This is a genomic window from Methylobacterium sp. Leaf108, from assembly GCF_001423265.1.
In the GTDB taxonomy this organism is placed as follows: domain Bacteria; phylum Pseudomonadota; class Alphaproteobacteria; order Rhizobiales; family Beijerinckiaceae; genus Methylobacterium.
This window is the reverse complement of sequence record NZ_LMND01000030.1, coordinates 1-55,986: the sequence shown is the minus strand read 5'-3', so window position 1 is coordinate 55,986 and position 55,986 is coordinate 1. Positions and strand designations below refer to the sequence as shown.

52 protein-coding genes and 1 tRNA gene (1 of these 53 only partly in view) are annotated in these 55,986 nt (G+C 69.2%); 16 read left to right on the top strand and 37 right to left on the bottom strand.

Going from position 1 to position 55,986, the window contains the following annotated elements; all coding sequences use genetic code 11:
• Both ybgF and pal read right to left on the bottom strand, forming a co-directional pair.
• Positions 1 to 346 carry the start of a tol-pal system protein YbgF gene (gene ybgF, locus ASF39_RS13140; RefSeq protein WP_056285116.1) on the bottom strand. The gene continues 626 nt to the left of window position 1, outside the view, so only the first 346 of its 972 coding nucleotides appear in the window; its start codon is at positions 344 to 346; its stop codon lies beyond the left edge, outside the window.
• A 129-nt stretch (positions 347 to 475) separates the two neighbouring features.
• Positions 476 to 976, bottom strand: a complete 501-nt coding sequence (gene pal / locus ASF39_RS13135) for a peptidoglycan-associated lipoprotein Pal (protein WP_055884449.1) — start codon at positions 974 to 976, stop codon at positions 476 to 478.
• Positions 977 to 1,309: 333 nt separating this feature from the next.
• Between pal and ASF39_RS13130 the strand changes: the two genes are divergently transcribed.
• Positions 1,310 to 1,702, top strand: a complete 393-nt coding sequence (locus ASF39_RS13130) for a response regulator (protein ID WP_056285113.1) — start codon at positions 1,310 to 1,312, stop codon at positions 1,700 to 1,702.
• Between the two features lie 22 nt (positions 1,703 to 1,724).
• On the opposite strand, the gene ASF39_RS13125 is transcribed toward ASF39_RS13130, so the two are convergent.
• Positions 1,725 to 2,630 (bottom strand): WcbI family polysaccharide biosynthesis putative acetyltransferase, encoded by a 906-nt coding sequence (locus ASF39_RS13125; protein WP_244472404.1) that lies wholly within the window; start codon positions 2,628 to 2,630, stop codon positions 1,725 to 1,727.
• Positions 2,631 to 2,875: 245 nt separating this feature from the next.
• Between ASF39_RS13125 and ASF39_RS13120 the strand changes: the two genes are divergently transcribed.
• Positions 2,876 to 3,937 carry a GSCFA domain-containing protein gene (locus ASF39_RS13120; protein ID WP_056284599.1) on the top strand — a complete coding sequence of 354 codons (1,062 nt, stop codon included), beginning with the start codon at positions 2,876 to 2,878 and terminating at the stop codon, positions 3,935 to 3,937.
• 32 nt (positions 3,938 to 3,969) lie between these two features.
• Here the strand turns inward: ASF39_RS13120 and hemC are convergent, their stop codons facing one another.
• Positions 3,970 to 4,893 (bottom strand): hydroxymethylbilane synthase, encoded by a 924-nt coding sequence (gene hemC / locus ASF39_RS13115; protein ID WP_055884454.1) that lies wholly within the window; start codon positions 4,891 to 4,893, stop codon positions 3,970 to 3,972.
• Positions 4,894 to 5,025: 132 nt separating this feature from the next.
• Between hemC and ASF39_RS22105 the strand changes: the two genes are divergently transcribed.
• The gene (locus tag ASF39_RS22105; protein WP_210168674.1) at positions 5,026 to 5,196 is read left to right on the top strand and encodes a hypothetical protein; all 171 of its coding nucleotides are present in this window, start codon (positions 5,026 to 5,028) and stop codon (positions 5,194 to 5,196) included.
• Between the two features lie 102 nt (positions 5,197 to 5,298).
• Complete coding sequence (locus ASF39_RS13110; protein ID WP_056284598.1) at positions 5,299 to 5,727, top strand: hypothetical protein; 429 nt, start codon at positions 5,299 to 5,301, stop codon at positions 5,725 to 5,727.
• A 24-nt stretch (positions 5,728 to 5,751) separates the two neighbouring features.
• Here ASF39_RS13110 and ASF39_RS13105 read toward each other — a convergent pair whose 3' ends face one another.
• Complete coding sequence (locus ASF39_RS13105; RefSeq protein WP_056284595.1) at positions 5,752 to 6,051, bottom strand: antibiotic biosynthesis monooxygenase family protein; 300 nt, start codon at positions 6,049 to 6,051, stop codon at positions 5,752 to 5,754.
• Positions 6,052 to 6,095: 44 nt separating this feature from the next.
• Positions 6,096 to 6,962 carry a Kdo hydroxylase family protein gene (locus ASF39_RS13100; protein WP_055884469.1) on the bottom strand — a complete coding sequence of 289 codons (867 nt, stop codon included), beginning with the start codon at positions 6,960 to 6,962 and terminating at the stop codon, positions 6,096 to 6,098.
• Between the two features lie 264 nt (positions 6,963 to 7,226).
• Here ASF39_RS13100 and ASF39_RS13095 point away from each other — a divergent pair, with 264 nt between their 5' ends.
• Both ASF39_RS13095 and ASF39_RS13090 read left to right on the top strand, forming a co-directional pair.
• Positions 7,227 to 7,694 carry a hypothetical protein gene (locus ASF39_RS13095; protein ID WP_056284592.1) on the top strand — a complete coding sequence of 156 codons (468 nt, stop codon included), beginning with the start codon at positions 7,227 to 7,229 and terminating at the stop codon, positions 7,692 to 7,694.
• Between the two features lie 265 nt (positions 7,695 to 7,959).
• A complete protein-coding gene (locus ASF39_RS13090) occupies positions 7,960 to 8,181 on the top strand; it encodes a hypothetical protein (protein ID WP_244472418.1) in 222 nt (73 codons plus the stop codon).
• A 107-nt stretch (positions 8,182 to 8,288) separates the two neighbouring features.
• On the opposite strand, the gene ASF39_RS13085 is transcribed toward ASF39_RS13090, so the two are convergent.
• Entirely contained in the window at positions 8,289 to 8,777 is a 489-nt protein-coding gene (locus ASF39_RS13085) for an Hsp20 family protein (RefSeq protein WP_056284585.1), read from the bottom strand.
• A gap of 180 nt (positions 8,778 to 8,957) precedes the next feature.
• Here ASF39_RS13085 and ASF39_RS13080 point away from each other — a divergent pair, with 180 nt between their 5' ends.
• Positions 8,958 to 9,938, top strand: a complete 981-nt coding sequence (locus ASF39_RS13080; RefSeq protein WP_056284583.1) for an alpha/beta hydrolase — start codon at positions 8,958 to 8,960, stop codon at positions 9,936 to 9,938.
• Positions 9,939 to 9,947: 9 nt separating this feature from the next.
• On the opposite strand, the gene hisN is transcribed toward ASF39_RS13080, so the two are convergent.
• The 3 genes from hisN to ASF39_RS13065 all read right to left on the bottom strand — a co-directional run bounded on the left by hisN (position 9,948) and on the right by ASF39_RS13065 (position 13,731).
• Positions 9,948 to 10,736: a histidinol-phosphatase gene (gene hisN, locus ASF39_RS13075; protein ID WP_055884488.1), complete on the bottom strand. Its 789-nt coding sequence runs from the start codon at positions 10,734 to 10,736 to the stop codon at positions 9,948 to 9,950.
• Between the two features lie 82 nt (positions 10,737 to 10,818).
• Positions 10,819 to 12,816 carry an AI-2E family transporter gene (locus tag ASF39_RS13070; RefSeq protein WP_082494586.1) on the bottom strand — a complete coding sequence of 666 codons (1,998 nt, stop codon included), beginning with the start codon at positions 12,814 to 12,816 and terminating at the stop codon, positions 10,819 to 10,821.
• A 129-nt stretch (positions 12,817 to 12,945) separates the two neighbouring features.
• Complete coding sequence (locus ASF39_RS13065) at positions 12,946 to 13,731, bottom strand: 5-oxoprolinase subunit PxpA (protein ID WP_056284578.1); 786 nt, start codon at positions 13,729 to 13,731, stop codon at positions 12,946 to 12,948.
• A gap of 513 nt (positions 13,732 to 14,244) precedes the next feature.
• Here ASF39_RS13065 and ASF39_RS22580 point away from each other — a divergent pair.
• On the top strand, positions 14,245 to 15,276 hold the full coding sequence (locus ASF39_RS22580; RefSeq protein WP_274533825.1) for a methyl-accepting chemotaxis protein: 1,032 nt from the start codon (positions 14,245 to 14,247) through the stop codon (positions 15,274 to 15,276).
• Positions 15,277 to 15,283: 7 nt separating this feature from the next.
• Here ASF39_RS22580 and ASF39_RS13055 read toward each other — a convergent pair whose 3' ends face one another.
• A complete protein-coding gene (locus tag ASF39_RS13055) occupies positions 15,284 to 16,576 on the bottom strand; it encodes a nicotinate phosphoribosyltransferase (protein WP_056285106.1) in 1,293 nt (430 codons plus the stop codon).
• A 269-nt stretch (positions 16,577 to 16,845) separates the two neighbouring features.
• Between ASF39_RS13055 and ASF39_RS13050 the strand changes: the two genes are divergently transcribed.
• Positions 16,846 to 17,052 carry a hypothetical protein gene (locus ASF39_RS13050; protein WP_055884498.1) on the top strand — a complete coding sequence of 69 codons (207 nt, stop codon included), beginning with the start codon at positions 16,846 to 16,848 and terminating at the stop codon, positions 17,050 to 17,052.
• 12 nt (positions 17,053 to 17,064) lie between these two features.
• Here the strand turns inward: ASF39_RS13050 and ASF39_RS13045 are convergent, their stop codons facing one another.
• From ASF39_RS13045 to ASF39_RS13000, 10 genes are all read right to left on the bottom strand, one after another.
• On the bottom strand, positions 17,065 to 18,639 hold the full coding sequence (locus ASF39_RS13045; RefSeq protein WP_056284573.1) for a SpoVR family protein: 1,575 nt from the start codon (positions 18,637 to 18,639) through the stop codon (positions 17,065 to 17,067).
• Complete coding sequence (locus ASF39_RS13040) at positions 18,636 to 19,937, bottom strand: YeaH/YhbH family protein (RefSeq protein WP_056284570.1); 1,302 nt, start codon at positions 19,935 to 19,937, stop codon at positions 18,636 to 18,638. The genes ASF39_RS13045 and ASF39_RS13040 overlap by 4 nt, the downstream gene beginning before the upstream one ends.
• Before the next feature lie 85 nt (positions 19,938 to 20,022).
• Positions 20,023 to 21,969 (bottom strand): PrkA family serine protein kinase, encoded by a 1,947-nt coding sequence (locus ASF39_RS13035; RefSeq protein WP_055884509.1) that lies wholly within the window; start codon positions 21,967 to 21,969, stop codon positions 20,023 to 20,025.
• Positions 21,970 to 22,302: 333 nt separating this feature from the next.
• Complete coding sequence (locus ASF39_RS13030) at positions 22,303 to 22,740, bottom strand: hypothetical protein (protein WP_055884513.1); 438 nt, start codon at positions 22,738 to 22,740, stop codon at positions 22,303 to 22,305.
• A gap of 218 nt (positions 22,741 to 22,958) precedes the next feature.
• Positions 22,959 to 23,477, bottom strand: coding sequence for a MerR family transcriptional regulator (locus tag ASF39_RS13025; RefSeq protein WP_056284568.1), 519 nt, complete (start codon positions 23,475 to 23,477; stop codon positions 22,959 to 22,961).
• Positions 23,478 to 23,483: 6 nt separating this feature from the next.
• The gene (locus tag ASF39_RS13020) at positions 23,484 to 23,804 is read right to left on the bottom strand and encodes an integration host factor subunit alpha (protein ID WP_055884521.1); all 321 of its coding nucleotides are present in this window, start codon (positions 23,802 to 23,804) and stop codon (positions 23,484 to 23,486) included.
• Positions 23,805 to 23,900: 96 nt separating this feature from the next.
• A complete protein-coding gene (locus tag ASF39_RS13015; protein WP_056284565.1) occupies positions 23,901 to 24,878 on the bottom strand; it encodes a beta-ketoacyl-ACP synthase III in 978 nt (325 codons plus the stop codon).
• Between the two features lie 28 nt (positions 24,879 to 24,906).
• Complete coding sequence (gene plsX / locus ASF39_RS13010; RefSeq protein ID WP_056284562.1) at positions 24,907 to 25,941, bottom strand: phosphate acyltransferase PlsX; 1,035 nt, start codon at positions 25,939 to 25,941, stop codon at positions 24,907 to 24,909.
• Positions 25,942 to 26,109: 168 nt separating this feature from the next.
• Positions 26,110 to 26,652, bottom strand: coding sequence for a DUF177 domain-containing protein (locus tag ASF39_RS13005; RefSeq protein WP_056284560.1), 543 nt, complete (start codon positions 26,650 to 26,652; stop codon positions 26,110 to 26,112).
• A complete protein-coding gene (locus ASF39_RS13000) occupies positions 26,649 to 27,206 on the bottom strand; it encodes a ubiquinol-cytochrome C chaperone family protein (RefSeq protein ID WP_056285102.1) in 558 nt (185 codons plus the stop codon). Before ASF39_RS13000 ends, ASF39_RS13005 begins: the two co-directional genes overlap by 4 nt.
• A 196-nt stretch (positions 27,207 to 27,402) precedes the next feature.
• On the opposite strand from ASF39_RS13000, the gene ASF39_RS12995 reads away from it, so the two are divergent.
• The gene (locus tag ASF39_RS12995) at positions 27,403 to 27,900 is read left to right on the top strand and encodes an outer membrane protein assembly factor BamE (protein WP_056284558.1); all 498 of its coding nucleotides are present in this window, start codon (positions 27,403 to 27,405) and stop codon (positions 27,898 to 27,900) included.
• A gap of 66 nt (positions 27,901 to 27,966) precedes the next feature.
• Here ASF39_RS12995 and ASF39_RS12990 read toward each other — a convergent pair whose 3' ends face one another.
• The 11 genes from ASF39_RS12990 to glyA form a co-directional block, all read right to left on the bottom strand.
• A complete protein-coding gene (locus ASF39_RS12990) occupies positions 27,967 to 28,662 on the bottom strand; it encodes an HAD hydrolase-like protein (protein WP_348271520.1) in 696 nt (231 codons plus the stop codon).
• A 17-nt stretch (positions 28,663 to 28,679) separates the two neighbouring features.
• Positions 28,680 to 30,578 (bottom strand): PAS domain S-box protein, encoded by a 1,899-nt coding sequence (locus ASF39_RS12985; RefSeq protein WP_056284556.1) that lies wholly within the window; start codon positions 30,576 to 30,578, stop codon positions 28,680 to 28,682.
• 346 nt (positions 30,579 to 30,924) lie between these two features.
• Positions 30,925 to 32,016 (bottom strand): alkene reductase, encoded by a 1,092-nt coding sequence (locus ASF39_RS12980; RefSeq protein WP_056284553.1) that lies wholly within the window; start codon positions 32,014 to 32,016, stop codon positions 30,925 to 30,927.
• A 171-nt stretch (positions 32,017 to 32,187) separates the two neighbouring features.
• Positions 32,188 to 33,183: a thiamine-phosphate kinase gene (gene thiL, locus ASF39_RS12975; protein WP_056284550.1), complete on the bottom strand. Its 996-nt coding sequence runs from the start codon at positions 33,181 to 33,183 to the stop codon at positions 32,188 to 32,190.
• 7 nt (positions 33,184 to 33,190) lie between these two features.
• On the bottom strand, positions 33,191 to 33,703 hold the full coding sequence (gene nusB, locus ASF39_RS12970; protein ID WP_055884558.1) for a transcription antitermination factor NusB: 513 nt from the start codon (positions 33,701 to 33,703) through the stop codon (positions 33,191 to 33,193).
• Positions 33,704 to 33,707: 4 nt separating this feature from the next.
• Positions 33,708 to 34,223 carry a 6,7-dimethyl-8-ribityllumazine synthase gene (ribH, locus tag ASF39_RS12965; protein WP_055884561.1) on the bottom strand — a complete coding sequence of 172 codons (516 nt, stop codon included), beginning with the start codon at positions 34,221 to 34,223 and terminating at the stop codon, positions 33,708 to 33,710.
• 319 nt (positions 34,224 to 34,542) lie between these two features.
• Entirely contained in the window at positions 34,543 to 36,474 is a 1,932-nt protein-coding gene (locus tag ASF39_RS12960) for a HAMP domain-containing methyl-accepting chemotaxis protein (RefSeq protein ID WP_082494562.1), read from the bottom strand.
• Positions 36,475 to 36,894: 420 nt separating this feature from the next.
• Entirely contained in the window at positions 36,895 to 37,527 is a 633-nt protein-coding gene (locus tag ASF39_RS12955) for a riboflavin synthase (protein WP_055884569.1), read from the bottom strand.
• The gene (gene ribD / locus ASF39_RS12950; RefSeq protein ID WP_055884573.1) at positions 37,509 to 38,654 is read right to left on the bottom strand and encodes a bifunctional diaminohydroxyphosphoribosylaminopyrimidine deaminase/5-amino-6-(5-phosphoribosylamino)uracil reductase RibD; all 1,146 of its coding nucleotides are present in this window, start codon (positions 38,652 to 38,654) and stop codon (positions 37,509 to 37,511) included. Before ribD ends, ASF39_RS12955 begins: the two co-directional genes overlap by 19 nt.
• Positions 38,651 to 39,169, bottom strand: a complete 519-nt coding sequence (gene nrdR / locus ASF39_RS12945; RefSeq protein WP_055884576.1) for a transcriptional regulator NrdR — start codon at positions 39,167 to 39,169, stop codon at positions 38,651 to 38,653. The genes ribD and nrdR overlap by 4 nt, the downstream gene beginning before the upstream one ends.
• Positions 39,170 to 39,375: 206 nt before the next feature.
• The gene (glyA, locus tag ASF39_RS12940) at positions 39,376 to 40,680 is read right to left on the bottom strand and encodes a serine hydroxymethyltransferase (protein ID WP_055884580.1); all 1,305 of its coding nucleotides are present in this window, start codon (positions 40,678 to 40,680) and stop codon (positions 39,376 to 39,378) included.
• Between the two features lie 365 nt (positions 40,681 to 41,045).
• Between glyA and ASF39_RS12935 the strand changes: the two genes are divergently transcribed.
• Positions 41,046 to 41,498, top strand: a complete 453-nt coding sequence (locus ASF39_RS12935) for a hypothetical protein (RefSeq protein ID WP_056284547.1) — start codon at positions 41,046 to 41,048, stop codon at positions 41,496 to 41,498.
• Positions 41,499 to 41,623: 125 nt separating this feature from the next.
• Here the strand turns inward: ASF39_RS12935 and ASF39_RS12930 are convergent, their stop codons facing one another.
• A complete protein-coding gene (locus ASF39_RS12930) occupies positions 41,624 to 42,919 on the bottom strand; it encodes a L,D-transpeptidase family protein (protein WP_055884584.1) in 1,296 nt (431 codons plus the stop codon).
• Between the two features lie 268 nt (positions 42,920 to 43,187).
• On the opposite strand from ASF39_RS12930, the gene ASF39_RS22575 reads away from it, so the two are divergent.
• From ASF39_RS22575 to ASF39_RS12905, 5 genes are all read left to right on the top strand, one after another.
• Positions 43,188 to 43,565, top strand: coding sequence for a hypothetical protein (locus ASF39_RS22575; RefSeq protein WP_056284543.1), 378 nt, complete (start codon positions 43,188 to 43,190; stop codon positions 43,563 to 43,565).
• A gap of 45 nt (positions 43,566 to 43,610) precedes the next feature.
• Positions 43,611 to 44,621: a DUF1775 domain-containing protein gene (locus ASF39_RS12920; RefSeq protein ID WP_056284540.1), complete on the top strand. Its 1,011-nt coding sequence runs from the start codon at positions 43,611 to 43,613 to the stop codon at positions 44,619 to 44,621.
• Positions 44,622 to 44,753: 132 nt separating this feature from the next.
• Positions 44,754 to 46,853, top strand: coding sequence for a TonB-dependent receptor (locus ASF39_RS12915; protein ID WP_056284538.1), 2,100 nt, complete (start codon positions 44,754 to 44,756; stop codon positions 46,851 to 46,853).
• 313 nt (positions 46,854 to 47,166) lie between these two features.
• Complete coding sequence (locus ASF39_RS12910) at positions 47,167 to 49,314, top strand: sodium-translocating pyrophosphatase (RefSeq protein ID WP_055884598.1); 2,148 nt, start codon at positions 47,167 to 47,169, stop codon at positions 49,312 to 49,314.
• 83 nt (positions 49,315 to 49,397) lie between these two features.
• Positions 49,398 to 49,616, top strand: a complete 219-nt coding sequence (locus ASF39_RS12905; protein WP_082494561.1) for a winged helix-turn-helix transcriptional regulator — start codon at positions 49,398 to 49,400, stop codon at positions 49,614 to 49,616.
• A 102-nt stretch (positions 49,617 to 49,718) separates the two neighbouring features.
• Here ASF39_RS12905 and ASF39_RS12900 read toward each other — a convergent pair whose 3' ends face one another.
• The 4 genes from ASF39_RS12900 to ASF39_RS12885 all read right to left on the bottom strand — a co-directional run bounded on the left by ASF39_RS12900 (position 49,719) and on the right by ASF39_RS12885 (position 55,880).
• Positions 49,719 to 53,051, bottom strand: coding sequence for an error-prone DNA polymerase (locus ASF39_RS12900; protein ID WP_056285097.1), 3,333 nt, complete (start codon positions 53,049 to 53,051; stop codon positions 49,719 to 49,721).
• Positions 53,052 to 53,137: 86 nt separating this feature from the next.
• On the bottom strand, positions 53,138 to 54,718 hold the full coding sequence (locus ASF39_RS12895; protein WP_056284535.1) for a DNA polymerase Y family protein: 1,581 nt from the start codon (positions 54,716 to 54,718) through the stop codon (positions 53,138 to 53,140).
• Complete coding sequence (locus ASF39_RS12890) at positions 54,642 to 55,391, bottom strand: ImuA protein (protein ID WP_244472403.1); 750 nt, start codon at positions 55,389 to 55,391, stop codon at positions 54,642 to 54,644. The genes ASF39_RS12895 and ASF39_RS12890 overlap by 77 nt, the downstream gene beginning before the upstream one ends.
• A gap of 412 nt (positions 55,392 to 55,803) precedes the next feature.
• A tRNA-Met gene (locus tag ASF39_RS12885) sits at positions 55,804 to 55,880 on the bottom strand.
• Between the last annotated feature and the right edge of the window lie 106 nt (positions 55,881 to 55,986).

The window sequence follows — 55,986 nt, the reverse complement described above, 5'->3', positions numbered from 1 at the left end:
TCGCACCCAGGGGCTGGGGGGCGCCGGGACGGCCGGGATTCTGCTCCGGATCGAAGGCGTCGCTGCGCTTCTGGGGCTTGGCCTGTCCGGGATTGGTCCCGGAGGGCGCGGCGGGCTTTCCGCCCTTGCCCTCGTTCAGGCGGTATTCGACGTCCTCCTGGAACTTGCGCAGCTGTTCCTTCAACTGCCGGTTCTCGTACTGGAGCGTCTCGATCTGCCCGGCCATCTGGCGCGACTGGTTCTCGATGCGGTTGAGGCGCACCACGAAGTCCGCACCGTCCTGCGCCGCGGCGGGCGCAAGCATGGCGAGGCCGAGGCCGGTTGCGAGCAGGAGGCGACGGAACATGGCGGTCTGACCGATGATCGAAGCTTGGAGGGACGCGGGCCGGGAGAGCGGGGTGCGCATCAGGCCCCTATCAGAGGGCCGCCGCCGCGGCAAAATTGCGGCGCCGACCCTATGCGGATCCGCCGCCCCTCAGGAACCCGCGCCACGGTCGAGCACGGTGACGGCACGGCGGTTCTGGGACCAGCAGGAGATGTCGTTGCACACCGCCACCGGCCGCTCCTTGCCGTAGGACACAGTGCGGATGCGCCCGGCCGCGATTCCGCGCGAGGCGAGGTAGTCGTTCACCGATTGTGCACGGCGGGCGCCGAGGGAGAAGTTGTACTCGCGGGTGCCGCGCTCGTCGGCATGGCCTTCGATCAGGAAGGTGTAGCGGGGATAGCGCTGCAGCCACTGCGCCTGCTTGTCGAGGGTCGCCGTCGCGGTGGGGGTCAGGTCGGTGGAATCGGATTCGAAGAACACCCGGTCGCCGATGTTGACCACGAAGTCCTGGGCGCTGCCGGGCGTCCCGGCCCCGCCGCCGAAGCCCGAGGCGTCGGCCAGATCCTTGTCGTTGGTGCAGGCGGCCACGCTGAGCGCGGCGCACAGGGCCGCCACCAGCGGAAGCACGCGGAAGCGGGCGGTCATCACCATGGTCTCTTCTCCTCGGGCTCGGGCGACAGTCGCCCGCAAGCCGTCAACGCGTCTCGCGACGCATCCTTGCGATCATCACGATGGCGTCTTTAGGGTCGTTCCGGTTAAGCGACGGTTCCGTCAACCTTGATGGAGCCTTGACGGGGTCGCCCATGTGCGGCGACGCACCGTACCGGGCCGCCGCTCGGAACGGCCAACGCACCCTGGCCGCGCAGACTCCGGGCGCTCGGTCTCGGCCGGCGACGTCTCGCAATCGTTGCGACGCCGCGACCACCTTGGTCGCGCGTTAACCATTCCGCTCCTATCGTCGCCGATCTGAAGCGGATGGCCGCCATGGACCGCAAGCCCGTCGTTCTGGTCGTCGAGGACAACTACATCCTCCTCGATCTCCTCTCCACCCTGTGCGAGCGGCAGGGCATCACCGCGACGGCGGTGTCGAGCGGCGAGGACGCCATGGCCTTCCTGCGTGGCAACCCCGGCGAGGTCGACTGGCTATTCACGGACATCAACCTGCCCGGCCTGATCGACGGCTGGGTGGTGGCCGAGGCCTACCGGGCCCTCAATCCGGGCCGGCCGGTCATCTACACTTCGGCATCGCGCCTTCCCGAACGGTCGGCGGTTGCCGGAAGCGTGTTCCTGCGAAAGCCGTTTCGGGTGAACGATCTCGTCGAACTCGTGCGGATGATGGCCGCCCCTCCTCGCCGGGCCCTGCGAGCCGCAGGCTGATGGGGCGGGGTCGGGCGCGTCGTCAGGCCGTCGTCTCGCGCAGAAACGTCTCCACGATCTCGGGCATACCGAGCCAGGTCTCCACGCGGTGGCAAGCGATGTCGGCGGGGGCCTGTCGCGCGTAGAGGGCAAAGCTCGCGTCGATGAAGCCGCGCAGGTCGTAGAGCGTCGGGAACGCCTCTCCACGCGGGCGCGCCTTGAACAGGTAGGAGCCGGTCAGCCCGTAGGCCTCCGCGATGGGCGGGTAGATCGGCCAGACCACGTCGCGGGCGAGGTCGTCGCCGAGGTAGTCCTCCACCGCCACCGGCTCTGGCGTCAGGCCGCTTTCCATCACGAGGCGCCTGGCGATGTCGCCGAGGACGAAGGCCTTGGGGTGGTTCAGGAGGTGCATGAACGCTCCCCGCCGGGCCCAGCGCACTAGGTCGGCTCCCAGGGGGAAGCCGACCCCGTCGGCATTGGCCAGGAGGTCGCGGACCGCATCGTCCCAGCCGGCGAGGTAGCCCAGGCGCCTGAAGACGTCCTCGCGGTAGAGCCGCACCGTCTGCCCGGCATCGAGCCCGAGGCGATACGCGCACAGGGCGATGGCCGAATGGTAGAAGCCGAGCGGCGACGGGGCGAGCTTCATGCCCGCCAGCGTGGTCATCGGCCCGGCGTAGACCATGTCGGGGTGATAGGCCTGGAACACCAACGTCGGGAAGCGGACGATCCGCGGGTCGAGAACGCGCAGGGCGTCGGTCCCGCCGGGGATCAGGTCCGGCGGTACGAACTGGCTGTAGACATGGGCGTGGCCGGCGACCTGTTCCGCGAGTGCTTCGACGGTGCCGTAGCGGCGGCGCAGCGTGCCCATCGGAATGTAGGTGACCGGGCTGCCCGGCCGGAGCAGGCGGATCGCCTGAGCGATGCCGCGAGCCTGGCAGTTGCCGATCACCGCGAAGGACGGACCGTGGCCATCCGTTCGACCCGACCGGCCGGTCCGCCACGGTCTCGCCCAGGATGATGCCGACAAGGCCAGGGACCTGATCGCGCGGTGCGGCAGATTGTGCAAGGACACCGTAGGCAGGACCACGAGGCAGGACCACGATACGCGCCGGGTTGTCGGGCACTCGACCGCCGGATGACGCGACGGCGCCGGATCTCTCCCGGCCGGACAATACCCGCGAAAAAGGTGTCTCGATGGCGACGAACCCCTACAGCGATCTACCGGCCGAGCGGTTCTGGCGCAAGGTCGTCACCAACCTGCCGCCGTTCGCGGTGGACCCGCGCCCGCGCAGCCCCTTCGCCATCGGCCTCGCCGACAAGGTCGCCACCGGCGGTTCCTGCTTCGCCCAGCGCGTGGCCGAGGCCCTGCGCGAGGCCGGCTTCAACTACCACGTCACCGAAGGTGCCGGAGCCGACATGCCCACCGACGAGGTTCGCGAGCGCCAGTTCGGCACCTTCTCGGCCCGCTACGGCAACCTCTACTACACGCGCCAGTTCACCCAGCTGTTCGACCGGGCCTACGGCCTCTTCACGCCCGAGCTGTCGGTCTGGGAGCGCGAGGACGGGCGCTACGTCGATCCGTTCCGGCCGACCGTGGAGCCTGCGGGCTTCGCGACACCGGCGCAGGTCGAGGCCGCCAGGGTCGATCATTTCGCCCGTGTCCGCGAGTTGTTCGAGACCCTCGACGTCTTCGTCCTGACCCTGGGCCTCACCGAGGGATGGCGCTGGCGGGCCGACGGCGCCGCCCTGCCCCTCGCCCCGGGCGTCGCCGGAGGCAGCTACGATCCGGCGCTCTACGAGTGCGTCAACGCCGGCGCGGCGGAGGTGCTGGGCGACCTCCAGGGCTTCCTCGACCGGCTGTGGAGCGTGAATCCGGCTGCCCGGGTGATCGTCACGGTCTCCCCCGTGCCGATGATCGCCACCTACATGGACCGCCACGTCATGGTGTCCAACAGCTACTCGAAATCCGTCCTGCGGGTGGCGGCCGGCGAGGTCTGCGCCTCGGGCGATCCCCGCCTCGTGTACTTTCCGGCCTACGACCTCGTGACCAGCAACGTGAACGCGGGGCGCTACTACAACGACGACCAGCGCACGATCTCGGAGGCCGGCGTGCGCCACGTGATGCGCTCGTTCCTGGCCACCTTCGCGCCCGACCGCGCCGGGCCGCCGCTGGCGATGTCGAGCCTGTCGGCCGAGTACCAGAGCACCACGGGGGTGATCTGCGACGAGGAGGAGATCGAGCGCAGCGTCGCCTGACCGGGGCCGAAAAAGGACCGGCGGCGGGCGCGCTACTGCAGATGCCGGGCGTAGGTGTCCCCGGCCTGGCGCTTCAGGTCGGCGCCGGCCTCCCGGCCGATGCGCGCGGCGTCGGCCACCGGCCCGGATCGCGAGACCGCCCAATGAGCCGACCCGTCGGGCAGGAACAGCAGTCCGTCGAGGGCGAGGTGGTCGCCGGTGATCCGTGCCAGCGCCGCGATCGGCGTGCGGCAGGACCCGTCGAGTTCCGCCAGCAGGCCGCGCTCGGCCGCCAGTTCCGCCGTCGCCGTGGCCGAGACCAGGGGGGCGAGCAGGGCGCGAACGTCGGCATCGTCCTCGCGGCATTCGATCCCGAGTGCGCCTTGCGCCACGGCCGGCAGCATCTCCTCGACGGCGAGAACGCTGCGGGCGACATCGACCATCCCGAGGCGCTCCAACCCGCACAGGGCCAGCAGGGTGGCGTCGCATGTGCCCTCCTGGAGCTTGCGCATGCGGGTGTTGGCGTTGCCCCGCATCGGCACGATGCGCAGGTCGGGCCGCCGCATCAGCACCTGGGCCGCCCGGCGCAGCGACGAGGTTCCGACACTGGCGCCCGGGGCGAGGTCCGACAGGCGATCGACGTCGCGCGCCAGGAAGGCGTCGCGCGGATCGTCGCGCTCCAGGACGCAGGCGATCACGAGCCCATCGGGCAGCCAGGTCTCCACGTCCTTCATGGAATGAACGGCCACGTCGACCACGTCGGCGAACAGCGCCTGCTCCAGTTCCTTCGTGAACAGGCCCTTGCCGCCGATCTCGGAGAGCGGCCGGTCGAGGATACGGTCGGCGACCGTGTTGACCACCACGATCTCGGTCTCCAGCCCCGGATTGGCGGCCACGATCTTGTCACGGACCATGCCGGTCTGGGCCAGGGCCATCGGGCTGCCGCGGGTACCGATGCGCAGGGGACGCTGGATCATGGACGAAAACGCTCTCGACGGGTCGCGGCTGCGACGACGGGCCTGCCGTCTTGGTACGCAAGCCACGCGCGCCTGTCACCGGCTCTCCGCAGGCGCAGGCCCCTCGCGACCGTGTCTTCACCATGTCCTGCCATGCCGTCCTCCCGCCTGCGCCGGGCGAGGATCGTGGACGGTCGCCACCGCTCCGGCACGGCCGCCCGCTCGGGCGTCGCCGGGTCGAACGCCTGCGCTCGCGGAGAGATCATCCGGCGCCTCGCCGCGATGGAAAAGACGACGCGCACCGCGACGGAGGTATTCCGGTGACCACGATCGCTTCAAACGAGCGGCCACAACCAACGATATCTTAGGATCTTGCATTCACGCTTTTGTGACGATGGGGCGATGGCGCCTCGATCGGGGTTGACCATGAGATCGAACGCGACCGGGCCAGACCCGCTGCAACGACGCCTCGGCGCCATCGCTTCGAACGCGGTGGGCACCCAGGCCTTCACGTCTCCGGATGCGGACGCGGTCGCCCTGCGCAGCGAGGCGCGCGAGCGCCTTCGGGCCGGAGACCCCGGCCTGCGTCAGGTCAAAATGCGTGACGGCGATGCCGCCGCCAAGGAGCGGGCATCGCGGACCTGGCCGCTCTGGGTGGTGTTCGACATCCTGCTGCTGTTGCTGATCGTGCCCCTCGTCGTCGCGGTCCCGCCCCTGCTCGATTGCCGGCAGAAGCACGACGAAAACGCTCTGTTCGTCGGCGAAACCTTCGAGCGATGCGCGCGGCACGGCATCGCCGAACGGTGGAACGCCCTCGACAGCCGGCTCAAGATGTTCGTGCGCGGCTCCGGCTGACGAGACGGGCGGCCGCCATTTGCGTCAGAACGACCGGAGGGACAGTTCGGTATGCTCGACGCTGGGAGGCGACTCGAAATACGGCGAGACCAGCGCCCGGTAGTCCTTCCAATCCTGGGAATTCACGAATCCGACGGTGTGGTCCTCAAGGGTGTCCCACTCGATCAGTAGGCGGTAGCGCTGCGGCTTCTCGATCGAGCGGCGGAGGGCGAAGCTACGGCAGCCCTTGGCCGTTCTGAAGTAGGCGGCCGCCTTGGCGATGCCGGCTTCGAAATCGGATTCCGTCCCGGCTTTCACGTCGATCTGAGCGATTTCGAGGATCATGCGACATTCCTGGTTCTTGGGTTGTACGCGCCTGGGAAATACAGTCACTGCAGGGGACGGCCGAGCTTTCGCGCCAGGATCCGCTGCGGGCTACGCTCGGGATCGGCCTGGGCGGCGACGGGCAGGTAGGCGGTCTGCTCCAGCATGTAGCGGCCGCCCATGGCGCCGTGCATCACGAGGTCCGAGAAGGTCACCCAGGTCTGGCCGGGCGTGAACAGCACGTCCTGCTGGGGGGCCTTGGCCTGGTAGTCGAGGTCCTGCTTCAGGGCATCGTGGAGATGCAGCATGAGGTGATCGTATTCCGAGCGCCGCGCCTTGGTGATGCGCAGGGCCGCCAGCAGCCGTGCCGAGAGCGGCGAGTAGCCGGGCAGGCGCGGCAGGAATTTCTCGGCCATGCTGCCGAAATCCTCGCCCACCCGCCACCGCCGCGGCTGCCCGTCGCGGTTGATGTTGCGAAAGATCCGCAGGATGCGCTTCTCGCCGATGGGATTGGAGGGGAAGGCGTCCACGTGCAGGCGGGTATCGTCGCGCCGCCAGCTCAGCTTGCGCTGGTCCACCTCGAACGGGCGATAGGAGGTGCCGGCCAGGGTCACCTTGCCGAGGTAGGCCGGCAGGTGGGTCCGGATCAGGTCATCGGCAAAGCCCCGGTAGCGCAACAGCAGGGCGCGCAGCGCCGCCTGCTCCTCGGGCGTGCCGGCGGCCCCCTTGAGGGTGGCGGCCTCGCCGCGGATGTTGACGTTCTTGGCCTTGCCGTCGGCGAAGGGGCGCTCGACGAACCGCTCCTCGAACGGGCTCAAGGGGAAGTCGAGGTCCGGAAACATCAGTACCGCGCCGCCCTCGAGCGCATCCACGAGGCTGGTCGCGCCGCTCGGGGGCGCCCCGGTCGGCACGGACACGATCGGACTGATCATCGGCGGTGGACCTCCGGTGGGCGACAGGGTCGCGGGTGTAGCCGATGGCGAGGGCGCAGGCCAAGGGGCGGGTCGCGGGACGCGCCGAGGAGCGGTCCGGCTGCATTCCGAAGTCGGCCGTGACGTCACTTCGCAGTGGATGACGGTGTCGTCCGGTTGCCAGGTGTACATGCCGAGCCCACTTTCGAACGAATACTGTTTCCCGACCGCGTTGCGTCGGGAATCGCGTGATTCGGTTCGAGAGCCGACGGGGATGATGCGCCGATGGCCACGTTGAAGGAATTCGAGGAGTCCCTGCGCGAGCACGGCATGCTCATGGCGCTGGCGCTGCTCGAGCGTCTGCGCGAGCGTGACCGCGCGACCCGCACGATCAAGCCCGCCCGTCGCCTGACCGGCCAGAAGATGACCCCCGAACTCGCCCGCGCGATCCTCGACCTGCACGCCTCCACCGGCATGACGCAGCAGGAGATCGCCTTCAAGGTCGGCGTCAACCAGGGCCGGGTCAACGAGGTGATCAAGCGCGGCAAGTGGCTCAACGACGACCCGCAATCGCCCGAAGCGGTAGCCCGCGACAAGGCCAAGGCCAAGATGCGCGGCGATGCGCCGACCAAGCGCCCGGCCGCGCCGGCCAGACCCCAGGCCTCTCGCCCGACACGTGCGAAGCCGCCGCGGCCGGCGCGGCCCGCGAAACCCGCCGGGCCTCAAGGACAGCTGGTCTTCGGCGATCTCTAGAGGTCGGAGATCTCCAGGCTTCGGAGATGTTCAGGCGTGGCCGACGCCTCCGATCTGCCCGCGCCCGGTCGACGCGAGCACAAGAAGTTCATCGCACGAAGGTCGTGGACCCGGGCGACAGGCCGGCGTGTTTTCCGTCCGGATCATCGCAGATGGGACAAGCCTCATGACCCGCCCCGCCACCCTCCGCACCGGCCTCGTCCTCGTCCTCGGGCTCGTCGTTCTGTCGAAATCGGCGCAGGCGCAGCGTCCGTCAACGGTCGACATGACCTGCCGGCAGGCCCAGGCCACCGTCGCTCAGGCCGGCGGCATCGTGCTCGGCACCGGCGGTCCGACCTACGATCGCTTCGTGCGCGACCGCGGCTTCTGCGAGGTGACCGAGATCGCCACCCACGCCCTCGCACCGACCCGCGACACGCCACAATGCTTCATCGGCTACCGCTGCAAGGAGCCCGGTCGCGGCGACCGTTTCGACGGCGCCTTCTAGCACCGGCCCCTGGTATAGATCCGCACGAAAGGCGCCCCGACCTCGGTCGGGGCGCTTCGGTCAGCATGCGATCAATGGCTCATTCGGAGCCGGCCGCCCGAAACCGATCAGGCGGCTTCCCGGGTCCGGCTCTCCTGGGCGGTGCCCTCGATCACCGGTGTCGTCCGGGTCGATCCCGACGCGATCTGGATGTGGCGCGGCTTCTTCGCCTCCGGAATCTCGCGGACGAGATCGATATGGAGAAGGCCGTGATCGAGTGACGCACCCGTCACCTGAACGTAGTCGGCGAGCTGGAAGCGACGCTCGAAACCGCGTGCGGCGATCCCCTGGTGCAGCACCTCGGTCTTGCGAGAGGCCTCGCCCCTGCGCTCGCCCTTCAGGGTCAGCGCATTCTCCTTGACCTCGATGGAGAGATCCGCCTCCGTGAAGCCGGCGACGGCCACGGTGATCCGATAGGCGTTCTCGCCGGTGCGCTCGATGTTGTAGGGCGGATAGCTGGGGACGGCGTCGCTGGCGACGAACTGGTCGAGGGCCGAGAACAGGCGATCGAAGCCGACGGTCGAACGGTAGAGGGGAGCAAGATCGAACTGGCGCATGACATATCCTCCAAGTGAAGCAACATGTAACGTCAAGGTCCGCCCGAAGGCCGGACTGTCGTGCCGCCGTATTGGCCGGCACAGGACTGAGATCGGTATGCTTTTCCGACCCTTCAAGAGGTCCGCCCATCGGTGCGGCCGATTTTTTTCGCGCTCCTTTTGCGATTTCAGGACCGGCCGATGCTGACCCTGCGTGACACCCCCGACAATCCCGTCCCCCCCGGCGGCACCCTCGTGCCGGTGGTCACGTCCGACGGGATCACCCTGCGCGCCGCCCATTGGCCGTCCACCGGGCGGATGCAGAAGGGCACCGTCTGCCTGGTCCAGGGGCGAGCCGAGTTCATCGAGAAGTACTACGAGACCATCGGCGACCTGAGGGCCCGGGGATTCGCCGTGGTGGCCTTCGATTGGCGCGGCCACGGCGAATCCGCGCGGGTGCTCGACGATCCCCATCGCGGCCATATCGGCCGGTTCGAGGAGTATCGCCGCGACCTCAAGGCCATCGAGGACGCGTTGCTGCGGCCGTTCATGCCGCATCCTCACGTCTGCCTCGCCCATTCGATGGGGGGTGCGGTCGTACTCACCGGGGCGGTGGAGGGCTGGTTGCCGTTCCAACGGATCGTCACGGTGGCGCCGATGCTGGGGCTGACGATGGTGCGCTGGCCGCGGGTCAATTCGGTCGCCGCCCGTCTGCTGCAGCGCATCGGCCTCGGACAGCGCTACATCGCCGGCGGCAACGCCGTGTCGATCGCCACCAAGCCCTTCGAAGGCAACCGCCTCAGCGGCGATCGCGTCCGCTATGCCCGCAACGCCAGGGCGGCGCAGGCGGTGGGGGCGGGAGCCGTCGGCGACCCGAGCATCGCCTGGGCGGCCGAGGCCTTCCGGGCCATGGCACGCCTGCGCGACCTGCGTCTGGCCGGCACCATCACGATCCCGACGCTGATCGTCGCCGCCGGCGCCGATCCGGTCTGCTGCACGGCCACGACCGAGCGGTTCGGCGCGCGGATGCGAGTGGGCGACGTCATCGTCCTGCCCGGCGCCCGCCACGAGATCCTGTCCGAGACCGACGTCATCCGCGACCGGTTCTGGGCCGCGTTCGACGCATTCGTGCCCGGCACCGCCGTCGCCGAGGCCGATCCGGCCGCGCTGGCGGTGGGATGAGGGTGCAGCTCAGGGGTTGAGGATCGCCAGGGCGGCCTCGTGGAGGCGTCGGTCCCCGGCGGCCACGATGCGGCCGCCGCCCGCGGCCGAACCGCCGTCCCAGGTGGTGATCACGCCCCCTGCCCCCTCGACGATCGGGATGAGGGCGACGATGTCGTAGGGCTTGAGGCCCGCCTCGACGACGAGGTCGATCTGGCCGGCGGCGAGCATGCAATAGGCGTAGCAGTCGGTGCCGTAGCGCGACAGGCGCGTGCGGCCTTCCAGGGTCGCGAACCGCTCGCGCTCCTCGCCGGGAGCGAACAGGCGCGGGTCGGTGGTCGCCAGCAGGGCTTCCGAGAGATCGGCGATGCGCCGGGTGCAGAGGATGCGCTCGCCACGCGGTCCGCGCAGCCGCGCCCCGCCGCCGTCTCCCGAGAAGCTCTCGCCGAGGAAGGGCTGGTGCATCAGTCCACGCACCGGCACGCCGTTGCGCGTGAGGCCGATCAGGGTGCCCCAGGTCGGCAGTCCGGCCACGAAGGCCCGCGTGCCGTCGATGGGGTCGAGTACCCAGACGTATTCGGATTCGAGCCGCTCGTCGCCGAACTCCTCTCCGAGGATGCCATGGGTCGGGAAGGTCTTTCCGATCAGCTTGCGCAGGACGAGTTCGGCGGCGCGGTCGGCTTCCGTCACCGGATCGAACGCCCCGGCACCACGGGTCTTGTCGTCCATGCCGAAGGCGGCCCGGAAGAACGGCAGGATCGCCTGGCCCGACTGGGCGGCGAGATCGTCCATGAACCGCGCGAGATCGACCACCGCCATCGCATGCCCCCCCGTTCGGCCCTTCAGCGTCGATGAGGCAAGCCGTCTCGGCCGGCCAGCGTCAAGGGCTTTTCGAGGGTCGTCACGCCTGGGCGGTGGGCGGTCCGGCCAGGATGCGGCCGAGGTCGAGGTCGGCGGGGGCGACCACGGGCGCCGGTTCGACCGCGGCCGGCTCGGGCGGCATGGCGGGGCCGGGGTCGGCGGCGGCCATGGCCGCGACGGCCTCCAGGGAGGTACGGAAGGAAACGAGGTTGGCATCCGCGCCGATGTCGCGCTTCGCGGCCTCGTCGGGGAGGGTATCGTCCGCCTGCCAGACGCCGACCGCCACCGGGATGTCGGGCATGCGCCGGCGCAACCGCGTCACGAGGCGGCGCAGGTGTGTCGGCTCACCGTTGATGGCCAGAGATACCACGCACATCATCCGGGCCGGCCCCGTCTCGCCGTCGTCGTCGCGGAAATCGTCGATCTTGGCCTTGGACACCTCGGAGAACGGGACCACGCGGATGCCGAAGCCGCGCTTGGCCAGGAGTTGGGCGAGGATCGCGCAGGCGGCATCGTCGACGAAGCTGCGGCCGGCCACGCACAGCACCGCGCCGGGCCGGCGCCAGGCCGGCGGCACCTCCGCCACGCGCTCCGTGGCGTCCCCCGCCACCTCGCGGCCGGCCATGTCCTCGACGAGCCCGGCGATGCTGGCGCGGATGTCGGTCTTCTGCTCGGCGGTGAGGACACCGCGCCCGGCGTCCCGCGCGGCGAGCTCGAGTCCCTTCAGGACGACGTCGTCGTAATAGCTGAGCATCGAGCAGGACTGCAGCAGCAGTTCGGCGTGCTCCTGCGCTTCCTCCGGGTCGTCGGCGAGGATGCGCTGGTAGAAATTCTCCACCGGGGTCAGGGCCGGCTTGTCGCCGAACAGGACCTCGAGGAATTCGAGCTTGTCGACGTGCCGGCCGAGCACCACCAGGCACACCGTCAACGGCGTCGACAGCAGCAGCCCGACCGGCCCCCACAGCCAGGTCCAGAACAGCGCCGAGACGAGGACGGCGAACGGCGACATGCCGGTGGAGTGGCCGTACAGCATCGGCTCGATGAAGTGGCCGACCAGCGGTTCGAGGATGAGGAACAGGATCAGCGTCGCGATGACCATCGACCAGCCTGGGTCGACCGCGGCGGCCAGCGCCAGCGGGAAGACGGCCGAGACGACGGCGCCGATGTAGGGCACGAACCGCATCAACGCCGAGAAGATGCCCCAAAGCACCGGATTGGGCACACCGATGAAATAGAGCCCGACTCCGATCACCACGCCGAAGGCGACGTTGAGGCCGAGCTGGACCAGGAAGTAACGGCTCAGGCGGCGGGCGGCGTCGTCCATCGCCACGGTGGTGCGGTGGAGGTCGTTCGAGCCCACGAGCCGGATCATGCGGTCGCGCAGGTCCTCGCGCTGCATCAGCAGGAACAGCAGCACGATGAATACGATGCCGGTGGTCGCCAGGGGGTGCAGCACCGGCGAGAGCACCGTGGTGGCGAGTTCGACGGGGCTCGGCGGGCGCTCGCGCACCTCCACCAGGATCGGCTTCACCGGCGGGGGCTGGGGCGCCGCCTCGGTCTTGGGAGCCTCGGTCTTGGGAGCCTCGTCCTTCGGTTTCTCGTCTGTCCGCTCGCCCTCGCGCATGGAGCGGCCGATGCTGGCGACATAACCCGTCAACCGGCCGGCCGGACTGTCGCGCAGGCCCTCGACCTTGCGCTCGATGGTGTCGCGATAGCGTGGCACGTCGCCGGCGAGATCGGCGAGCTGGACGCCGATCAGGGTGGCGAGCGCCGCCGCGATCCCGAGCGTCAGCAGGACGGCGGACGCCACCGCGAAGAGACGGCCCAGGCGCAGCCTGCGCAGGAGGTTCACGAGGGGGCCGAGGACGAACGACAGCAGGATTGCGATGGCGATGGGGATCAGGACGTCCCGCGCCACGTAGAGCCCGGCGATCAAGACCGCGGTGACGATGACCGGTGAGACGAGCACGGGCGGCGGTGTCTCGGCGGGCGGTACGCGGGTGCCCCGCAAGCGCGGGAGGGACGCCTTCGCATTCATTCCGATGATCAAGCCCGCTCTCGACGACGCCCCACGGGCGCGGCATCCGTATTCAAAACGACGGTCCGGCACCAATCGATCCCTGGCGCCGGCGGGATGTCCCGGTGGACGGGTCCGGGTGCCGGGGATTCACGCCGTCGCGAACGGCGCCAGCCGGTAGCCGGCATCTTCCAGCGCCGCCCGGACCGCCCGTGCCGTCGCCACGGCGCCGGGCGCGTCACCGTGGACGCAGACCGTGTCGATGGACACCGGGATCGCCCGTCCCGACAGGGTCTCGATCACGCCCGCCGCCGCCATCCGCACGACGCGGGCCGCCACCGCCGGGGGATCGTGGATCACCGCCCCGGGGAGGCTGCGGTCGGCGAGCTGGCCGTCCTCGTCGTAGGCGCGGTCGGCGTAGATTTCCCGGATCGTCCTGAGGCCCGCCCGCTCCGCCGCGCGTTCGGCCGCCAGTCCGGGCATCACCGTCACGGGAAGGGCGCGGTCGACCGCGCGCACCGCCCTGGCTATGGCCCCGGCGACGCCGTCCTCCCGGTTCGACAGGTTCGCCAGGGCACCGTGGGCCTTGACGTAAGTCACGACATGCCCGGCCAGGGCGGCGCAGGCCTGCAGCGCCCCGATCTGATAGGCGACCTCGGCCTCGATCTCCGCCTCGCTCAGGCGGATCGGGCGCCGGCCGAAGCCGCGGCGGTCCTCGAAGCCCGGATGGGCGCCGATCGCCACCCCCCTCCCCTTCGCAGCGGCGGCGGTGGCGACCATGATGACGGGATCGCCGCCATGGAAACCGCAGGCGACGTTGGCCGAGGTGACGATGTCCAGAAGCGCCGCATCGTCGCCGATCCGGTAGGGCCCGAAGCCCTCGCCGAGGTCGGCATTGAGGTCGATGACCTTTCCGTCACCGGCAGCCCCCGTCATGACCGCGCCACCGCGCGGGCGACGGGAACGCCCGGCCGTATTGGCCGACCGCGCACGGCCCGGATCCCAGGGCAGGTGTTCATGGGTGAGAACAAGTGTTCATAGGTGGGGGCATGTGTTCATGGGTGGGGACATGCCCGAACGGCCTGATTTTTCCAAGCCGTGCCCGATACGGCGTTTGAGGATGGCATGACCCCGAGGGTGCCGGTTCATTGCGCGCTCCCGCATCGACGCGTCGCCGAGGCCTTCGACGGTCGGCGTGAACACAGTCTTGGCGCCGGGTGATGTCCTGGCGTGATCTGTTCTTGAACGGACGACGACCCCGCCCGACGGGATGAAACCGGATCGATAGCGCTACCGACCGGCCGAAATCCCCCCGTCTTTATGAAACTGTAATGCGCCGCCACGGATAATCCGCGCAACGAAACACAAGAGGGACGCGACCCCGTGGCTGGACTGACGATCTCGAGGGAGGACAGGGCGGCGCGTTCGGCCGAGGCGGCTCCCGCCGGGGTGAGCATCCGCGGCATCGCCGAGGAGATCGGCGAGATCAAACGGATCTCGTTCGACAAGAGCCGCCGCATCCAGGGCATCACCGGCCAGGTCAAGATGCTGGCGCTCAACGCCCTGATCGAGGCGGCGCGCGCCGGCGAGATGGGGCGCGGCTTCTCCGTGGTCGCCCAGGAGGTGCGGGCGATCGGAGCCGAGATCGAGGTCATCGCCAAGGCCCTCGAGGACGAGCTCTCGGACAGGATCGCGGGGCTCCAGGGCCGGTTCGAGAGCCTGTCGCAGGCGTCCGAGGACGCCCGCCTCACCGACCTCGCCCTCAATGCGGTCGAGTTGATCGACCGCAATCTCTACGAGCGCACCTGCGACGTCCGCTGGTGGGCCACCGACACCGCCATCGTCGAATGCGCCGCCGCGCCCTCGCCGGAACGTATCGCCTACGCCATGGAGCGGCTCGCGGTCATCCTCGGGGCCTATACGGTCTACCTCGACCTGTGGCTGTGCGACCTCGACGGCCGGGTCGTCGCCCATGGCCGCCCCGACCGCTATCCCGGCCTGACCGGGCGAAGCGTGGCGGGCGAAACCTGGTTTCGCGAGGCGATGGCCCTGCCCGCCGGCGACGCCTACGTCGCCGGCGACGTCGCCCGGCAGGGCCTGCTCGGCGGCGCCCAGGTCGCCACCTATTGCGCCGGCATCCGCGCCGGCGGAAGCGCCAACGGCCGGCCGCTGGGCATCCTCGCCGTCCATTTCGACTGGGAGCCGCAGGCCAAGGCCATCGTCGAGGGCGTGCGCGTCAGCCCCGAGGACAGGGCGCGCACCCGCGTTCTCCTCGTGGATGCCGACAGGCGCGTCCTGGCCGCCTCCGACGGCAAGGGCGCCCTCACCGAGACCCTGGCCTTCGCCCCCGGAACGCAGGCGAGCGGCGCCGCGCGCAGCCCGACCTCCGGCGCGGTCACCGCCTTCCACCGCACGCCCGGCTACGAGACCTATGCGGGGCTCGGCTGGTACGGCGTCATCGTGCAGACGCCGCCCGCGTGAGGAAGGTTCAGACCACGACCGGCATCGCCGCCAGTTCGCCGACACCGAACACCCGCCGGTAGCGCGCGATCTCGGCCTCGGGCCCGATCGCCTTCGAGGGATTGTCCGAGATCTTGACCGTGGGCCGGCCGTTGGCGGCGATGACCTTGCAGACGATGGAGATCGGGTCGAGGCCGCCCTCCGGCGCCAGCTCGCGGAAATCGTTGGTCAGAAGGGTGCCCCAACCGTAGCCGATCCGCATGCGCCCGTGGAAATGGGCGTGGATCGCCTCGATGGTGGAGATGTCGAGGCCGTCGGAGAAGATCGCCAGTTTTTCGCGCGGGTCGCAGCCCCGCGACCGCCACCAGGCGATCGCCTCCTCGCCGCCGGCGATGGGCTCCTTCGAGTCGATGCGGATGCCGGTCCAGGCATCGATCCAGTCCGGGGCCTCGGCCAGGAAGCCGGTGGTGCCGTAGGTGTCGGGCAGCATGACGAGGAGATTGCCGGCATAATCCTGCTGCCAGTCGGCGAGCACGTCGTAGGGCGCGCGGGCCAGCGCCGCGTCGCCGTCCGCGAGGGCCGCATAGACCATCGGCAGCTCGTGGGCGTTGGTGCCCACCGCCTCGACCTCCCGGCGCAGGGCGATGAGGCAGTTCGAGGTGCCGAGGAAGGCCTCGCCCAGGCCCTCGCGCATCGCTTCGACGCACCAGTCCTGCCACAGGAATCCGTGCCGTCGCCGGGTCCCGAAATCCGCGATCGACAGACCGGGCAGGCGCTTGAGGCGCTCGATCTTCTCCCAGACCCGGGTCATGGCCCGCGCATAGAGGATCTGCAGGTCGAATTTGCCGAGGCTGCGCAACACGCCGCGCGAGCGCAGCTCGTTGAGGATGGCCAGCGCCGGCACCTCCCACATCGTCGTCTCGATCCACGGGCCGTGGAAGGTGAGGACGTATTGCCCGTCGCGGGCCTCGAGCTCGTACTCGGGCAGGGAGAAGCCCTCGAACCACTCCATGAAGTCGGACGAGAACATCTGCCGGCGACCGTAGAAGGTGTTGCCCCGCAGCCAGGTCGACTCGCCGCGGCTGAGGCGCAGCGAGCGGGCGTGGTCGAGCTGCTCGCGCAAGGCGCCGGCATCGACGAAATCGGCGAGCCGGACGCTGCGGCTGCGGTTCTGGATCCCGAAGGTCACGTCGGCGTCGCGGTGTCGCCGAAAGATCGTCTGTGCCATCAGGAGCTTGTAGAAATCGGTGTCGAGCAGCGACCGCACCACCGGGTCGATGGAAAAGTTGTGGTTGTGCACCCGCGTCGCGAGATCGAGCATGTGGCCGGTACCGCTCATGCGGAGCCCCTCGCCCGCCTCGGCCAGAGGCGCACGAGGCCGAGGGCGGAGTCAACCGAAGGCCGCTTCGCTGCAGGTCGTCGCCGGCCGCGCCAATTCGGGGCGGTTGCCGGGAGGCGAGCCGTGCGGCATCACGGAACCGTAGTCGTTGCGAGGGATCAGGATGGCGTGGGCATGACGATCACCGAGCGACCGCCGGCGACACCGACTCGGGCTGCGCCGGGGTGTCGCGTGACCGGCGTTGCTCGCCCATGTTGACGGTGCTCCTCGGCCTCGCGCTGCTCGCCGTCCTCGTGCTCATGCTGGTGCGGCGGCGCGACATCGGCCGCCTGACCTCGCTGGCGACGCTGATCGCAGGGGTGATGGCCCTGCTTTGGCTCATCGACAGCGGGCTCCTGCCCGGCTCGCAGGGGCCTTTGACGCCGGCCCGGCCGGACACCCTGCTCGATGCCCGCTGACGGGCGCGGCCCTCAGAAGAAGATCGGCCGCGCGCTGGCGTTGTGTTCGGCCAGGACTGCATCGGTGGCCGGATCGATCTCCCTGAGCACGGCGTCGTAACCCCACAGATCGGCGAGATGCTGGAGCACGCGCTTGGCGTCGTCCTTCTGCAGGGTGATGCGGTTCAGGGCCTTGTGGTGGAGGATGAGGCGGCGGTCCCCTTCGAGGTCGACGTCGATCACCTCGATGTCGGGGTCGAGCCAGGCGACGTCGTACTGCCGGGCGAACGAGCGGCGCAGCTTGCGGTAGCCGCGCTCGTCGTGGATCGCCGCCACCCGCAGCTCGGATTCGTCGGGGTCGTCGACCACGTGGAACAGGCGCATGTCGCGCATGAGCTTGGGGCTGAGAAACTGCGCGATGAAGCTTTCGTCGCGGTAGTTCGCCCAGATATCGCGCAACGTCGCCATGGCGTCACCGGTGCCGGCGATCTCGGGGAACCACTGCCGGTCCTCGTCGGTGGGCTGCTCCACGATGCGGGCGATGTCCTGCATCATGGCGAACCCGATGGCGTAGGGGTTGTGCCCGCCGTAGCCGCGTTCGTTGTAGTTCGGCTGGCGGATGACGTTGGTGTGCGACTGCAGGAATTCGAGATAGGCCGCTTCGGTGATCAGCCCCTTCTCGGAGAGGCTATTCATGATCCGGTAGTGGCAATAGGTCGCGCAGCCCTCGTTCATAACCTTGGTTTGGCGCTGGGGATAGAAGTACTGCGCCACCAGGCGCACGATCCGCAGGATCTCGCGCTGCCAGGGTCGCAGGCGGGGAGCCGCCTTCTCCAGGAAGTAGAGGATGTTCTCCTGGGGCAGTTCGAGCAGCGCCTTGCGCCGTTCCATCGCCACGTCGGGCCGGACACCGGCGACCTTCTGCGGCAGGGTCCGCCACAGGTCGTTGTAGATCTGCTCGCCGTGCTCCAGCCGCTCGCGCTCGCGCCGCTGTTCCGAGGCGAGGTCGGGGCGCTTCTTGCGGGGATAGCGGTGCACGCCCTGGCTCATCAGGGCATGGGCGGCATCGAGCACCTGCTCCACCGCCTGGTGGCCGTAGCGCTCCTCGCAGCGGGTGATGAAGCCCTTGGCGAAGTCGAGGTAGTCGAGAATGCCTTCCGCGTCGGTCCACTGCTTGAACAGGTAGTTGTTCTTGAAGAAGTGGTTGTGGCCGAAGGCGGCGTGCGCGATGACGAGCGTCTGCATCGTCGCCGTGTTCTCCTCCATGACGTAGGAGATGCACGGATCGGAGTTGATGACGATCTCGTAGGCCAGCCCCATCAGGCCGCGGCGGTAGCCGGCTTCGTGCTGGGCGAAGTGCTTGCCGAACGACCAGTGCTTGTAGAACAGCGGCATGCCGATCGAGGCATAGGCGTCGAGCATCTGCTCGGCGGTGATGATCTCGATCTGGTTGGGGTACCACGACAGCCCGAGCGCGGCCGCCTCGGCCTCGCAGGCGTCGTGGATGCGCCGGATGGTGTCGAAATCCCAGTCGTTGCCGGTGAACAGGGGTTGCTGCGCACCTGAAATGTTTCCACCCGAGACGTGTCTTGGTGCCGTCCCCGTCATGCCCCCGCCTCCGTACGTGCATCCTTGCGCCCGAACAGTTCGCGGAACACCGGATAGATCTCGCGCCGGTGGTTGACCTTGCGCATGGCGATGGCGCCGCCGGATTTCGCCAGGGCCTCGTAGGTGCGCCACAGGGTGGTGCGGTGCTCGACGAATCCGGCCCGCGGGCCGTTCTCGTCGCCGACCTCGAGGTAGGCGAAGTGCTGGCAGGCCGGCAGGATGTGGGCGCGCAGGAGGTCGGTGGCGGTGGGCGCGTCGCTCGAGACGTTGTCGCCGTCCGAGGCCTGCGCCGCGTAGATGTTCCAGTCGTTGGGGTCGTAGCGTTCGGTGATGACCCGCTTCATCTCCACGAGCGCCGAGGACACCAGCGTGCCGCCGGTCTCGCGCGAGCCGAAGAACGTCTCCTCGTCCACCTCCGTCGCCTTGTCCGTATGGCGGATGAAGACGATCTCGACGTGGCGGTAGCGGCGCGTCAGGAAGATGTGCAGCAGGATGTAGAACCGCTTGGCCAGGTCCTTCATGTGCTCGGTCATCGAGCCGGAGACGTCCATGAGGCAGAACATCACCGCCTGGGCCACCGGGCGCGGATAGGTCTCGAACCGGCGGTAGCGCAGGTCGAGGGGGTCGACGTAGGGGATGCGCTTGGCGCGCTCGCGCAGGGCCTCCAGGGCGAGCCTGAGATCGGGCAGGCCGGGGTCGGTCTCGAAGGCCTCGGCGATCTGCGCTTCCAGGGCCGCGATCTCGTCGGGCTTCGGACGCTTGAGGGCGATGCGCCGCGACATCGAGTTGCGCAGGGTGCGGGTCAGGGCGAGGTTGGCGGGCGAGCCGGAGACCGTGTAGCCGGCCCGGCGCAGGCCCTCGGTCTCCACCACTGAGAGCCGTCGCTTGGCGAGGTCGGGCAGCTCGAGGTCTTCGAGGAAGAGTTCCAGGAACTCGTCGCGTGTGAGGACGAAGCGGAACGCGTCCTCGTTGTTCTCGTTGCCGTCGCCGCCCTCCCCCGAGCCGCCGCCACCCGATCCGCCGGGTGGGCGCTCGATACGGTCGCCCTCCACGTAGGTCCGGTTGCCCGGCAGGATATGGTCCTGCAACCCGCTGCCGGACTGGCGGCTGAAGCGCGGTTCGCGCACCCCGTCCACCGGCACGGTGACGCGGCCATCCTTGCCGAGATCCTTGATGTCCTTCTCGCGCGCCGATTCTCGCACCGAACGCTGCGCCATGTCCTTGATGCGGCGCAGGAAGCGCTGACGGTTGGGGAGGCTCTTGCCTCCCGGATTGAGTCGACGGTCGACGATGTGCATCCGGTCTCTTCGCCCTCGCCCCAGGAGTGCCGCGGGTCCCGGTCGTCCGGACGGTCCCCTGCAGGGAGCCGTCCGGAAGCCGTCCTCATCCGGCCTGCTTCACGCGCATGTACCATTCGACGAGGCGGCGAACCTGCCGCTCGGTGTAGCCGCGCGCCACCATGCGCTCCACGAACTCGCCGTGCTTCTTCTCGGTGTCGCCGTCTTTCTTGGAGCCGAACGAGATGACGGGCAGCAGTTCCTCGACCTGGCTGAACATGCGCCGCTCGATCACCTCGCGCAGCTTTTCGTAACTCGTCCACGACGGATTTCGGCCGCCGTGCTGCGCCCGTGAACGCAGGGCGAACTTGACGACCTCGTTGCGAAAATCCTTCGGGTTGGCGATGCCGGCCGGCTTTTCGATCTTGGTGAGCTCCTGGTTGAGGAGTTCGCGGTTGAGGAGCTGGCCGGTCTCGGCGTCCTTGAAGTCCTGGTCCTCGATCCAGGCGTCCGCGTAGTCGATGTAGCGGTCGAACAGGTTCTGGCCGTAGTCGTGGTAGGACTCGAGATAGGCCTTCTGGATCTCGTGCCCGATGAACTCGGCGTAGCGCGGCGCCAGTTCGGTCTTGATGAATTCGAGGTAGCGCTTCTCGGTCTCGGGCGGCAGCTGCTCGCGGCGAAGGGCCTGTTCGAGCACGTACATGAGGTGGACGGGGTCGGCGGAGACCTCGGTCGTGTCGTGGTTGAAGGTCGCCGCCATCACCTTGAAGGCGAAACGGGTCGAGATCCCGTCCATGCCCTCGTCGACGCCGGCGGAATCCTTGTACTCCTGCATCGAGCGGGCACGGGGATCGACCTCGCGCAAGCTCTCGCCGTCGTAGACCCGCATCTTCGAGAAAGCATTGGAATTGGCATGCTCGCGAAGGCGCGAGAGCACAGAGAACCGAGCCAGCATTTCCAGTGTACCCGGTGCGCAGGAAGCCGCCGACAATTCCGAGCCGGAGACAAGCTTCTCGTAGATGCGCTGCTCCTCCGTCACCCGCAGGCAGTAGGGCACCTTGATGACGTAGATGCGGTCGATGAAGGCTTCGTTGTTCTTGTTGGTCTTGAAGGTCTGCCACTCGGACTCGTTCGAGTGGGCGAGGATGATGCCCGTGAAGGGAATCGCGCCGATGTTCTCGGTGCCGACGTAGTTGCCCTCCTGCGTCGCCGTCAGCAGGGGGTGGAGCATCTTGATCGGCGCCTTGAACATCTCGACGAATTCGAGGACGCCCTGGTTGGCGCGGTTCAAGCCGCCCGAATACGAATAGGCATCGGGGTCGGCCTGACTCAGGGTCTCCAACCGCCGGATATCGACCTTGCCCACCAGCGAGGAGATGTCCTGGTTGTTCTCGTCGCCGGGCTCGGTCTTGGCGATGGCGATCTGGCGCAGGCGCGACGGCCGGACCTTGATCACCTTGAACTGCGAGATGTCGCCGTTGAACTCGTCGAGGCGCTTGAGGGCCCAGGGACTCATCAGGCCGGTGAGGCGCCGGCGCGGGATGCCGTAGCGCTCCTGGATCTCGGTCCCCATCACCTCGGGGTCGAACAGGCCGAGCGGGCTCTCGAACACCGGCGAGACCTCGTTGCCGGCCTTGAGCACGTAGACCGGATGGACCTCCATCAGGGCCTTGAGGCGCTCGGCCAGCGAAGACTTGCCGCCGCCGACGGGGCCGAGCAGGTAGAGGATCTGCTTGCGCTCCTCCAACCCTTGCGCGGCGTGGCGGAAGAACGAGACGATCCGCTCGATCGTCTCCTCCATGCCGTAGAATTCCGAGAAGGCCGGGTAGACCCGGATGGTGCGGTTCATGAAGACGCGGCCGAGGCGGGCGTCCTTGGCGGTGTCGACGAACTCCGGCTTGCCGATCGCGTCGAGGATGCGCTCGGCGGCGGAGGCGTACATCAGGGGTTCGTCGCGGCAGGCCTCGAGATAGTCGGAGAGGCTCATCTCCGTATCGCGGCGGGCCTCGTAGCCCCGTGCAAAGCTCTGGAAAAGGTCGTTCGTCGACGGCATGGGCTCTCCGATCCCCTCACGACATTCGCAGCTTCATCCTGTCTGGCCTCTGATGCAACTGACAGGCCCAGATTTGTCGCAGTGCGATGGAGGCCGGGACACCCCGTGTGATGACGGCCACACGGGGCCGAATTTGGGCCGAGCGCCCGAACCACCGGGCCCGGCCGCCGGTGCGTGGCTTCCCCTCGCACGACCTCTCGAGGGCGGCCGTGTCGGATCGCCGACCCATCGCTCGCCGGCCTATCGCGGAGGTGCACGCCTGACGCCCTGCCCGCGATCGAATGGGAGCGAGGCCGGTACGGTTCCCGGCCTCACCCCCTCCGTCCGTCGTCCTCAGAGGTCGGTCCCCTCCTTCTTGGCGTCACCGCCCGTCTTGGCGGCGGCGGGTCCCACCGTGATCTTGATGGTCTGGGTCTGCACCTGGCCGTCCGAATCCTTGATGTCGACCACCACCTCGTCGGCGCCGGTGTAATTCGCCTTGGCCTCGTAGAAGACGGCCTGGACGGCGGCGTCCTTGCCCGGGCAGCGATAGCTCGCGGGCGTCTTGATCTTGCCGACCTTGGTGACGAGCGACCCGTTCTTGGGGGCGCCGCTGACCCGGATCTCGGGCATCGGGCCGGCCGAGCAATCCTTCTTCAGGTTCGGGACGATGGCGAGCCTGACCGACTTGCCGCTGGCCACGCTCTCGCTGCGGGTGACCGTGGTCTGGGCGAAGGCGGGGCCCGACAGGGCGAGGCCTGCGAGGAGGATGGCGGACGAACGGATCAACATCGGGATGACACTCCGGTGCGGGCGCGCCGATGAGATCCGGAGTGTCCCGGCCCGGTCGCGCCCCAACACCCGTGATGTGGGGAGCGCGAGGGGGAGCGTCGAGGGCCGTCCGCTCTGCGGCGGACGATGATCGGTTGGGCAGGCTGCCCTCCGCCGGGGCACGGATGCCCGAGGTCGACGGAAGACTCGAAGCAGATTGCCTCGAAACCGGGCGGGAATCACGATTGCGCGGCGACGTCCGGCAGCATCAGGTCCTGCAGATCCATCTCCGGCGGGAGCCGCAGGGCGACGAGCCTGTCGCGGCAGACCTGAAGATCTGCGAGCACGTCTTCCAGGAGGGCGCGGTCCGTGGCGGTCATGGACGTGGGGGCGTCCGACCCATCCTCGCCGGTGTCCGCGTCGCGCACCGCCGGCGCCGCCGCTTCGGCCTCGCCGCGTCCGATCGACTGGACGAAGCGCACGCCGCCTTCCTTCAGGATGCGCTGGGCGCCGCGGATGGTGTAGCCCTGCCCGTGCAGCAGGCGCTTCACGCCCTTGATGAGATCGACATCCTCCGGCCGGTAGTAGCGGCGCCCGCCTGCCCGTTTGACCGGCTTGATCTGGGTGAAACGCGTCTCCCAGAAGCGCAGGACGTGCTGCGGCACGTCGAGTTCGTCGGCGACCTCGCTGATCGTGCGGAAGGCCCCGGCGCTCTTCTCCGATCCGTCAACGCCATCCCGGGTTGCCGCCAGCGCCATGGTCGCTCACTCCTCGTCGTGATCCGCCGCGCCGTTCATGCCGTTGATCCGGGCCTTGAGCACGTTGGAGGGCTTGAACACCATTACCTGGCGCGGCTCGATCTCGACTTCGACGCCGGTCTTCGGATTACGGCCGATGCGCCGGCCCTTGCTGCGCACCACAAACGATCCGAACGAGGACAGCTTGACCGTTTCTCCCTGCGCGAGGCAAGCGCAGATTTCGGCGAGCACCGTCTCCACGAGGGCCGAGGATTCAGTGCGGGACAGGCCGACTTGCTGATAGACGGCCTCGCTCAGATCGGCGCGTGTGACCGTCTTCCCACTCATGAATCCGTCCCCGGGCCGTTTCTACGTTTGACACGTATCTCTATGATCGGACACGCTAATCGCCCGCCCGGCCCGGGTCAACAGAAAGCCTTGGCCTTACCAGCGGATCAGCGCGGCGCCCCAGGTGAACCCGCCGCCGATGGCCTCGATCATCACGAGGTCGCCGGGTTTGATGCGCCCGTCCTTGCGGGCGACGTCCAGGGCCAGCGGAATCGAGGCCGCCGAGGTGTTGCCGTGCCGGTCCACCGTCAGCACGACCTTGTCGCGGGCGATCCCGAGCTTGTCGGCCGAGGCTTCGATGATGCGGCGGTTGGCCTGGTGCGGCACGAACCAGTCGAGATCGTCCGCGGTCGTCCCGGTGGCATTGAAGGCGTCGAGGATCACGTCGGTGACCGAGCCGACGGCGAATCGGAACACCTCCTTGCCCGACATCCGCAGGTGCCCGGTGGTACCGGTCGAGCCGGGACCGCCGTCGACGTAGAGTTTGTCGCGATGGCGGCCATCGGACCGCAGGCTGGAGGCGAGCACGCCGCGGTCCGCGATTGTCCCCTGCCCGTCCTGAGCTTCGAGCACGATGGCGCCGGCGCCGTCGCCGAACAGGACGCACGTGGTCCGGTCCTCCCAGTCGAGGATGCGCGAGAAGGTCTCGGCGCCGACGACCAGCGCGCGCCTGGCCGACCCCGAGGTCAGGAACTTGTCGGCGGTGGTCACCGCATAGACGAAGCCGGCGCAGACGGCCTGAAGGTCGAAGGCGAAGCCCTGGTGGATGCCGAGCGCCGCCTGGATCTGCGTCGCCGTCGAGGGAAAGGTGTGGTCCGGCGTCGAGGTGGCGCAGATCACGAGATCGATGTCGTCGGGGGTCAGACCCGCATCGTCGAGGGCGGCCCGCGCCGCCCTTGCGCCCAGGACCGAGGTGGTCTCGCCGGGGCCGCAGAGGTAGCGTTGCCGGATGCCGGTACGCTGGACGATCCAGTCGTCGGAGGTGTCCACGGTCTCGGCCAGCGTGGCGTTGCTGACGCAGCGCGACGGCAGCGCCGAGCCCCCGCCCACGACCACGGAACGCAGGATCGTCATCGCATCCGCTCCTGCATCGGGGGCGCCCTCACGCCGAGGCCGCCGTCGGCGTCAGGTCGAGCATGTCGCGGATCGTGCGCATGAGGTCGTGACGGGCCATGTCGTGGGCGAGGTCCACGGCGGCCGCAAAGCCCTGCGCGTTCTCCGAGCCGTGGCTCTTGATGACGATGCCCTCCAGCCCGAGGAAGACGCCGCCGTTGGCGCGGCTCGGGTTCATCTTTTCGCGCAGGGCCTTGAAGGCCTGGCGGGCGAAGAAGTAGCCGATCCTGGCCGAGAGCGTGCGGCTCATGGCGGCCCGCAGGTAGGTGCCGATCTGCTTGGCCGTACCTTCCGCGGTCTTGAGGGCGATATTGCCGGTGAAGCCCTCCGTCACCACGACGTCGACGGTGCCGAGGCCGAGATCGTTGCCCTCCACGAAGCCATGGTAGGTCAGCCCCGGCAGCGGCGACTCGCGCAGGATGCGGGCGGCTTCCTTGACCGCCTCGTTGCCCTTCATCTCCTCGGTGCCGACGTTGAGCAGACCGACGGTCGGCGTGTCGAGGTCGAACACGATCCGGGCCATGGCCGCGCCCATCAGCGCCATCTCGACGAGGTGCTCGGCGTCGGTGCCGATGGTGGCGCCGACATCGAGCACGACGCTCTCGCCGCGCACCGTCGGCCACAGGCAGGCGATGGCCGGGCGCTCGATGCCGGACAGGGTCTTCAGGCAGATCTTCGACATCGCCATGAGCGCGCCGGTGTTGCCGGCCGAGACCGCGGCATCCGCCTCGCCGTCCTTGACCGCCTGGATCGCCCGCCACATCGACGACTTGCCGCGCCCCGAGCGCACCGCCTGGCTCGGCTTCTCGTCCATGGCGATGGAGACGGTGGTGTGGCGGATCTCGACGGCGCCCTTCAGGCGGGGCTCGGCCGCCACCAGCGGCGCCAGCACGGCCTCGTCGCCGAACATCAGGAAGGTCATCTCCGGATGTCGCTCGCGGGCGAGGCCCGCGCCGGGGACGACGGTCGCGGGACCGTGGTCGCCGCCCATGGCGTCGAGGGAGATGCACACGCGTTGTGACATGACGGATCCGGCCGGTGGCCTCGTGCGAAGGGGTGCCCCGGTCGTCAAGGGCGGGATGGAGGCGCCGCATCGTGCGGGGCCCTGCTCGGCGGGGCGGAAAATAGCGATCCGGGCCCACCGGGCAAACGAAATCTGCGGTGCCTTGCGCGCGAAGCCCCGCGCCGGCCCTCAGTCCTGCCGCCCCGGAGGCTGCCCGAGGGGATCGAACGGTCCGGGCTCGGCGTCCTCGATCACGGGGGTGAAGGCGATGCCGGGCTTGCGCGGATAGGGGTCGAGGCCCAACGCCAGGAACTCGGCGGTGAGGGTTCCGAAATCGATGGTGTTGCCGACGATGGGGTCGGGCACGTCGACCTCCTCCGCATCGGTGCCCGCGAGAATGTCGGTGTCGGTGAAGACCACTTCCGCGGGCTCCGACACCGGCGCCTCGAACGGATCGAGGCTCACCGTGCAGGTCTGGGTGACGAGCGCCGTCACGGTGCCGGTGACGATCAGGCGCGAGGACGGGCCGGCGACGCGAAACCGCCCGACCAGGTCGCGGATCGCGGGGATCTTGAAGTCGTCCGCCAGCGCCAGGCATTCAGCTGGTGTCGCCGTCACGATCACCTCGCTGCCCTCCTTGCGCAGGCGATCGACGCGGGTCGGGCGCGAGAGCGGGCCGGGCTTGGGGTCCCTGGTCCGGTCGTGGCGTGGCGGGTGGTCGTGACGTGTCATGGCGCACCCGTCTGGTCGGTGAAGGCGTCGGGCGAGGGAAAACCCGGCCCCGACGCGAGCAGGGCGTCGAGGTCCGTCCCCTCCAGGGCGGCGGCCGCGGCCAGGACATAGCGTGCCAGGCCGGCCCCGTCCCCGGGTTCGGGAGTGCCGATGACGTTGCGGGCCAGCGCCGTAGCGAGCGCCTCACCGTCCTTGGTCGCCAGAGCAGCGCCGTAGGTCTCGGCCCGTCCGTAGAAGGCGGCACCGAGCTTCTTCATGCGCTTGGGCACGCCGAAGTCGCCGACGCCGAGTTCGCGCAACGACGAATCGAGCTGCAGGAAGACCGCATTGACGAGATCCTGCGCCACATCGGCGGCGGGCTCGGGCAGCGTCTCCAGTCGCCGCAGCACCAGGATGACGTGCAGGCACAGGCACTCGAACCGGCCCTCGACCGTGTCGGGCACGCCGAGGCCGGTATAGAGCCCGGGCTGGCGCGAGGCGTCGTTGATGCGCCGGTGCAGCGTCTCGACGGCCAGCCCCCGCGGCGCCTCACGCTTGAACAAGCGCCAGATCACGATCGGGTCCCCTGCCCGCAATGGTGGGTCCATCGCGCCTGCGCTTGGGCGGAGGGCTGTGTCCGGGCTTGCCTTGTCAAAACCATAACCCCGCGGTACGGCAACGAACGGTCAAGGTGCAAGGGCTCCCGGTCGTCACCGGGTTACCTACACCGCACCGAAGATGCGTTCAGTTGTTCAAGATCAAGGGTGGTCGATGTCGCGCCGTCTCGTTTCGTCGCTCGCCCGTTTCGCTGTCGTCGGCCTCGTCGGTCTCGGCGTATCGGGCTGCATCGGTGAGGATATCCGCCATGGATACCAGATCGATCAAGCTGCGCTCGCCACCGTGAAGCCCGGGATGAGCGCCGAGCAGGTCCTGCAGATCCTCGGCACGCCGTCGACCGTTTCCACCGTCGGCAACAAGTCCTGGTACTACATCACCCAGAACACCCGCCGCACGGTGCTGTTCCTCGGTGAGCAGGTCGAGGACCAGAAGGTCACGGCGGTCTATTTCAACGCCGGCTTCAAGGTCGAGCGCGTGGCGCTGTACGGCCTCCAGGACGGCCGGGTGTTCGACTTCATCGAGCGGACGACCCCATCCAGCGGCGCCGACCGCGCCTTCCTCAGCCAGCTCTTCCGCGGCCTCACCCGCTACGAGCCGTTCGGCAGCGGCAGCGGCACCAGCATCGTCCCGGGCGCCAGAAGCGGCCTCTGATCCGTCCCGTCGACGGGACGACGCGAGGGTTCGACGCCCTCCCGTCGTCGTCGCCGGTTTGGCGCGTCAATGCGGGATAACGGCCGCCGGGATGTCGGTCGGTTTCGTGAAGACGAAGGCCGGGTGTCGCGCCTCCAGGGTATCGGCCCGCGTATAACCCCAGCTCACCGCCGCGAAGTCGCAGCCGGCCGCCGTGGCCGCCTCGTGATCGCGGATCTCGTCGCCGACATAGAGTGTCGCCGTACCGGGCTCGCCCGCCCGCCGGACCGTTTCGGCGAGACGCTTGGCCTTGCCGAACAGCGAGGCGCCGCAAGCAAAATACCGGATCGTTTCCGCGAGTTCCGGCCCGAGCACCGTGCGGATCGTGCCCTCGCCGTTCGAGCTGACGACGGCCAGTGGAATCCCGGCTCCGGCCAGTGTCCGAAGCATCGGTGCGATGCCGGGAAACAGCCCGATGTCGGCGCGATCGCGCACCGCCAGCGCCTTCATGTGCCGGCTGACGAAAGGAAGCTTCCAGGCCGGGATGCCGAGGTGGCGAACGATGGCCCGCGCATCCATGCCGCGCATCGTATGGAGGTCGGCTTCCGCGACGCCCCGGAAGCGATAGCGGGCGGCCACGTCGTTGAGGACGCCACAGAACCAGGGGAAACTGTCGGCCAGGGTCCCGTCGAAATCGAACGCCACGAGACCGTAGGGCCGCGCCGAAGCCGGGCGTGACCCGTGGGCGAGGTTGTCGTCGCCACACCGCGCCATCGGGCTCATGCCCGTCCCGAATTCGGTCAATGCCGCAGGTTGGCCGCGGGAACGCCCAGGTGCATGACGAGGCCTCCAGGCGCCCAGTCGTGGTGCAGGGTGCCGTCGAGTTGTCCGGCGACGCTGCGTTCGGCCAGCAGGGTGCCGAAGCCCCGCCGCGACGGCGGGCCGGTCACCACCGGCCCGCCGGTCTCGGCCCAGGTCAGTTCGTAGGTCCCGTCGACGAGGCGGCCCGTGAGGGTGACGCGCCCCCCCGGCGTGGACAGGGCGCCGTACTTCATGGCGTTCGTGGCCTGCTCGTGCATGATCAGGGCGAGCGCGGTTGCCGAACTGTCGCCGATCGCGACGTCGTCGCCCTCGATCACGACGCGGGCGCGGCCCTCGTCGCTGTAGGCGGCCATGATCAGGCGCATCAGGCCGAGAACGGTCTGATCGCCCACCGAGGGCGCGCTGGCCGGCGAGTGCGGGCGGACGTATTCGTGCGCCTGCGCCAGGGCACCCAGGCGCAGGCGGAACGCCTCGACGAAGGGCTTGGCGGTGGGATCGCCCCGCCCGGACAGGGCGGCGATGCCGCCGACCACGGCGAAGATGTTCTTGATCCGGTGGGACAGTTCCTTGATCAGGAGATCGCGGGCTTCCTCGGCGCGTTTGCGCTCGCGCAGGTCGCGGGTCACGGTGGCGTAGCCCATCGGCACCCCGTCGTCGTCGTGGACGGGGAAGACGGTGCACAGGACGGCGATCTCCTCGCCTGTGACGACGTGGCTGAACGTCAGTTCGCCTTCCCACCAGCCCTCGCGCCGGACCGCGGACAGGACGACCGCCTCGATCGTCGTTTGGCTCGATGGCGTGAAGTAATCCCGCAGTTCCATGCCCGTCACGGCCTGGCGGTCGGGCAGGCCGACCAGGCGTCGGCCCGCGGCATTGACGTGCAGCATCGCCAGGGAGGTATCGGCGATGCCGATGAAATCCTTCGATTGCTCGACGATCGCGGCGAGCTTGCGGGCCTCGCCCTCGGCCCGCTTGAGATCCTCGATATCGGTGCAGGTCCCGAACCACCGCTCGATGCGGCCTTCGGCGTCTCTCAGGGGCATCGCCCGGCCGAGCGTCCATCGGTAGGCGCCGGACCGGTGGCGCAGGCGGTATTCGACCTCGTAGGGCTCGCCGGTGGCGAGGCTGTGGCGCCAGCGCGACCACGCCCGCTCCTGGTCGTCGGGGTGGAACACGCCGTTCCAGCCCTCGCCGTCGGTGGAGCCGACCGGCACGCCGGTGAACTCGTACCAGCGGTCGTTGTAGAAGTCGTGGAAGCCGTCCGGCAGCGTGGTCCAGACCATCTGCGGCATGGCCGCGGTCATGACGCGGAACCGGCGTTCGCTCGCGGCCAGTTCCGCTTCCTGCGCGGCCACCTCCTCGCGGATGCGCCGGGTCTCGATGAGGGTGGCGACCTGGCGGGCCAGGGCGCACAGCACGTCGGCCTGGATGTCGGTGAGCCCGTCGGGGCGCGCCGCGGCGTCGAGGATGCACAGGCTTCCCAGCGGCAAGCCACCGGAGGTGCGGATGACAGCGCCGGCGTAGAAGCGCAGGGCCTGGGGGCCGGTCACGAAGGGGTTGTCGCGCGTGCGGGGATCCAGGGTCAGGTCGGGGATGACGAGCAGCGCCTCGCTCTCGATCGCATGGGCGCAGATCGAGACCTGTCGTGACGTCTCCGCCTCCGGGAAGCCCACGCGGGCCTTGAACCACTGGCGGAATTCGTCGACCAGGCTGACGAGGGCAATCGGCGCACCGGTGACGCGGACCGCGATCGCGACGATGTCGTCGTAGACCGATTCCGGAACGGTATCGAGAATCTTCAGGTCGCGCAGATGCGCGAGCCGATCGTTCTCCGCCCAATGACAGACAGCCGATAGACAGGGGTCGTTCGAACTCAAACCTCTGAACCCTCGCTGGACAACCGTCCATAGGCCCGAAATGCGGCCTGCGATAGCTTCACTTGCGGTCGAGCTTACACGAGTCGCCGCGCGCTGAATGGAGGGCTAGACCAAATGGCGTAGGTCCGGCGCCATCGTTAGCAAAACGGTCACCAAAGTCCGGCCGTCATTGTACGAAACGATACAATAACGGCTGGGTCGATCACCTCATACCATTTCCGGGTGATCACTTCGTGATGCGGACATGGGCTTCGCTCAGGCGCCGCGCGGGCTCGGTGATACGGTTTCCGCTTGGATCAAGCGGGAACCGTATCACGTGTTCAGGGCGACGCCCGGACCGGTCGGTTCAGGCCGCGTCGGCCCGTCCCAGGGTCGGGTAATCGACGTAGCCCTCGGGGCCCTGGCTGTACCAGGTCTTGGCATCGTCCTTGTTGAGGGCAGCGCCCTCCGCCAGTCGCTTCGGCAGGTCGGGGTTTGCGAGGAAGGTGCGACCGAAGGCGATAGCATCGGCCTCGCCCGCATCCAGCGCGGCCTGCGCCCTGGGGCCGTCGTAGTCGGAGTTGAGCACCAACGGACCGCCGAAGGCACGCTTGATCGCCGGGGCCACGGGCGGGCGGTTGGCGGTGCCAAAGGTGCCGTTCGGGCCGGGCTCGCGCAGTTCGAGGAAGGCGATGCCGACCTCCGCCAGGGCAGCGGCCGCTGCGGTGAACAGGGCCTCGGGGTTGGAATCGTCGACGCCCTGGATCTCGCCGTTGGGCGACAGACGCACGGAAACACGCTCCTTGCCGATGGCGTCGGCCACGGTCCTGGCGACCTCGGCGAGCAGCCGGACCCGGTTCTCCACCGAACCCCCGTAGCGGTCGTCGCGCAGGTTGGTGCCGTCGCGCAGGAACTGGTCGATCAGGTAGCCGTTCGCCGCGTGGATCTGGACGCCGTCGAAGCCGGCCGCGATCGCGTTGCGCGCGGCGCGGTCGTAATCCGCCAGGAGCCGCGGGATCTCGTCGAGGCCGAGCGGACGCGCTTCTTCGTAAGGCTTCTTGCCCTCATAGGTATGGGCCTGGTCCGGTGCGGTGGTCGCGGAGGCCGAGACCGGCTTCTCGCCGTCGAGGAAGGCCGGGTGCACGATGCGGCCCATGTGCCAGAGCTGGCAGACGATGCGGCCGCCGGCGCCATGCACGGCGGCCACGACCGGCTTCCAGGCGGCGACCTGCTCGTCGGTCCAGATGCCGGGGCAGAACGGCCAGCCGGTGCCTTCGCGGCTGATGCCGGTGGCCTCGCTGATGATCAGGCCGGCGCCGGCGCGCTGGGTGTAGTATTCCGCCATGATCGGCGTCGGCACGTGCTCGCGGGTGGCCCGGCCGCGGGTCAGCGGAGCCATGAGGATGCGATTGGGAGCGTCGATCGCGCCGAGGCGGATCGGATCGAACAGTGACGGCATGAAAGGGATTCTCGCGTTCTTGCGTGTCGAGGGTGGGGACGAGCGCGATCGTGGGCGGGCGTCGTCCCATGCGGGATCACATGGGGCCGCGCGTCGTCCGCACCAGCCGCTGCGGGTCGGCACGCGGTGCGTCCGCGCACATCGGCCCGTGCCGGCGGCGGCCGGATGTCGTCAGAAGTGGCTGAAGGACCCGGTCGCGAATCGCCGTTGGCTACCGTCTGGAAAGAGGAAGAGCGGCCGCCCCTCCCCGGCCGTCACCGTTCCGATGACGGCCATCGCCACATCCGCAGCCCTGGCGTCGGCCAGAAACGCCGTCAGCGCGTCCGGCGGCACCGCGGACAGGATCTCGTAGTCGTCCCCCCCCGTCACGGCGAGGTCGTGCAGACGGGGATCGCGGACCACGGCGGCGCGGGCGGCCGGCGAGAGCGGCACATCGGCCATGGCGACGACCGCGCAGCGTCCCTCGCCGACGAGCATCTTGGCGAGGTCGCCGGCCAGACCGTCCGACACGTCCATGGCCGCCCGCGCATGGCGGCGCAACGCCGGCGCCAGCGCGAGGCGGGGTCGCGGATGCCGGTAGCGGTCGACGAGGGTGGCGACCGAGCCGCCGTCGAGGCCCGCGGCCCAGGCCGGGCGCTCGCCGCGCGCCAGAGGCAGTCCGAGTGCCGCATCGCCGATGGTGCCGGTGACGCACAGGCGATCCCCGATCCGGGCCGTCATCCGGCGGACCATGGCCCCGGCCGGAACCTCGCCCAGGGCCGTGACGCCGACGAAGGCGGGCCCCGTGGTACGCACCGTGTCGCCTCCGAGCAGCGGACACCCGAACTGCGCGATGGCCCGGCCCAACCCGGCGGCGAAATCGGCGAGCCAGGCCTCGGTCCAGGCCTCGGGCAGCCCGAGGTTGACGACGAACCCGCACGGGGTCGCGCCCTTGGCGGCGAGGTCGGACAGGTTGACGCCCATCGCCTTGCGGGCCACCGAGGCGCCGGCGTCGTCGGGAAGGTAATGGATGCCCGCCACCACCGTGTCGGTGGTCACGACGAGGTCGTACCCCTCGCGGGGCGTCAGCGTGGCGGCGTCGTCGCGCAAGCCGTCGGCGCCAGATCCGGCCAGAGGCGCGAAATACCGCGCGATCAGCCCGTCCTCGCTCGGCCGCTCCCCCGCCACCGTCCCCTCAGCCCTTGGCGGTGCCGGGCAGGGTGGCACTTCCGGGCAGGCCCGCGAACTCGATGCCGCGCACGTCGCGGGCGACCTTGTCGAGGACCGCATTGACGAGGCCGGGTTCGTCGCCACCGAAGAAGCTATGGGCGACGTCGACGTATTCCGAGATCGCCGCGCGGGCGGGGACGTCGCGGCGGAACATCAACTCGTAGGTGCCCGCCCGCAGGATGGCCCGCAACACCGCCTCGATGCGCTTGAGCGACCAGCCGGCGGCCAATGCCCGGTCGATCTGCGGATCGATGGCACGCTGCTCCTCGACGACGCCGCGCAGGAGATCGCGGAAGAACGCGATCTCGGCGGGCGGATGATCGATGCCTTCGACCTCGCGGCCGATCCAGAAGGCTTCGAACTCGGCCAGGGCCTCGATCACGCCCTTGTCGGAGATCTCCATCTCGTAGAGCGCCTGGACCACGGAGAGACGCGCGCCGCTGCGCTCGTTTGTCCGGGTATTCTGGGGCTTGGCCATGGGGCTAGTCCTCTCCGACGGAGGCTGCGGCCGCGGCGCGCTTGAGCGCCAGCACCGCGAGGGCGGCCTCGGCGGCGCCGCCGCCCTTGTTCATCTCGGCGACGCGGGCGCGGGCCTCGGCCTGGGCCTGCGTCTCGACGGTGAGGATGCCGTTGCCGAGCGGCAGTCGCAGCGTCACCGACAGGTCCATGAGCGCGCGCGCGCTTTCCCCGGCCACGATGTCGTAATGGCCGGTCTCGCCGCGGATGACGCAGCCGAGCGCCACCGCCGCATCGTAGGGCTGGCCGGCGCGTGCCGCCGCTTCGATCAGGATGGCGATGGCGGCGGGGATCTCGAGGGCGCCAGGCACCGTCACCACCACCGCCTCGGCCCCGACCCGGTCGATCGCCGCCTGCGCGCCCGCCAGGAGCTCGTCGGCGAGCCCATCGTAATAGCGTGCTTCCACCACGAGGACGCGCGCGCCTTTCAGAGCTTCCGCGAGGCCAGGGTCGCTTTTGAATGTCTGGGTCGCAGATACCATGCCGGCCTCGTCGCTGATGTTGGTCCCGGGGGCGTTCCACCGCCCCGGGTTCGGCGCGAACGAGCCCGTCGCGCACACGACCCCCGAGGTCTCGTCCGCGGCCTGCCCGATGAGCCTCGACGGCTCGTCGGACTCCTTCTTGCGAGGGATCGGGACGCCGCAGCACTAGACCGAAGGCCGGCGGCTCACAAGCGCGGGACCGGTGCAATCGGCCGGCCGGCGTCATTCCGGGTCCCCTGAGCGATCGGCCTGCCCGGACGCGAGCGGCGACCGCCCGTTTCCGGGAGGCCGCCGTCCACCTTCTTTGCGTCTGCCGCTCTCAGGCCGCGCGGATGTCGGCGAGGAAGCCGTCGACCTCCTCCTTGACGGTGAGCGACTGCGTCGCGAGTTCGGCCGCGGCCATGAGCACCTGCTGGGCCGCACTGCCGGTCTCGCTCGAGGAGGCGAGGACGCGGGCGACGTTCATGGAGACGTCCTGAGTGCCGCGCGCCGCCTCGGAGGCGTTGCGCGAGATCTCGTTGGTGGCCGCGGTCTGTTCCACCACCGTGGAGGCGATCGTACCGGTGATCGTGTTGACGGTGACGATGGTGCGGCCGATCTGCTGGATCGCCGTGAGGGCAAGACCCGAGGCGGCCTGGATCGCGGCGATCTGGCTCGAGATCTCCTGGGTCGCCCGTGCCGTCTGCCCAGCGAGCTCCTTGACCTCGGAGGCGACCACGGCGAAACCCCGGCCCGCCTCCCCGGCGCGCGCGGCCTCGATGGTGGCGTTGAGCGCCAAGAGGTTGGTCTGGCCGGCGATGCTGGAGATCATGGTGACGGCCTCGCCGATCTTCTCGGCTGCGGCGGCCAGGTCGGTCATCGCCCCCGTGGTCGCCTCGGCCTCCTGCGCGGCATGGCCGGCGACCTCGTTGGAGCGCTGCACCTGACGCTCGATCTCCTGGAGCGAGGCCACCATCTCCTCGGCCGCCGACGCCACCGTCTGCACGTTGGCCGACGTCTCCTCGGCGGCGGCACTGGAGGCCATGGCCTGGCCGTTGGTGCTGTCGGCGACGCCCGTCATCGAACGGGCGGTGGCGTCGAGTTCGGTGGCGGCCGACGTCACGATCTCCAGCGAGCCGGCGATCCGCCCCTCGAAGCTGCGTACGAGCTGGTCGACACGGTCGGCCCGGCGCTGGCGGGCCGACTGCTGGGCGACCTGCTCGGCCTCCAGTTCGATCCGCGCAATGGCGTTGCGACGGAACACGTCCACGGCCTTGGCCATGTCGCCCATCTCGTCCACGGCGTCCTGCGAGGGAACATCGACCGCCGTCTCGCCCGAGGCCAGCCGGCGCATCGCGGCCGTCATCCCCGAGATCGGCAGGATGATGCTGCGCGCGATCGCGAAGGCCAGACCGACACCCAGCGCCAGGATCAGGCCGATCAGGCCGAGCTGGACGGTCTTGGCCGTCGACATCGTGGCGTTGCTCTTCTCGACGAGATCCTTGAGCGTCGCTTCGAGTTTGGTGCGCACCGCGAGCCCGGTCGCATTGATCGTATCCACCTGCGGCGTCAGCGTCTTGTCGTAGAACTCCTCGGTCGAGACGACCGCTGCCGAAGTCGCGCCGAAGTTCGCGCCATAGCCGGCCAGCGCCTCTTCGATCGTCTTCACCACCCGGATCTGTGGCGTCGCAGCGTAGAGGGCACGCAGCTTCTGGATCGTCAGCTTCGCCTTTTCGAAATTCGTCGCGAAGGTCGCCGGGCCCTTGGCATCGTTCGTGGCCAGGAACCGCCAGGCGCTGACCCGGACCAGGAGTACGGCGCTTTCCACCTCCGCCGCCGCCGCGACGCCATCGGCATCCCCGGTCGCGCGGAACTCGGTCACGAGGGCATTGGTGGCCTTGGTGAGGTTGTCGCCGGCCGTGAACAGCTTGGCCTTGTTTTCACGAATCTGGGTCCCGAACTCGATCAGCTTGGGCAGATTGCCGATGAGGCTCACCGTCTCGTCGCGGATGGCGGCATAGGCAGCCCGACGCTCCTCACTGAGAGCCCTCTCCGCCAGACCGTCCCCGGTCTCCTTGATCGAAGCCAGGGTGGCGGTCATGCCTGCGGCCCGTTCCGGGGTCGGGGTCGTGCGAAACTGAGCGCTCTGGGCCATGAGCCGGTCGGTGAGTCCGTTGACCGTATAGAGTTCGCGCGCGGCCCGCTCGATCCGGGCCCGTGTCGCGAACGTCGCGTCGAGATCGTCGAGCTGGCTATAGGCGAAGCCTCCCATCGCGCCTGCAAGAATGACAAGCGCAGAAATACCTCCATAGAGGCGCGAACGGATACCGAGTTTCATAAGCGTATCTCGACGAGAGAGGCTGAGTTCGCAGCCCGTTGCCTTGGCTGCACATCCGTCTCGTGAGTCGAGCGGCGCCTCGACACGGTTAATAGCGTCGCATTAAGGATCTATGAAGAGATATATTGATAAAATCATGACCAGCGCTCGACAGAACAATCATATACAAAATGCAAAATCTGAAAAAGCCGGCGAGCGTTAAAGCTCATCGGTCGCGCCGAGGTGTCGAGGGCGCGGCCTTGCCCCGAGCGGTCGAGTGACAAGGCGGCGCTCACCACGCGCGGGTGTGGTCGATCCTCAGCCTTCGCACTGTGCGGGACGCGTCGGCGCGCCCTGCCCTCACGATGCGCCGGTCTATGCCCGGCTCTCGCTCAGGCGGGCGGCGTAACGGGCGATGAGGTCGACCTCGAGGTTGAGGTGGTCGCCGGCCCGGCGCTCGCCCCAGGTCGTCACCGCCAGGGTGTGCGGGATCAAGAGGACCGAGAAGACGTCGTCCTCGACCGCGTTCACCGTGAGCGACGTCCCGTCGAGGCAGATCGAGCCCTTCTCGGCGATGAACCGCGCCAGCGCGGCCGGCGCCTTGATCCTGAAACGGTCGCTGGGTGCCCATTGCGGATCGCCGCTTCCGCCCGTGACCGCCTCGCGCGCCACGATCAGCCCGAGGCCGTCGACATGGCCGGTGACGAGGTGGCCGCCGAGCTCGTCGCCGATCTTCAGCGAGCGTTCGAGGTTGATGCGCGTTCCGACCCGCCAGGCCCCGACGCTGGTACGCGCCAGGGTCTCGGCGGCCGCGTCCACGCTGAAGCGGCAGCCGCCCGCCACCGGCTCGACCGCGACCGCCGTGAGGCAGGGACCGGAGCAGGCGATGGAAGCCCCGAGGGCGATGGTGGCCGGATCGTAGGCGGATTGGATCGTCAGCCGCCTGAGCCGGTCGTCGCCGGAGACGGCGACGACGGTTCCGACATCGCTCACGAGACCGGTGAACATGGCACGCTCCGCTCATAGGTGACCGCCCTGTCGGCCCCGAGATCGCGGGCCTCGACCTGGCGCAACTGGCCGCTCGACAGGCGGCCTTCGAGATGGGGGCCGATCGCCTTGAGGCCGCCGCCCTCCCCGAGCCGGCCTTCGCCGGTGACGAGGGTGCAGACGTCGACGAGATCGGCCTCGGCCAGGGCATCGGCCAGGTGCGGCCCACCCTCGCTGCAGATGCGGGACAATCCATAGTCCGAAAGGCACGCCAGCGCGGCCGGCAGATCGATCCGGCCGGTGGCGTCGGCATCCACGGACAGGATTTCGACCCCCGTGGCAGCCAGCATCCGGCGGGCGTGCGCCGGGGCGCCGCGGGTGGTGAGGACCAGGGTCGGGATATCGCGGGCGCTGCGCACCAGATGGGTCGAGGGCAGGATGCGCAGGGTCGAATCGAGCACCACCCGCACTGGCGAGCGCCCCGACAGGCCCGGCAGGCGCACGGTGAGGGACGGATCGTCGGCCCGCACGGTTCCGATGCCGACCATGATCGCGTCGGCATGGGCCCGCCAGAGGTGGACCGCGCCGTTGGCGACGGGGCCGGTGATCCGCAGCCGACCGTCCGGACCGCCCGCCGCGAACCCGTCGCTGGTGGCGGCGAGCTTCAGGTGGACGCAGGGACGCCCGAGGGTGATGCGGCTGACATGCCCCAGGTGGGCGCGCATCGCCTCCTCGCGCAGGACGCCCATGGTCAGGGCGACGCCGGCGGCCGCCAGCCGGGCGTGCCCGCTTCCGGCCACCCGGGGGTCGGGATCCTCCATCGCCGTCACGACGCGGGCGATCCCGGCGCTCAGGATCGAATCGGTGCAGGGCGGGGTGCGGCCGTGGTGGGAGCACGGCTCCAGCGTCACGTAGAGGGTGGCGCCGCGCGCGGCCTCGCCGGCCATGGCCACGGCGAGCGGTTCCCCGTGCGGACGCCCGCCGGGCGCGGTGACACCCTGCCCGACGATGCGCTCGGCCCCGGGGGGACCAGCCACCACCACCGCACCGACGGAGGGGTTGGGCCATGTCCGGCCGAGGTTGCGCTCGCCCAGGGCCAGGGCGAGGCGCATGAAGCGGCGGTCGGCGTCGCCGGCGGTCTCCGTCATGGGCGCGCCCGCGCGGGTCGCCCGGTCGTGGCCGGGGCGGCGTCCTCGTCCGAAGCCTCGGCGGCACCGGTGCCGAGGGTGCCGAGCAAAGCCTTGAAGTCGCTGGCTTCGCGAAAGTTCTTGTAGACGGATGCGAAGCGCACGTAGGCGACGTCGTCGAGGCCCTTCAGCCCCTCCATCACCAGCTCGCCGATGGCCTCGCTGGCGATCTCGCCCTCCCCGCCGCTCTCGAGCTGGCGGGTGATGCCGCTCACCAGCCGCTCGACCCGCTCAGGGTCCACCGCCCGCTTGCGCAGGGCGACGCCGATGGAGCGTTGCAGCTTGTCGCGGTCGAACGGCACCCGCTTGCCCGAGCGCTTGAGCACCATCAGCTCGCGCAGCTGCACCCGCTCGAACGTCGTGAAGCGGCCGGCGCAATCGGGGCAGACGCGCCGGCGCCGGATCGCGGCGGCGTCGTCGCTGGGCCGCGAATCCTTCACCTGGGTGTCGGGACCGCCGCAATAGGGGCATCGCATCGCGCGGTTGGACCTGTCTTGGCCGGACCGAACCCGGCGGACGGGAGGGATCGCGGTCGGCGGGGCGGGCCGTCCCGTCGAACGGGAAACGGCCACGGACCCGAGGAGGTCCGTGGCCGATGGCATAGCGGGTCGCGGCCCGCGGGTTAAGGGCTTCCACGGGCACACCTGCGCCCGTGGCAACCCTCCGCCGATGGTAGGGCGGGTCAGCCGTAGATCGGGAACCGGTCGGTGAGCGCGTGGACCTTGGCCTTCACGCTCGCCTCGACCTCGGCGTCGCCGCCCTCGCCCTTGGCCACGAGACCGTCGAGCACCTCGATGATGAGGCTGCCGATCTGCTTGAACTCGGCGACGCCGAAGCCGCGCGAGGTGCCGGCAGGGGTGCCGAGGCGGATGCCCGAGGTCACCGTGGGCTTGGCCGGATCGAACGGAACGCCGTTCTTGTTGCAGGTGATGTGGGCGCGGCTCAGCGCGGCTTCCGCCGCCTTGCCGGTGAGGCCCTTCTTCTGCAGGTCCACCAGCATCAGGTGGTTGTCGGTACCGCCCGAGGTGATGTCGTAGCCGCCGGTCATCAGGGTGTCGGCGAGCGCCCTGGCGTTCTCGATGACCTGACGGGCGTAGATCTTGAACTCGGGCTTCAGGGCCTCGCCGAAGGCGACGGCCTTGCCGGCGATGACGTGCATGAGCGGGCCGCCCTGGAGGCCGGGGAAGATCGCCGAGTTGAACTTCTTGGCGAGCGCCTCGTCGTTGGTCAGGATCATGCCGCCGCGCGGGCCGCGCAGGGTCTTGTGGGTGGTGGTGGTGGCGACATGCGCGTGCGGGAACGGCGACGGGTGCACGCCGGCGGCGACGAGGCCGGCGAAGTGGGCCATGTCGACCATGAAGTAGGCGCCGACCGCATCGGCGATCTCACGGAACTTGGCGAAGTCCCACTGGCGGGGGTAGCCCGAGCCGCCGGCGATGATGATCTTGGGCTTGTGCTCGTGAGCCAGCGCCTCGACCTGCTCCATGTCGATGCGCTGGTCGTCGCGGCGCACGGTGTAATGCACCGGCTTGAACCACTTGCCCGACACGTTCGGGGCCGCGCCGTGGGTGAGGTGACCGCCGGCGGCGAGATCGAGGCCGAGGAAGGTGTCGCCCGGCTGCATCAGCGCCAGGAACACACCCTGGTTGGCCTGCGAACCGGAGTTCGGCTGGACGTTGGCGAAGCCGCAATCGAACAGGCGCTTGGCGCGGTCGATGGCCAGATCTTCGGCGATGTCGACGAACTGACAGCCGCCGTAGTAGCGACGGCCAGGGTAACCCTCGGCGTACTTGTTGGTGAGGACCGAACCCTGCGCTTCGAGAACGGCGCGCGAGACGATGTTCTCGGAGGCGATCAGCTCGATCTCGTGCTGCTGCCGTCCGAGTTCCTGCGAGACGGCGCTGGCGATCTCCGGATCGACGTCGGCGAGCGACGCGCTGAAGAACGAGTTCGAGAAGTGCTTGTCGGAAATCGTACCGGCGCTCATGGATAGCCTCGATTTTTTGAACGGGCGAAGGCGTCCGTCTTCCGCTGGCGTTCGGGCGGTCGGACACACGATGGACATTTTATTACACGGGCAGCGGGATGAGGCCAAGCTCAGCTAATTTGGCGTGACGTTCCAAAAAAATTTGAATGTCCGCCTTCGTTCCCCGGCCTCCTATGCGGGTGTGCCTCGCGCATTCCTCTGATCTGCCTCTTAAAGTCTCCTTGACAGAGCTCGAACAAATCACGAACACATCTCTTGGTTGTGCGTCCAGGCAAGGCCAGCTCGCGTCTGGCCTCGCTTCGATGTCGCAGAGGTTCGTTGTCGCGGCTCTCGTTGCCGAGGCAGCACATACGAAGGCAAAGCACATGTCCCTGTCAGCATTCGTTCTCAGCGCGCATTCCCTCGAAACGATCGGCGCGTGGCAAGCCGCGATCGATGCGCTCGGTTTCAAGCTTACCCTCACAGTCGAGGCGGACCAACGGATCGACGCCCTATCCGGCCATCTGCCAGCGGTCTGGGAAGGGCATGAGGCGGGCTTCGAGTGCGAGCTTGGTGACGCCGGTGCGGTCGAGGACTTCCTGGACGATTGCGACGAAGCCCAGCCCGGCGGTCCTTGGTCCCAGATCCTGGAAATCTATTACGTGGGGATCGCCAATATCGCCGGGGTCGCGATCGCAGGCGCGGTCTATGCTCACGCGACCGGCGGGGTCTTCTGGAACGGTGAGGATGGCGAGCGGGTCGATGCCGAACGCGCCATTGCATACGCTCGGAAGACCGAGACCGACATCCGTGACATGCTCGCGGGGCGGCAGGTTTGAGCGCAGCCGCTCGATCGGAGCTGCGCAAGGCATCGCCGCACGCGAAGAAGACCCGCCGGACGCGAAAACGGCGAGCGCTGGTGCGCTCGCCGTCGATCATCGGTCCTGACGTCAGGGCCGGCCGTTCAGTTCTCTTCGTCGCCCGGCTCGAAGGTCTGAACCTGTTCGGCGCTCGCCACCGGGGTCGGGGCGGACAGCGTCGAGGGCACGTTGACGCCGTCGCGCTTGTAGATGTCGTCGCGGAACTGAACCAGGCCGTCCGGGGTCGACCAGGCGGTGATGTAGGTCCAGTAGACCGGCACCGGCTGCGTCATCCGGGCGTCGATGCGCTTGCCGCTCTCGATGGCCTGCTCGACCTGGTCGCGGCCCCAGCCGGGCGTGTCCTTGAGCAGCCACGTGATGTACTCGCGCACGTTCTGCACGCGCACGCAGCCCGAGGAGATGAAGCGGAAGTCGTCGCCGTACACGCCCTTGGAGTTGGTGTCGTGCATGAACACCCCGTGCGGGTTCGGGATGTTGATGCGCACGATGCCCATCGAGTTGAAGTCGGCGCCCGAATCCTGGCGGTAGCGATAGCGGGTGCCCTCGTCCGAGTTCCAGTTCACCGAGGCCGGCGAGATCTCGGTCTCTCCGGTGAAGATGCGGATCTTGTTCTCGGTAAGGTAGTTCGGATCCTTCTGCATCTTGGGGATGAGGTCCTTCTTCACGATTGAAGCGGGGACCGTCCAGGTCGGGTTGAAATTGATCTCCACCGCCTTGGCGTTCATGATCGGCGACTGCCTGTCGATCTTGCCGACACCGGCGGCATGGAGCGTCACGACCTGGCCGTTCTCGACCGTCTGCACCAGGGCGGCCGGGATGTTGGTGATGACGAAGCGGTTGCCGAGGTTGCCCGAGTAGGAGCGCAGCCGCACCACGTTCACCTCGAGCTGGCGCAGGCGGATGTCCGCGGGGACGTTCATGGCCTGCTGGGTCGCCATGCTCATGGCACCGGTCTGGCTGAGGCCGTGGCGCGCCTGGAACCGCTTCACGCCGGCCGCGACGTAGGAATCGTAGGTGTTCGAGCCGCCCTGGCCCTGGTCGAGGTCTCCGCTCACCGCGAGGCGCTGGCGAAGCGTACCCACGGCCGGGCCGCGCGATCCGATGCGCAGGCGGTCGGCGCCGGTCACCGGCCGCCATCCGCCGCGGGCGACGATCTCCCGGTATTTCTCCACCATCTGCTCGGTGGAGGCGATGGTCTGGGGCGACAGGATCGGGGTCAGCGACCGCTGGACCTGGAGCCCGGCCGGGGCGGCGTAGTCCTGGGCCCATTCGGCCTGGGAAAAGCCGGCCGGTTCACGTGCAACGGCCGCCTGCCCGAGGGCGGCGGTGCCGAGCAGCGCGACGGCGAGGGAGCGGAGGGGAAGGGCCTGTTTGCGCATCGGGCTCAGCTCTTGGATCCGGTGGTGGGGCGTTCGACCGGAAGGCCGCCGCGCCGAGCGCGATCGGGACTTTCGGATGTCGTGCCGCGAAACTGTCGTGCCGGGACACTGTCCCGGCACGGTTAAGAAGCCATGGCGACCGGGCCACAATGTGGCGCGGGCCACGCCCCGTGCGTGCATCCGCGCACCTGCGGCGCATCGGCAACATCCGGAGTTCGTCGATGCGCGGCCCTGGCGAGGCGACGCGACGTGTCGTAAGGGGCGTTCCATGGTCCCCTCGATCGTCAAACGGAGCGTCTGGCGCCCGATCACCGCGGTGATCGTGCTCTACGCGTTCGTGATGCAGGGCATGCTCGGCGGCATGCTGCCCTTGAGCATGATCGACCATACCGGCGTCCTCTGCGCCGAGGGTGTGGCTGCGGCCGGCGATGGCGAGGGGCCGGTCAAGGTTCCGGCCCACCACGCGGCGTCCTGCTGCATCGCCGCCTTCGCCGCCACCGATGCCGGCGGCCCCCTCCCCGCCATGGCAATGCCGGCCTGGCCGCCGCGTACGGCCTCGCCGGTCGTCCCGCGCCCCGAGACCCCCGCCGCAGCCCGCGCGCCGCCGGGATCGACCGTCTCCGCCCGAGGCCCTCCCACCGTCTGAGCCGATCGTCCGTCTTCGATCCCCTCAGATAGCAGGACCGCCGCCATGCACCGGATTCCCCGGGCCGAGCTCTACGCCGCCCTCCTCGTCACCGCCTCGACCACCGCCGCCTTCGCCCACGTCACCCTGGAGCGCCGCGAGGCGACCCCGAACGCGAGCTATCGCGCCGTGGTCCAGGTCAACCACGGCTGTTCCGGCAAGCCGACCAATCGCGTCAGCGTCACCGTTCCCGAGGGCGTCATCGGCGCCCGGCCGATGCCCAAGCCCGGCTGGGAGCTGACGACCGAGAAGGGCCCCTACGCCCGGGCATACCCATACTACCACGGCGACGTCGGCGAGGGCGTGAAGACCATCACCTGGAGCGGCGGCAGCTTGCCCGACGACCAGGTCGACGAGTTCACCTTCCTCGCCCGGGTGACCGACACCTTCGCGCCCGGCAGCACCGTGTATTTCCCGGTGCAGCAGGATTGCACGCAGGGCAGCCACAGCTGGAGCGAGATCCCGGCTCCCGGCCAGGAGGCACGGTCGCTGAAGGCGCCGGCTCCCGGCGTGACGATCGTGGCGGCGGGACCCCAGCCCGCGACCACCGGGGCGACGCCGGCCGTCGTCAAGGCCGGCGACCTCGCCATCGAGACGCCGTGGATGCGGGCGACCCCCGCCGGAGCGAAGGTGGCCGGCGGCTACGTCCGCATCACCAACACCGGCAAGGAGTCGGATCGGCTGACCGGGGCGGCGATCCCTCTGGCCGGCAGCGCCTCGGTCCATTCCATGTCGATGGACGGCGGCGTCATGCGGATGGCGGTGGTCGAGGGCGGCCTCACGATCGCCCCCGGCGCCACGGTCGAGCTCAAGCCGGGCGGCTACCACCTCATGTTCGAGGACTTGAAGGGCACGCCCAAGGCCGGCGAGGCGATCGCAGGCAGCCTGATCTTCGCCCGCGCCGGAACGGTGGCGGTGACCTTCGCGGTGGCCCCGATCGGCGCCAAAGGGCCGGACGGCAAGGGACCGGACGGCAAGGCGACGTGGTCCAAGCCCTCCGGCCATCACGATCACTGACGCCTGACCGCCGGTTCCGCGTCAGGCGATCCGGCGGCATCCGGCCCTTTTTCCCGTTCCATTCGATGGGAGGCCAGCCCCTTCGCGACGTCCGTCGCGAATCGCGAGGTGGCCTGCCCGGAGCCCTGTCCGATGTCCTCGCCCACCACCCGCGGCGGCGCCCTGGCGCTCGTCCTGTTGTCCACCACGGCCGCTCTCGCCCAGCAGGCGGATGCCACCCTGTCCGAACTCACGGTGCAAGGGGCGGTGACGGCCGGCTCCGTCACGATCCCGAGCGTCGCCGAGCAACGGGCGGCGGTGAACGCCACCGTCGGCTCCGTCGCCTTCGTCGATGCGGCGGATTTCCAGAACCGCTACGCCAACACCCTGCGCGACGTCCTCAAGGATACCCCCGGCGTGTTCGTGCAGGAGCGCTACGGCCAGGAGATGCGCCTGTCGGTGCGCGGCTCCGGCATCGCGCGCGGCTTCCACCTGCGCGGGCTCGAACTGCTGCAGGACGGCATCCCGCTCAACCTCGCCGACGGCAGCGGCGACTTCTACCAGATCGATCCGCTCGGTCTGCGCTCGGTGGAGGTCTACAAGGGCGGCAATGCCCTGACCTTCGGTGCCACGACGCTCGGCGGCGCCATCAATTTCGTCACCCCCACCGCCTACACGGCGCTCAGCCCCAACATCCTGCGGATCGACGGCGGCAGCTTCGGCACCATCCGCGAGAATTTCCAGTTTTCGCGCATTTCCGGGCCTGCGGATTTCCTGATCAACGGCACGCTCACCAATTCCGACGGCTACCGCGACCACGAGACCCAGCGCACGCAGAACTTCAACGCCAACCTCGGCTACCGCCTGGCCCCCGGCGTCGAGACGCGGTTCTACGTCGGCGTCTATCTCACCGACCAGAAGTTGCCCGGCACGCTGTCCCTGTTCAACGCCCTGAACAACCCGACACTGGCCAACCCCAACGCGATCACCGGCAACCAATCGCGAAAAGTCGAGACCGAGCGGATCGCCAACCGGACCTCGTTCGTCCTCGACGTGGGCAAGCTCGATATCGACACCTGGGCGATCCACAAGTCGCTCTATCACCCCATCTTCCAGGTGATCGACCAGGACGGCTGGACCTACGGCGTCGCACCGCGCTGGGCCGGGACCTTCGACGTCGGCGGCTACCGCAACGACACCATCCTCGGGCTTCGCGCCTCGGCCGGCATCAACTCGGCGCTGCAATTCGCCAACAGGGCCGGCCAGCGCAACGGCCAGACCCTGAGCGCCCTCCAGAGCGCCTCGAACTACGAGGCCTATGGCGAGAACCGGTTCTGGTTCCTGCCCGACGTGGCGCTGATGACCGGGGCCAAGGCGTTCTCGTCCAACCGGACCTACAGCAACAAGGGCGGTTTTTCCGCCAACCCGAACGTCCAGTTCGGCAACCGCACCTACGAGGGCATCAACCCCAAGATCGGACTCCTCTGGCAGCCCCTGCCCGACATCCAGGTGTTCGGCGACATCACCCGGTCGCGCGACGTGCCGGACTTCTCGGATCTCGCCCAGACGAACACCCTGCGCACCACCTTCGTGCCGCTGGAGGCGCAGCGCGCCTGGACCGTCGAGGCCGGAACCCGCGGGCGCATCGACCGGCTCGCCTGGGACGTGACGCTGTACCGGTCGGAGATCCGCGACGAACTCATCAACTTCTCGATCAACCCGGGCCTCAATATCCCGGCGGCGACCTTCAACGCGCCCCGCACCCTGCACCAGGGCGTGGAGGCGGCGGTCTCCCTCGACCTCGCGCGCGACCTCACCGGCATCCGCGACACCCTGAGCGTGTCGCAGGTCTGGACGCACAACGACTTCCGCTTCGTGAACGACCCGCTGTTCGGCGACAACCGCATCGCCGGCATCCCTCGGGACGTCCTGCGCACGGTGCTCACCTACACCCATCCGAGCGGGTTCTATCTCTCGCCGTCCATCGACTGGGTGCCGCAAGGCGCGTTCGCCGACCACGCCAACACCCTGCAGGTGCCGGGCTATGCCCTGTTCAACGTCCAGACCGGAATCGACTTCAAGAGCGGCGTCTCGCTGTTCCTCGACGCGCGCAACCTCACGGACGAGCGCTATGTCTCCGACGTCTCGGTGGTGACCAACGCCCGGACGGCGCCGGGTGGCGCGGCCGGCCTGGCGGCCTTCTATCCCGGCAGCGGCCGCAGCGTCTTCGGGGGCATCAGGGCGTCGTTCTGAGCCCGTCCCGACCGGCCTCGGCGGCGCGGCGATGGTGCGTCACGGCATGAACCACGGCAGCGCACAAATATCCGTTGTTGGCGATTGCAGTCATCGTTTGCGCTGAGGCCGGAAGTTTGGCACTCAAGACGCGCAATTCCGGGGAGGAATGCGAAATCCGAGCGCTAGAACGGCCACGGACACTGTTGCTTTGTGTCGCGACGCCACCCATCCCGTTGCGGGCGATGGGCCGAAGCACCGTTGGCCGTCGGTCCTCACCCGTCGCGCCGGGCCGCGCGCGGGGATCGTCGGAACAGCCACCAAGGACGGTAGAATGACCGCATTGCTGCTGATCATCGGAGGCGGGCTGTGCGCCGTCGCCTACGGCATCCTCACGATCAACGCGCTGATGAAGCGCGACGCCGGCACCCACCGCATGCAGGAGATCGCCGGCGCCATCGCCGAGGGGGCACAGGCCTATCTGCGCCGCCAGTACGCCACCATCGCCATCGTCGGGGCCGTGCTGTTCGTGGCGCTGGCCTGGTTCCTCGGCATCAAGGTCGCCATCGGCTTCCTGATCGGCGCGGTGCTGTCGGGGGCGGCCGGCTTCATCGGCATGAACGTCTCGGTGCGCGCCAACGTCCGCACCGCGCAGGCCGCATCGACTTCGCTGGGCGCAGGCCTCGACGTCGCCTTCAAGTCCGGCGCCGTCACCGGCATGTTCGTGGCCGGCCTCGCGCTCCTCGGGGTGGCGCTCTACTACGGCTATCTCACCCGCATCGCCGGCCTGCCGCCGGGCAGCCGCGAGGTCATCGACGCCCTGGTGGCCTTAGGCTTCGGCGCCTCGCTGATCTCGATCTTCGCGCGGCTCGGCGGCGGCATCTTCACAAAGGGTGCCGATGTCGGCGGCGACCTCGTCGGCAAGGTCGAGGCGGGGATTCCCGAGGACGATCCGCGCAACCCCGCCACCATCGCCGACAACGTCGGCGACAACGTCGGCGATTGTGCCGGCATGGCCGCCGACCTGTTCGAGACCTACGCGGTGACCGTGGTCGCCACCATGGTGCTGGCCGCGATCTTCTTCGCCGGCCAGACCGATGTCGCCGGCCGCAACGTCCTCGAGACGATGCTGCTCTATCCGCTCGCCATCGGCTCGGCCTGCATCCTCACCTCCATCGCCGGCACCTACGCCGTCCGGCTCGGGGCCAACCAATCGATCATGGGCGCCCTCTACAAGGGCCTCGTCACCGCCGGCGCCCTCTCGATCGTGGCGATCGCGCTCGTCAACCTCGCCCTGTTCGGCAGCTTCTCGACGACCTTCACCACCAACGCCGGTGTCAGCTTCACCTCCGGCGGCCTCTTGGGCTGCGCCGTCATCGGCCTGGTGATCACGGCGCTGATCGTGGTCATCACCGAGTACTACACCGGCACGAACTTCCGGCCGGTGAAGTCCATCGCCGACGCGTCGGTCACCGGCCACGGCACCAACGTGATCCAGGGCCTGGCGATCTCGCTGGAATCGACGGCGCTGCCGGCCATCGTCATCGTGGCCGGCATCATCGCGACCTACTCCCTGGCGGGCCTGTTCGGCATCGCCATCGCGGTAACCGCGATGCTGGCGCTGGCCGGCTTCATCGTGGCGCTCGACGCCTTCGGTCCGGTCACCGACAACGCCGGCGGCATCGCCGAGATGGCCGGCCTGCCCCCGGAGGTGCGCAAGTCCACCGATGCGCTGGACGCCGTCGGCAACACCACCAAGGCGGTGACCAAGGGCTACGCCATCGGCTCGGCGGGCCTCGGCGCCCTGGTGCTGTTCGCCGCCTACACCAGCGACCTCAACTACTTCATCGCCAACGCCAGCCCGACGCAGTACCGGTTCTTCCAGGGCGTCAGCGTCGATTTCACCCTGATGAACCCCTACGTGGTGGTCGGCCTGCTGCTCGGCGGCCTCATCCCGTTCCTGTTCGGCGGCATGGCGATGACCGCGGTGGGACGTGCCGCGGGTGCGGTGGTGGAGGAGGTCCGTCGCCAGTTCCGCGAAAAGCCCGGCATCATGGCGGGCACCGACCGGCCCGACTACGGCCGGGCCGTGGACATGCTCACCAAGGCGGCGATCAAGGAGATGATCCTGCCGTCCCTGCTGCCGGTGCTGTCGCCCATCGTCCTGTTCTTCGTGATCCAGGCCATCGCGGGCAAGTCCCAGGCCTTCGCCACGGTGGGCGCGATGCTGATGGGCGTCATCATCACCGGGCTCTACGTCGCCATCTCGATGACGTCGGGAGGCGGCGCCTGGGACAACGCCAAGAAGTACATCGAGGACGGCCACCACGGCGGCAAGGGCTCGGAGGCCCACAAGGCCGCCGTGACCGGCGACACCGTCGGCGACCCCTACAAGGACACGGCGGGCCCCGCCGTGAACCCGGCGATCAAGATCACCAACATCATCGCCCTGCTGCTGCTGGCGGTTCTGGCACACCTGTAGGACGAGAGCGGAACCAAGGACCCGCCTTCAGCCCCCAAAGTTCCGCACCTCATGAACTTGGAATAAAAAGGGGCGTCCCTGCCATGGGGGCGCCCCTCACATGTCGAAATGTGCCGTTGCGGTTTTCCGCACCGGAGCGGCGCGTCGAGGGCGTGGACCGGAAGATGGCGATCCGGCAGCGCGAGGAGCTGGAGAAGGACGGCATCGTCACCAGGACGGTTACCCGGAGGTGCCCGAGGTTGGAGTATGCGCTGAGCGAGATCGGCATTGCCTTGGGGGCCTCTCGCGCAGGTCGGCGTTGACGCGCGGTCCGCAGTCAGTCGTGCGAGCCGAGTTCCGAGCGACGTCGACATCCTCAGTGCGAAGCAAGCGAGCGGCCTTCCTGCGCGGGGAGGCGCGCCGCCTCAATGGAAATCCCGGCTGCGGTAGATCCGCCGGTCGGGCGGTGCCGAGACATCCGTGGTTTCCGGCGGGAGCTTGAGGCCGCCCTCGCGCAGCGAACGCAGCTCGGGCGTCAGATCGCGGAATTTTTCCGCGAGGAGATGGACCACGGCGCCGGCCCGCTGGATGCGGCCACGCACCGCCAAAAACTGCGCGCTCATCGCGATGCGCCGGTTCGCCTCGAACACCTCGCGCCAGACGATGACGTTGGCGATGCCGGTCTCGTCCTCGAGGGTCAGGAACACCACGCCCCTGGCGGTGCCGGGGCGCTGGCGGGTGAGGACGAGGCCGGCGACGGTGACGCGGGCACCTTGCGTCAGCGCCGGGTCGTGGTGGGCCGAGGCCGGGATCGCGCCGATCCGGGCCAGGCGTTCGCGGAAGAACGCGACCGGGTGGCCCTTCAGCGAGAGCCCGGTGGAGACGTAGTCCTCGGCCACATGCTCCGAGGGGGCCATGCCCGGCAGGTCGGTCGCAGGCTCGCCCCGGAACAGGCCGTCGTCGGCATGGAAGGCGAACAGCGGCAGCGGCGCCTCCAACCGATGCGCCCGCCGGTCGGGCGGTGCCGCCTGTGCGGCCGCCCGTCGGCCCGAGGCCCCGTCGAGGGCGCGGGCCGCCCACAGGGCCGCGCGGCGATCGAGATCGAGGGAGCGGAAGGCGTCGGCCTCGGCCAGGCGCTCCAGGGCGTTGCGCGGCAGCGCCAGGGCCGCCTGGAGTCCTTCGATACTGGCGTAGCCGTTGCCGCGCAGGGCCACCAGCCGGCGCATGGCGGCCTCGGGCACTCCGCTCACCTGGCGCAGGCCGATGCGTACGGCAAAACGCCGTTCGCCGTCCGGCCTCGTGTCGGAGGACGGCTCCAGGGTGCAGTCCCAGTCGCTGGCGTTCACGTCCGGCCCGCGCACCTCGACGCCGTGCGCCCGCGCGTCCCGCACCAGCTGCGCCGGCCGGTAGAAGCCCATCGGCTGCGCGTTCAGGATCGCGGCCAGGAAGACGTCCGGATAATGGCATTTGAGCCAGGCCGAGGCGTAGACGAGGAGCGCGAAGCTGGCCGCGTGACTCTCGGGAAAGCCGTAGGTGGAGAACCCCTGGATCTGGTTGAAGCAGCGCTCGGCGAAATCGAGGGGATAGCCGCGCCGGGTCATTCCGCCCACGAACTTGTCGCGGAACCCCTTGATGGTGCCCACATGCTTGAACGTGGCCATGGCCCGGCGCAGGCCGTCGGCCTCGGCGGGCGTGAAGCCGGCCGCCGTGATGGCGATCTGCATGGCGTGCTCCTGGAACAGGGGCACGCCGAAGGTCTTGCTGAGCACCTCCTTCAATTCGTCCGCCGGCCCGTGCTCGGGCGAGGGCGAGGGATAGACCACCGGCTCCTGCCCCGAGCGCCGCCGCAGGTAGGGGTGGACCATGTCGCCCTGGATCGGGCCGGGGCGCACGATCGCCACCTGTACGACGAGGTCGTAGAACTCCTTCGGCTTCAGACGCGGCAGCATGGACATCTGCGCCCGGCTCTCGACCTGGAACACGCCGACGGAATCGGCCTTCGCGAGCATCGCATAGACAGGGGCGGCGCCCTTGCCGTCGGCGGGCGCGTGGGAATCCTGGGGGATGTCGGCGATGGTGGGATAATCGCGCCCGTAGTTCTCGCGCAGGAGATCGAGCCCGCGCCGGATGCAGCTCAGCATCCCGAGCGCCAGCACGTCGACCTTCATGAGGCCGAGGACGTCGATGTCGTCCTTGTCCCATTCGATGAAGGTGCGATCCGGCATGGCGCCGTTGCCGATCGGCACGGTCTCGTCGAGGCGTCCGCGGGTGAGCACGAACCCGCCCACATGCTGGGACAGGTGGCGCGGAAACCCGATCAGCGCCACGGCGAGGTCCACGGCCTGGCGGATCGCCGGGTTGTTCGGATCGAGCCCGGCCTGGGCGATATGCGGATCGGGCAAGCCGTCGCCCCACGAACCCCAGACCGTGCCGGCCATCAGCCCGGTGACGTCGGGCGTGAGGCCCAGGACCTTGCCGACCTCGTGGATGGCGCTGCGCGGCCGGTAGTGGATCACCGTGGCGCAGATCGCGGCGCGGTGGCGGCCATAGCGGCCGTAGAGGTACTGGATCACCTCCTCACGGCGCTCATGCTCGAAATCCACGTCGATGTCGGGCGGCTCGCCGCGGTTCTCCGAGATGAAGCGGGCGAACAGCAGCCTGATTTTGGTGGGGTCGACAGCGGTGATGCCGAGGCAGAAGCAGACGGCGGAATTGGCCGCCGAGCCGCGGCCCTGGCAGAGGATGCCGCGGCTCTCGGCGAAACGCACGACATCGTCGAGGGTGAGGAAGTAGCGCGCGTAATCCATCTTCTCGATCAGCGCGAGCTCGTCGGCGATGGTCGCCGCCACCGTATCGGGCACCCCGTCGGGGTAGCGCCACCCCCTCGCACGCTCCCAGACCCGGTCGGCGAGGTGGCGCTGCGCGGTCTTGCCCGGCGGCACCGGTTCGTCGGGATATTCGTAGCGCAGCTCCGCCAGCGAGAAATCGCAGGCTTGGGCGATCTCGACGGTCCGGGCGATGGCCTCCGGGTGATCCGCGAACAGGCGCGCCATCTCCTGCGGGCCCTTGAGATGGCGCTCGCCGTTGACCTCCAGCCGGAAGCCCGCCTCCGCCAGGGTCACGCCCTCGCGGATGCAGGTGACGACGTCCTGCAGGGGCCTTCGCTCGGGCACGTGGTAGAGCGCGTCTGAGACCGCCACGAGGGGCGCGCCGAACCGCTGGCCGAGCTCCGCCAGCAGCCCGAGCCGGCGCCGCTCGTCGCCGCGGAGTCGGTGACTGCCGGCGAGGTAGGTGCGCCCCGGGGCGGCGGCCGCCAGTTCGCGCAGGTTTGCGACGAACCCGTCCGAAGGCCCCCGCGCCGCCGCCGGCATCGCGATGAGGATCTGGCCCTCGGCCGCCGCCAGCAGTCCGTCGAGCCCGAAGCGGCAGTCTCCCTTCACGCAGCGGCGGTTGCCGTCGGTGAGCAGGCGGCAGAGCCGACCATAGGCTGCGCGGTCCATCGGATAGGCGACGACCGCAAAACCGCATTCCGTCACGAGGCGGACGCCGGGGATGAAGCGGATCGGGCTGCCTTCGCGCGCCAGCCGCAGCGCCTCGGCATGGGCGCGGACCACACCCGCCAGCGTGTTGCGGTCGGCGATGCCGATGGCGGCGATCCCGAGTTGTGCCGCCCGGGCGACCATCTCCTGAGGATGCGAAGCGCCGTGGAGGAACGAGAAGTTGGTGGCCGCCGCCAGTTCGGCGTAGGACGCCGGCAGGCGACCCAGGGCTCCCTCGTCACGACCGGACGCCTGCTCGCCTGCAATGCTCCGGTGGACCCGAGCACCGCCGTCCGTGGAACCCCTCACGCGAACAGCCCGTGGACGAACCAGCGCGCGGGTGCCGGCGGCTCGTGCGCGCCTTCACGGTAGAGCCACAGCCTGCGGCCGGCCTCGTCCTCGACGAGGTAGTAGTCGCGTGCCACCGCGGCCTCGCTCCACCATTCCGCGGCGATGCGCTCCGGCCCTTCCGCATGCGTGACGACGTGAAGGCGCGCGCGCCAGTGGAAGCGACAGGGGGCTCCGTCGCGCTCCGAGGCGAGTACGTCCTGGACCGGCTCGCTCCGGCGCAGGAGCACCAGGGGGCGGCGCGGCCGCATCGCGATCGTCTCGTCGAGGGCCTTGGCCTCGTCGGCCCATGTCAGCACGGCCTTCTCCGCTTGCCAGGGGACGGTGCGCTGGGCACGCTCGGGGATGTGGCTGCGGCGCGGCTCGAGTCGCAGCGGCCGGCGCCCGAGGCGCTGGTGCAGGGCATCGGCGAGGTGGCCACCGACGCGTGGGACGGCGGCGCGGTCCGCGTCCCGCAATGCGACCTGGACCGGCCTCATCGTTCCGGTTTCGGTCACCTCGAGCCGCACGGTCTCGAAGCCGAAGCCGGCGTCGAGGCCCGCCCCGAGCCGGTCGAGCCGCAGGTCGAGGAGGCGGGCGACCGCAGCGGGGCAACGGGTGGGCTCGGACAGGGCGAGGTCGAGACTGCGGTCGAGACCGTCGACGCGGGTCAGAATCAGCCGCAGGGCCCGCGCGCCGAGATCGGCCGCCGCGAGCCGGGGCGCCAGGTCTTCGATCAGCCGCGAGGCGGTGACGACGATGTCGCTCTGGCGCCCGATCGGATCGAGGAAGCCGCGTGAGGCCGAGAAGGCCGAAACGTCGCCGAGCGCGATCAGGGGCTCCGGCCGCAGGCCGAGCGCCTGATCGAGACGCATCAGCAGCGTTTTGCCGAATCGCTTGGCGAGGGGAGCACGCGGCGCTTCCATGAGCTGCCCGATTCGGCGCAGCCCCAGGCGGTGCAGGCTCTCGGCCATGGCCGGATCGACGCGAAGCGCCCGCACCGGCAGATGGCCGATCGCCGCCTGGGTCACTCCCGGGGTGACGATGCAAGGCGAGAATCCGCCGCCGTGGCGTGCCAGGGCGAAGGCGGCGCCCGGGGTGTCGGCCAATGCCAGTCGGGCCGGCAGGGCATTGGCCGCCAGACGCCGTGCGAGATCGGCCATCAGGCGGGTTTCGCCGCCCATGAGATGGCTCGCGCCCGCGATGTCGAGGAACAGGCCATCACCGCCCTCGGAAGCGCGGAAGGGCGAGACGGTGGGGGTGTATCGCTTCGCCCATAAGCATAGACGCGCCAGGGCCGCGGCGTCGGCCTCCGGATCGGACGGATGGACGACGATGCGCGGGCCGATGCGGGCACGGGCACGCGCCAGGGGCCCGCCCGGCCAGAGGTCGAGGGAGGCCGCGAGGGCATCGACGGCGGTCAGGCGCAGGCCGCCGGGACCGGCGGCCGCGACGACGACCGGCGCTCCGTCCTCCAAGTCGTCACGTGAGCCGCGTGCCGCGCGTCTCAGCCGCGTGATCGGCCAGTGCTCCAGCCAGATCGAAACGATGCGCGGCATGATCCCACTCCAGGAGCCAGAAACCCGTCCGTCCGTTGCGGCAGCGGTCGAGAGAGGCGCGCCAGCGGGGGCGCGCGAGGCCGCCGAAGCGGTCGCGCAAGGCCGGCGCCGCCCCGATCCGCCAGCGCGTGACCGCGACATTGGCGGATTCGGCCCCGGCCGGGCGCAGGACCAGGAGCAGCCTATCCGACCGGCCCGCGGCCAGGTGCAGGCGCCGGCTCTGGATCAGCGGCAGACCGGTTTCGATGAGGCCGGCCACGGCGCGTAGTCCGCGGGCGCTCAGGCTCTCCTCCATGGCGCGATAGGCGTCGGTGTCGTTCTCGACCTCGATCAGCAGCAGCCGCCCCGGATCGAGCCCGAGATCTGAAAGGCCATCGCCGTAGGGGGCCGGATATCCGCGCCCGAGGACGAGCATCGCCTCGCCCGCCCCTCGCGCAAGATGACGGGCGACGAGCGCCAGGGCAAAGCCGAGCGCGGCCGGGCCGTCGGTCGTGGACTCTGGAGCGATCTCGTGGAGTGCGCCCAGGGCAAGACCTTCGAGCGGCATGCGAGCATCGATCGCATCGATGCCCACGGGTAAGGTCGTGCGTCCGCCCTCAGGCTTCGCCCGCGCCTGGAGGAGATCGCGTAAAGTCGAAATCGCGGTCGTCCGGTCGGTAGCCGGCTCGTCCATGCCATTCCCGAGGGGCCGCTGTGCTCTGCTCATGCTCCAGAGATGGAACAAAACAAGAACATACTCAAGCTGACAATGCCCGCTCGGTGCCTCAAGCGATGGATCGAGGAATTGGCTTGTGGAGATCGGGAAAAGGGATCGTGAGGGAGGACCTTGCCCCACCTCCTGTCGTGTCGGTCAACCGACAGGGCGCCGAGCGAATGCATCGACGCAACGGCTTCATCCCGGCGTTTTATTTCCCCACACGAAAGCCGGCCCGTTTTTGGCGGGCCGGCTTTCGTATGGTTCGGTGTGTGTATGGGGTAATGATTTTGGTTGCGGGGACAGGATTTGAACCTGTNCACACGAAAGCCGGCCCGTTTTTGGCGGGCCGGCTTTCGTATGGTTCGGTGTGTGTATGGGGTAATGATTTTGGTTGCGGGGACAGGATTTGAACCTGTGACCTTCAGGTTATGAGCCTGACGAGCTACCGGGCTGCTCCACCCCGCGCCAAAGGCGTGATCGTTTTGTATGAGGGCGTGTTTTGTTCTGTGCAGGTCTGGCGGCGACCGACTCTCCCGTGTCTTGAGACACAGTACCATGGGCGCTGGTGCGT

Coding starts and splice junctions, on each gene's coding strand:
- pal (WP_055884449.1), bottom strand. CDS start 976: ATGGTGATGACCGCCCGCTTCCGCGTGCTTCCGCTGGTGGCGGCCCTG.
- ASF39_RS13130 (WP_056285113.1), top strand. CDS start 1,310: ATGGACCGCAAGCCCGTCGTTCTGGTCGTCGAGGACAACTACATCCTC.
- ASF39_RS13120 (WP_056284599.1), top strand. CDS start 2,876: ATGGCGACGAACCCCTACAGCGATCTACCGGCCGAGCGGTTCTGGCGC.
- hemC (WP_055884454.1), bottom strand. CDS start 4,893: ATGATCCAGCGTCCCCTGCGCATCGGTACCCGCGGCAGCCCGATGGCC.
- ASF39_RS22105 (WP_210168674.1), top strand. CDS start 5,026: ATGCCGTCCTCCCGCCTGCGCCGGGCGAGGATCGTGGACGGTCGCCAC.
- ASF39_RS13110 (WP_056284598.1), top strand. CDS start 5,299: ATGAGATCGAACGCGACCGGGCCAGACCCGCTGCAACGACGCCTCGGC.
- ASF39_RS13105 (WP_056284595.1), bottom strand. CDS start 6,051: ATGATCCTCGAAATCGCTCAGATCGACGTGAAAGCCGGGACGGAATCC.
- ASF39_RS13100 (WP_055884469.1), bottom strand. CDS start 6,962: ATGATCAGTCCGATCGTGTCCGTGCCGACCGGGGCGCCCCCGAGCGGC.
- ASF39_RS13095 (WP_056284592.1), top strand. CDS start 7,227: ATGGCCACGTTGAAGGAATTCGAGGAGTCCCTGCGCGAGCACGGCATG.
- ASF39_RS13090 (WP_244472418.1), top strand. CDS start 7,960: ATGACCTGCCGGCAGGCCCAGGCCACCGTCGCTCAGGCCGGCGGCATC.
- ASF39_RS13085 (WP_056284585.1), bottom strand. CDS start 8,777: ATGCGCCAGTTCGATCTTGCTCCCCTCTACCGTTCGACCGTCGGCTTC.
- ASF39_RS13080 (WP_056284583.1), top strand. CDS start 8,958: ATGCTGACCCTGCGTGACACCCCCGACAATCCCGTCCCCCCCGGCGGC.
- hisN (WP_055884488.1), bottom strand. CDS start 10,736: ATGGCGGTGGTCGATCTCGCGCGGTTCATGGACGATCTCGCCGCCCAG.
- ASF39_RS13070 (WP_082494586.1), bottom strand. CDS start 12,816: ATGAATGCGAAGGCGTCCCTCCCGCGCTTGCGGGGCACCCGCGTACCG.
- ASF39_RS13065 (WP_056284578.1), bottom strand. CDS start 13,731: ATGACGGGGGCTGCCGGTGACGGAAAGGTCATCGACCTCAATGCCGAC.
- ASF39_RS13055 (WP_056285106.1), bottom strand. CDS start 16,576: ATGCTCGATCTCGCGACGCGGGTGCACAACCACAACTTTTCCATCGAC.
- ASF39_RS13050 (WP_055884498.1), top strand. CDS start 16,846: ATGTTGACGGTGCTCCTCGGCCTCGCGCTGCTCGCCGTCCTCGTGCTC.
- ASF39_RS13045 (WP_056284573.1), bottom strand. CDS start 18,639: ATGACGGGGACGGCACCAAGACACGTCTCGGGTGGAAACATTTCAGGT.
- ASF39_RS13040 (WP_056284570.1), bottom strand. CDS start 19,937: ATGCACATCGTCGACCGTCGACTCAATCCGGGAGGCAAGAGCCTCCCC.
- ASF39_RS13035 (WP_055884509.1), bottom strand. CDS start 21,969: ATGCCGTCGACGAACGACCTTTTCCAGAGCTTTGCACGGGGCTACGAG.
- ASF39_RS13030 (WP_055884513.1), bottom strand. CDS start 22,740: ATGTTGATCCGTTCGTCCGCCATCCTCCTCGCAGGCCTCGCCCTGTCG.
- ASF39_RS13025 (WP_056284568.1), bottom strand. CDS start 23,477: ATGGCGCTGGCGGCAACCCGGGATGGCGTTGACGGATCGGAGAAGAGC.
- ASF39_RS13020 (WP_055884521.1), bottom strand. CDS start 23,804: ATGAGTGGGAAGACGGTCACACGCGCCGATCTGAGCGAGGCCGTCTAT.
- ASF39_RS13015 (WP_056284565.1), bottom strand. CDS start 24,878: ATGACGATCCTGCGTTCCGTGGTCGTGGGCGGGGGCTCGGCGCTGCCG.
- plsX (WP_056284562.1), bottom strand. CDS start 25,941: ATGTCACAACGCGTGTGCATCTCCCTCGACGCCATGGGCGGCGACCAC.
- ASF39_RS13005 (WP_056284560.1), bottom strand. CDS start 26,652: ATGACACGTCACGACCACCCGCCACGCCACGACCGGACCAGGGACCCC.
- ASF39_RS12995 (WP_056284558.1), top strand. CDS start 27,403: ATGTCGCGCCGTCTCGTTTCGTCGCTCGCCCGTTTCGCTGTCGTCGGC.
- ASF39_RS12990 (WP_348271520.1), bottom strand. CDS start 28,662: ATGAGCCCGATGGCGCGGTGTGGCGACGACAACCTCGCCCACGGGTCA.
- ASF39_RS12980 (WP_056284553.1), bottom strand. CDS start 32,016: ATGCCGTCACTGTTCGATCCGATCCGCCTCGGCGCGATCGACGCTCCC.
- nusB (WP_055884558.1), bottom strand. CDS start 33,703: ATGGCCAAGCCCCAGAATACCCGGACAAACGAGCGCAGCGGCGCGCGT.
- ribH (WP_055884561.1), bottom strand. CDS start 34,223: ATGGTATCTGCGACCCAGACATTCAAAAGCGACCCTGGCCTCGCGGAA.
- ASF39_RS12960 (WP_082494562.1), bottom strand. CDS start 36,474: ATGGGAGGCTTCGCCTATAGCCAGCTCGACGATCTCGACGCGACGTTC.
- ASF39_RS12955 (WP_055884569.1), bottom strand. CDS start 37,527: ATGTTCACCGGTCTCGTGAGCGATGTCGGAACCGTCGTCGCCGTCTCC.
- ribD (WP_055884573.1), bottom strand. CDS start 38,654: ATGACGGAGACCGCCGGCGACGCCGACCGCCGCTTCATGCGCCTCGCC.
- nrdR (WP_055884576.1), bottom strand. CDS start 39,169: ATGCGATGCCCCTATTGCGGCGGTCCCGACACCCAGGTGAAGGATTCG.
- glyA (WP_055884580.1), bottom strand. CDS start 40,680: ATGAGCGCCGGTACGATTTCCGACAAGCACTTCTCGAACTCGTTCTTC.
- ASF39_RS12935 (WP_056284547.1), top strand. CDS start 41,046: ATGTCCCTGTCAGCATTCGTTCTCAGCGCGCATTCCCTCGAAACGATC.
- ASF39_RS12930 (WP_055884584.1), bottom strand. CDS start 42,919: ATGCGCAAACAGGCCCTTCCCCTCCGCTCCCTCGCCGTCGCGCTGCTC.
- ASF39_RS22575 (WP_056284543.1), top strand. CDS start 43,188: ATGGTCCCCTCGATCGTCAAACGGAGCGTCTGGCGCCCGATCACCGCG.
- ASF39_RS12920 (WP_056284540.1), top strand. CDS start 43,611: ATGCACCGGATTCCCCGGGCCGAGCTCTACGCCGCCCTCCTCGTCACC.
- ASF39_RS12915 (WP_056284538.1), top strand. CDS start 44,754: ATGTCCTCGCCCACCACCCGCGGCGGCGCCCTGGCGCTCGTCCTGTTG.
- ASF39_RS12910 (WP_055884598.1), top strand. CDS start 47,167: ATGACCGCATTGCTGCTGATCATCGGAGGCGGGCTGTGCGCCGTCGCC.
- ASF39_RS12905 (WP_082494561.1), top strand. CDS start 49,398: ATGGGGGCGCCCCTCACATGTCGAAATGTGCCGTTGCGGTTTTCCGCA.
- ASF39_RS12895 (WP_056284535.1), bottom strand. CDS start 54,718: ATGCCGCGCATCGTTTCGATCTGGCTGGAGCACTGGCCGATCACGCGG.
- ASF39_RS12890 (WP_244472403.1), bottom strand. CDS start 55,391: ATGGACGAGCCGGCTACCGACCGGACGACCGCGATTTCGACTTTACGC.